At 32.4% G+C, this 43,418-nt stretch carries 46 protein-coding genes and 3 pseudogenes; 7 read left to right on the top strand and 42 right to left on the bottom strand.

Annotated elements, in window-relative coordinates:
* Positions 1–139: 139 nt before the first annotated feature.
* The 5 genes and pseudogenes from ACTTKP_RS03960 to ACTTKP_RS03940 form a co-directional block, all read right to left on the bottom strand.
* Complete coding sequence (locus ACTTKP_RS03960) at positions 140–619, bottom strand: hypothetical protein (RefSeq protein ID WP_442552602.1); 480 nt, start codon at positions 617–619, stop codon at positions 140–142.
* A 145-nt stretch (positions 620–764) separates the two neighbouring features.
* Positions 765–1,058, bottom strand: a complete 294-nt coding sequence (locus ACTTKP_RS03955; protein WP_442552601.1) for a hypothetical protein — start codon at positions 1,056–1,058, stop codon at positions 765–767.
* Positions 1,059–1,142: 84 nt separating this feature from the next.
* A pseudogene (locus tag ACTTKP_RS03950) lies at positions 1,143–1,421 on the bottom strand (replication initiator protein A); the annotation flags it as partial.
* A 58-nt stretch (positions 1,422–1,479) separates the two neighbouring features.
* Complete coding sequence (locus ACTTKP_RS03945; RefSeq protein WP_442552600.1) at positions 1,480–1,719, bottom strand: hypothetical protein; 240 nt, start codon at positions 1,717–1,719, stop codon at positions 1,480–1,482.
* A 22-nt stretch (positions 1,720–1,741) separates the two neighbouring features.
* Positions 1,742–2,203, bottom strand: coding sequence for a ParB/RepB/Spo0J family partition protein (locus tag ACTTKP_RS03940; RefSeq protein WP_442552599.1), 462 nt, complete (start codon positions 2,201–2,203; stop codon positions 1,742–1,744).
* A gap of 546 nt (positions 2,204–2,749) precedes the next feature.
* Between ACTTKP_RS03940 and ACTTKP_RS03935 the strand changes: the two genes are divergently transcribed.
* Together ACTTKP_RS03935 and ACTTKP_RS03930 are read left to right on the top strand one after the other, a co-directional pair.
* Positions 2,750–3,406, top strand: coding sequence for a hypothetical protein (locus ACTTKP_RS03935; protein ID WP_442552598.1), 657 nt, complete (start codon positions 2,750–2,752; stop codon positions 3,404–3,406).
* Positions 3,403–4,395, top strand: coding sequence for a nucleotidyl transferase AbiEii/AbiGii toxin family protein (locus tag ACTTKP_RS03930; RefSeq protein ID WP_442552597.1), 993 nt, complete (start codon positions 3,403–3,405; stop codon positions 4,393–4,395). Before ACTTKP_RS03935 ends, ACTTKP_RS03930 begins: the two co-directional genes overlap by 4 nt.
* Before the next feature lie 107 nt (positions 4,396–4,502).
* On the opposite strand, the gene ACTTKP_RS03925 is transcribed toward ACTTKP_RS03930, so the two are convergent.
* The 24 genes and pseudogenes from ACTTKP_RS03925 to ACTTKP_RS03810 all read right to left on the bottom strand — a co-directional run bounded on the left by ACTTKP_RS03925 (position 4,503) and on the right by ACTTKP_RS03810 (position 24,461).
* Positions 4,503–5,003, bottom strand: coding sequence for a hypothetical protein (locus ACTTKP_RS03925; protein ID WP_442552596.1), 501 nt, complete (start codon positions 5,001–5,003; stop codon positions 4,503–4,505).
* A 51-nt stretch (positions 5,004–5,054) separates the two neighbouring features.
* Positions 5,055–5,555, bottom strand: a complete 501-nt coding sequence (locus ACTTKP_RS03920) for a VanZ family protein (RefSeq protein ID WP_442552595.1) — start codon at positions 5,553–5,555, stop codon at positions 5,055–5,057.
* Between the two features lie 10 nt (positions 5,556–5,565).
* Positions 5,566–6,597, bottom strand: coding sequence for a DUF4179 domain-containing protein (locus tag ACTTKP_RS03915; RefSeq protein WP_442552594.1), 1,032 nt, complete (start codon positions 6,595–6,597; stop codon positions 5,566–5,568).
* Positions 6,590–7,159 (bottom strand): RNA polymerase sigma factor, encoded by a 570-nt coding sequence (locus tag ACTTKP_RS03910; protein WP_442552593.1) that lies wholly within the window; start codon positions 7,157–7,159, stop codon positions 6,590–6,592. The genes ACTTKP_RS03915 and ACTTKP_RS03910 overlap by 8 nt, the downstream gene beginning before the upstream one ends.
* A 183-nt stretch (positions 7,160–7,342) precedes the next feature.
* Positions 7,343–8,737: a site-specific integrase gene (locus ACTTKP_RS03905; RefSeq protein WP_442552592.1), complete on the bottom strand. Its 1,395-nt coding sequence runs from the start codon at positions 8,735–8,737 to the stop codon at positions 7,343–7,345.
* Between the two features lies 1 nt (position 8,738).
* Positions 8,739–9,641 (bottom strand): helix-turn-helix domain-containing protein, encoded by a 903-nt coding sequence (locus ACTTKP_RS03900; RefSeq protein ID WP_442552591.1) that lies wholly within the window; start codon positions 9,639–9,641, stop codon positions 8,739–8,741.
* A 62-nt stretch (positions 9,642–9,703) separates the two neighbouring features.
* Complete coding sequence (locus tag ACTTKP_RS03895; protein WP_442552590.1) at positions 9,704–9,901, bottom strand: helix-turn-helix domain-containing protein; 198 nt, start codon at positions 9,899–9,901, stop codon at positions 9,704–9,706.
* On the bottom strand, positions 9,901–10,467 hold the full coding sequence (locus ACTTKP_RS03890; protein ID WP_442552589.1) for a hypothetical protein: 567 nt from the start codon (positions 10,465–10,467) through the stop codon (positions 9,901–9,903). Before ACTTKP_RS03890 ends, ACTTKP_RS03895 begins: the two co-directional genes overlap by 1 nt.
* A gap of 135 nt (positions 10,468–10,602) precedes the next feature.
* Positions 10,603–10,920 carry a helix-turn-helix domain-containing protein gene (locus tag ACTTKP_RS03885; protein WP_442552588.1) on the bottom strand — a complete coding sequence of 106 codons (318 nt, stop codon included), beginning with the start codon at positions 10,918–10,920 and terminating at the stop codon, positions 10,603–10,605.
* A 457-nt stretch (positions 10,921–11,377) separates the two neighbouring features.
* The gene (locus tag ACTTKP_RS03880; RefSeq protein ID WP_442552587.1) at positions 11,378–13,123 is read right to left on the bottom strand and encodes an ABC transporter ATP-binding protein; all 1,746 of its coding nucleotides are present in this window, start codon (positions 13,121–13,123) and stop codon (positions 11,378–11,380) included.
* A complete protein-coding gene (locus ACTTKP_RS03875) occupies positions 13,124–15,499 on the bottom strand; it encodes an FtsX-like permease family protein (protein ID WP_442552586.1) in 2,376 nt (791 codons plus the stop codon).
* Complete coding sequence (locus tag ACTTKP_RS03870; RefSeq protein ID WP_442552585.1) at positions 15,489–16,154, bottom strand: ABC transporter ATP-binding protein; 666 nt, start codon at positions 16,152–16,154, stop codon at positions 15,489–15,491. Before ACTTKP_RS03870 ends, ACTTKP_RS03875 begins: the two co-directional genes overlap by 11 nt.
* Before the next feature lie 25 nt (positions 16,155–16,179).
* Positions 16,180–16,557, bottom strand: a complete 378-nt coding sequence (locus tag ACTTKP_RS03865; RefSeq protein WP_442552584.1) for a hypothetical protein — start codon at positions 16,555–16,557, stop codon at positions 16,180–16,182.
* A gap of 87 nt (positions 16,558–16,644) precedes the next feature.
* Positions 16,645–16,785: a hypothetical protein gene (locus tag ACTTKP_RS03860; protein ID WP_442552583.1), complete on the bottom strand. Its 141-nt coding sequence runs from the start codon at positions 16,783–16,785 to the stop codon at positions 16,645–16,647.
* A 115-nt stretch (positions 16,786–16,900) separates the two neighbouring features.
* On the bottom strand, positions 16,901–17,326 hold the full coding sequence (locus ACTTKP_RS03855; protein ID WP_442552582.1) for an ATP-binding protein: 426 nt from the start codon (positions 17,324–17,326) through the stop codon (positions 16,901–16,903).
* Between the two features lie 845 nt (positions 17,327–18,171).
* Positions 18,172–19,161: an amidase domain-containing protein gene (locus ACTTKP_RS03850; RefSeq protein ID WP_442552581.1), complete on the bottom strand. Its 990-nt coding sequence runs from the start codon at positions 19,159–19,161 to the stop codon at positions 18,172–18,174.
* Positions 19,162–19,298: 137 nt separating this feature from the next.
* Positions 19,299–19,442: a cyclic lactone autoinducer peptide gene (locus ACTTKP_RS03845; protein WP_442552580.1), complete on the bottom strand. Its 144-nt coding sequence runs from the start codon at positions 19,440–19,442 to the stop codon at positions 19,299–19,301.
* Entirely contained in the window at positions 19,429–20,022 is a 594-nt protein-coding gene (locus tag ACTTKP_RS03840) for an accessory gene regulator B family protein (RefSeq protein ID WP_442552579.1), read from the bottom strand. The genes ACTTKP_RS03845 and ACTTKP_RS03840 overlap by 14 nt, the downstream gene beginning before the upstream one ends.
* Before the next feature lie 115 nt (positions 20,023–20,137).
* Entirely contained in the window at positions 20,138–21,451 is a 1,314-nt protein-coding gene (locus ACTTKP_RS03835; RefSeq protein ID WP_442552578.1) for a sensor histidine kinase, read from the bottom strand.
* The gene (locus tag ACTTKP_RS03830; RefSeq protein ID WP_442552577.1) at positions 21,452–22,177 is read right to left on the bottom strand and encodes a LytR/AlgR family response regulator transcription factor; all 726 of its coding nucleotides are present in this window, start codon (positions 22,175–22,177) and stop codon (positions 21,452–21,454) included.
* A 168-nt stretch (positions 22,178–22,345) separates the two neighbouring features.
* Positions 22,346–22,951 (bottom strand): hypothetical protein, encoded by a 606-nt coding sequence (locus tag ACTTKP_RS03825; protein WP_442552576.1) that lies wholly within the window; start codon positions 22,949–22,951, stop codon positions 22,346–22,348.
* Positions 22,938–23,411: a hypothetical protein gene (locus tag ACTTKP_RS03820; RefSeq protein WP_442552575.1), complete on the bottom strand. Its 474-nt coding sequence runs from the start codon at positions 23,409–23,411 to the stop codon at positions 22,938–22,940. The genes ACTTKP_RS03825 and ACTTKP_RS03820 overlap by 14 nt, the downstream gene beginning before the upstream one ends.
* Positions 23,412–23,578: 167 nt before the next feature.
* A pseudogene (locus tag ACTTKP_RS03815) lies at positions 23,579–23,821 on the bottom strand (hypothetical protein); the annotation flags it as partial.
* Positions 23,822–24,188: 367 nt separating this feature from the next.
* A complete protein-coding gene (locus ACTTKP_RS03810) occupies positions 24,189–24,461 on the bottom strand; it encodes a hypothetical protein (RefSeq protein ID WP_442552574.1) in 273 nt (90 codons plus the stop codon).
* A gap of 195 nt (positions 24,462–24,656) precedes the next feature.
* Here ACTTKP_RS03810 and ACTTKP_RS03805 point away from each other — a divergent pair, with 195 nt between their 5' ends.
* Both ACTTKP_RS03805 and ACTTKP_RS03800 read left to right on the top strand, forming a co-directional pair.
* Entirely contained in the window at positions 24,657–24,803 is a 147-nt protein-coding gene (locus ACTTKP_RS03805) for a S24 family peptidase (protein ID WP_442552603.1), read from the top strand.
* 40 nt (positions 24,804–24,843) lie between these two features.
* The gene (locus ACTTKP_RS03800) at positions 24,844–25,050 is read left to right on the top strand and encodes a helix-turn-helix transcriptional regulator (protein ID WP_442552573.1); all 207 of its coding nucleotides are present in this window, start codon (positions 24,844–24,846) and stop codon (positions 25,048–25,050) included.
* 28 nt (positions 25,051–25,078) lie between these two features.
* On the opposite strand, the gene ACTTKP_RS03795 is transcribed toward ACTTKP_RS03800, so the two are convergent.
* Positions 25,079–26,647 carry an ATP-binding cassette domain-containing protein gene (locus tag ACTTKP_RS03795; RefSeq protein WP_442552572.1) on the bottom strand — a complete coding sequence of 523 codons (1,569 nt, stop codon included), beginning with the start codon at positions 26,645–26,647 and terminating at the stop codon, positions 25,079–25,081.
* Positions 26,648–27,031: 384 nt separating this feature from the next.
* Here ACTTKP_RS03795 and ACTTKP_RS03790 point away from each other — a divergent pair, with 384 nt between their 5' ends.
* A complete protein-coding gene (locus tag ACTTKP_RS03790; RefSeq protein ID WP_442552571.1) occupies positions 27,032–27,898 on the top strand; it encodes a Mu transposase domain-containing protein in 867 nt (288 codons plus the stop codon).
* A complete protein-coding gene (locus ACTTKP_RS03785) occupies positions 27,891–28,667 on the top strand; it encodes an ATP-binding protein (protein WP_442552570.1) in 777 nt (258 codons plus the stop codon). Before ACTTKP_RS03790 ends, ACTTKP_RS03785 begins: the two co-directional genes overlap by 8 nt.
* 106 nt (positions 28,668–28,773) lie before the next feature.
* Here the strand turns inward: ACTTKP_RS03785 and ACTTKP_RS03780 are convergent, their stop codons facing one another.
* Genes ACTTKP_RS03780 through ACTTKP_RS03750 form a run of 7 tightly spaced genes read right to left on the bottom strand, consistent with a single transcriptional unit; the run spans position 28,774 to position 36,514 of the window.
* Positions 28,774–31,176: an AMP-binding protein gene (locus ACTTKP_RS03780; protein WP_442552569.1), complete on the bottom strand. Its 2,403-nt coding sequence runs from the start codon at positions 31,174–31,176 to the stop codon at positions 28,774–28,776.
* An 18-nt stretch (positions 31,177–31,194) separates the two neighbouring features.
* Positions 31,195–32,055 carry a radical SAM protein gene (locus ACTTKP_RS03775; RefSeq protein ID WP_442552568.1) on the bottom strand — a complete coding sequence of 287 codons (861 nt, stop codon included), beginning with the start codon at positions 32,053–32,055 and terminating at the stop codon, positions 31,195–31,197.
* Positions 32,039–32,758: a hypothetical protein gene (locus ACTTKP_RS03770; RefSeq protein ID WP_442552567.1), complete on the bottom strand. Its 720-nt coding sequence runs from the start codon at positions 32,756–32,758 to the stop codon at positions 32,039–32,041. Before ACTTKP_RS03770 ends, ACTTKP_RS03775 begins: the two co-directional genes overlap by 17 nt.
* 11 nt (positions 32,759–32,769) lie before the next feature.
* A complete protein-coding gene (locus ACTTKP_RS03765; RefSeq protein ID WP_442552566.1) occupies positions 32,770–33,639 on the bottom strand; it encodes a hypothetical protein in 870 nt (289 codons plus the stop codon).
* On the bottom strand, positions 33,626–34,846 hold the full coding sequence (locus tag ACTTKP_RS03760) for an MFS transporter (protein WP_442552565.1): 1,221 nt from the start codon (positions 34,844–34,846) through the stop codon (positions 33,626–33,628). Before ACTTKP_RS03760 ends, ACTTKP_RS03765 begins: the two co-directional genes overlap by 14 nt.
* The gene (locus ACTTKP_RS03755; protein WP_442552564.1) at positions 34,843–36,372 is read right to left on the bottom strand and encodes a hypothetical protein; all 1,530 of its coding nucleotides are present in this window, start codon (positions 36,370–36,372) and stop codon (positions 34,843–34,845) included. The genes ACTTKP_RS03760 and ACTTKP_RS03755 overlap by 4 nt, the downstream gene beginning before the upstream one ends.
* Complete coding sequence (locus ACTTKP_RS03750; RefSeq protein ID WP_442552563.1) at positions 36,356–36,514, bottom strand: hypothetical protein; 159 nt, start codon at positions 36,512–36,514, stop codon at positions 36,356–36,358. The genes ACTTKP_RS03755 and ACTTKP_RS03750 overlap by 17 nt, the downstream gene beginning before the upstream one ends.
* A 157-nt stretch (positions 36,515–36,671) precedes the next feature.
* On the opposite strand from ACTTKP_RS03750, the gene ACTTKP_RS03745 reads away from it, so the two are divergent.
* On the top strand, positions 36,672–38,102 hold the full coding sequence (locus ACTTKP_RS03745) for a transposase (RefSeq protein ID WP_442552562.1): 1,431 nt from the start codon (positions 36,672–36,674) through the stop codon (positions 38,100–38,102).
* A gap of 174 nt (positions 38,103–38,276) precedes the next feature.
* On the opposite strand, the gene ACTTKP_RS03740 is transcribed toward ACTTKP_RS03745, so the two are convergent.
* From ACTTKP_RS03740 to ACTTKP_RS03720, 5 genes and pseudogenes are all read right to left on the bottom strand, one after another.
* Positions 38,277–39,578 carry a radical SAM protein gene (locus ACTTKP_RS03740; protein ID WP_442552561.1) on the bottom strand — a complete coding sequence of 434 codons (1,302 nt, stop codon included), beginning with the start codon at positions 39,576–39,578 and terminating at the stop codon, positions 38,277–38,279.
* 490 nt (positions 39,579–40,068) lie between these two features.
* A complete protein-coding gene (locus ACTTKP_RS03735; protein WP_442552560.1) occupies positions 40,069–41,865 on the bottom strand; it encodes a helix-turn-helix domain-containing protein in 1,797 nt (598 codons plus the stop codon).
* Between the two features lie 278 nt (positions 41,866–42,143).
* Entirely contained in the window at positions 42,144–42,869 is a 726-nt protein-coding gene (locus ACTTKP_RS03730; protein WP_442552559.1) for a DNA-binding protein, read from the bottom strand.
* A 15-nt stretch (positions 42,870–42,884) separates the two neighbouring features.
* A complete protein-coding gene (locus ACTTKP_RS03725; RefSeq protein WP_442552558.1) occupies positions 42,885–43,019 on the bottom strand; it encodes a hypothetical protein in 135 nt (44 codons plus the stop codon).
* Positions 43,020–43,156: 137 nt separating this feature from the next.
* Positions 43,157–43,418, bottom strand: a pseudogene (locus ACTTKP_RS03720) (relaxase/mobilization nuclease domain-containing protein); the annotation flags it as partial.

The raw sequence follows: 43,418 nt of genomic DNA, 5'->3' as shown, positions 1-43,418 counted from the left end.
ACCACCTGAAAATATCATATCATCAGTTTTCAAGTAAACTTGTACAGATTTATTTAGTTCAAATACTTTTCTATCAGCGATATCTGATTGTGTATTACGATTTTTTGCCATACTTTGCCAATGGGATATCTCTTTTAAATTATAATTTAAATTTACCATATTTCTTCTCTCTTCTCAATGTAATAATCCAGGCAGCCATTTGTGATATACAAGCCATTATAATATGAGCAAAAAACATACTGCTTGTTAAAAAACATTCATTCAGTACATATAAAACCAGCAGTCCAAACAACTCAATTAAAAGTAATATGCAACTACATTTAATCCAAAAATCATAGGACTTATTATATATATCTTCATTACTAAACGAAAGACTTGAATAATATCCTGTGATTTTCCAACCTCTTTGTTTCAATTGCGTTATTTCTTTATGTGAGGGTCTAAAAAAATATCTATTAATGTATATACCTAAAAATATTAATGAAACGCTTATAGCTATAAAAATTGAATTTTTATTATATTTAAGTGTTTCAAGTATATATTTATCAAATACTTTCAAACCCATAAACACTATGATTAAAAAAACAGCATCAGCAACTTTGTAATTGATTTTCTTCATAGTACTTTTATCCTCCCTATTTATTATAGATAACAGTTTAGTAATTTATGTCACCATTGGTGTCACAAATTCAAATTTGTATTTCATTATACCATGTTGAAACATAAGTTTAAAGTCTTATTCTCCGCCAAACAAATATGAATTATCATGCAAAAAGAATATCTGTAAACACCTCTCTGATTTTTGCAATAAACAAGATGACAACTCCCCAGGCATCAAGCATAAGGTAGCTAACAACAAGAATTGATATTGTAATGCCTAACTGCAGCCAATCCCGTGAAAAGAGGAACATAATTACTCCTACCATAGCAATAAAATTAACAAATGCGGCAGCAAGGCCGTATATTCTGGCAAATATACAAACAATATAGAATAAGATAGTGGTTGCAAGAATCATAGGAATTGCAATTATTTTCCCTAATAACTTTAATATAAACATAGTCTATATCCTCCCTTCTTTCTTCTCATTTCTAACTTTATACTCAATTAACTCAAGAACATATGGCGGCATTGACCTTCTCCCTAATTCCCATTCCTTTGCAATGGCCTTTTTGTTGCTGCAACCAAGAGCCTCCATAATATCATCTAAAGAATAGTATATATAAGCCCGTCCCTCTTCATCTAACCACTGGTTTTTCATAGATAAAGACATTCTGTCTAACATTAACCCATACAGAACCTTTGCTTCAATTGATAATCCCTTAAAATATTCATCTGTAAACAACAACTTTGGTATCTTATAAAATGAAAATTGCTCCGCTTCTTTTCCGTAAAAGTAGGAGAGTTTTATCCTTTCTTCCATACTTGTCCTTTCTGTTTCAGAAGTGCCATTTTTACACTTCTGAAACACCAAATTATATTTATTGTATCTGCCTCTGCTCGTTACTCCATCGTTCCAAAAGCTTAATAATCACATCTTTCCTTTCCTTTGCAGAGAAGTTTGGTGGAAAATATCTGTCCAGTTTCTTTTCTGAGAAAGATACTTTTGCTCCTGTATTCTTCTTAGGCAGGGCATCATTCAAAATAGAAATAACTTTGAACTGGTTAGCGTTTGATAGGGCATGAGAGTTCTTCAAAGCTTCTACCTGTATGGGTTTCAAAAATCCGTTATCTCTGTAATACTCATATACCCATTGCTGTAAGCATTTCTTTCTGTTCATCTCTATTTAGAAATGAAAGCTGGACTGCAGGCGTGAACCCCATGCTTCCATCATCTACTTTTTCAAGTATTTCCGGTATAAGGTCTGTTATCTTGATGTATCTCTGAACCTGCTTTGAGCTGTCGCCACATTCTTCTCCGATTATTTCAAGACTCTTCTTACCCTTATTGTGGTCCACCTGTCCACATTTCCTTCTGCCTGCCTTCCTTTTAATGGCATCATATTTCATCTTGTAGGCAAAAGCTTTTTCACTTGGACTAAGCATTTCTCTCTGTAAATTTGAATCGACCATTGACACAACGGCATCATCATCTTTAAGTACACGTATTATTACCGGCACTTTATGATAGCCAATCCTCTCAGCAGCAAATTTTCGCCTGTGGCCGGATATGATTTCATAAGTGCCATCCTTCTTTTCTGCCATAGGAGGCTTCCTTTCCCTGAACGCGAAAAAGCCCGTCCAGAATAGATTGTTTTTCTCTAATCTGAACAGACTCTTCCGACAGGCCATTTCTCAGGCAAGAATATAGTATTTGTTTCATTTTGTCTTATTTTTACAACCCAAATCTCATCCTACTTTATGCTTAATCCCTGTGGGTGACAGTTTGAAAAATTTTGGCTGATGACAAGTCATTATTTTCGCTGACAAAATCATTCTGGTATTCTGCTTTTCGCTGACAAACCTGTCATCGAAAATGCTGTTTTTGCATGAAAAAAGCGGTAATGATAACACTATTTTCTTATTAGATTAAATACATTATATCGTGTATGAGGTCGGATGTCTATGGGGTTTTGACCATTATTTAAATATTTTAAATAGCATTATCTTATTCTGATAAGTGACATCATAAGTGACATTTCGTGTCACTTATGAAATTCATTGTTGAAATATCTTGTCATTGTGATATAATATTTACATATTATATTGCTATATCTCGCATTAAACATATCAAAATGGGGTGGATAATTTATGACTTATACAGACTATATTCGTGAGCTTTTATTGCAAAAGCCGATTGGAATGCCAATATATACAAAGATAATTGCTGCTTCATTAGCAGAAAAATTTAATTTGAAAGATAAAGATGCTGTAGCAGCAACTGCTGTGGCAATGAAACGCATTATGGATTCTAAAGTGATTCCTGAGCTCAGATTCTACCAGAAAGGAATTTATTTCAGAACAGTTACCACTCCGTTTGGAGAAAGAGGAATCAACAAAGAGAGTCTGATAGCTGATAAGTATTTGTTGCCGGACAAAGGATATGAGACCGGATTTGCCCTTCTTCATGACATAGGACTTGCAACACAAATGCCAAAAGAGCGTGTTATTGCCACTAATATGGCAAAAAATTGTACTCGCATGGATAAGAAATTGGGCATAACAATCCGTCCTCCAAAAGCAGAGATTACTGCTGAGAATAAATCATATTTACAGACACTTGATGCACTTGAACTCTTAGAGAAAGCTCCCATTGATGCAGAACATCCGTATTCAGTCATTGCCAGCCATATACACAAACTTAAGCTGCAATATGAAAAGCTTCTGTTCTTAGCAGACCGTTATTATAATAAAAATACAGTAATTCAGCTTGCACATACAGCAGGAGAAGGAGACTATGCACTATGAAACTCCATCTTGATCAAGAAGCCTTTCGTGTGCTTATTGATACTATTCATACACAAACCGGATATCGAGGTGATGTCCTTGAAAAAGATTATTATGTGTCATTAATACTCAAAGAACTTGCAGGAAAGCAAAGTAATGGGCTTCCTGCATATTTCAAAGGTGGAACAGCTCTATATAAAGCATTAAAGACTACAAACCGTTTCTCTGAAGATATAGACCTGTCAGTTGATACAAGGAACTGCAGCCGGACACAGAATGACAGGAGATTAGAGCAGGCGACAAAAAAATATACTTCACTTCTTCGAGATTCATCGCTGGGAAAAACAAACCGCTCAGAAGTTGTTGCTGTGTATTCATATGAGCCTTTGACTGCTTTTGATGTAAATGATGCGTTGCAAAGATTTGGAAGGGTAAAAGTTGAAGCAACCTCATTTACCATCAGTGAGCCTGTTGAGTGCCTTGAAATCGCTGCTATGCTATATGAGCTTGCCTCTAATGAACAGAAGCAGATACTTGAATCAGAATATGATGTTGAACCATTTTCCATTATGACCATTTCTATGGAGAGGGTATTTATAGATAAACTTTTTGCAGCAGAAGCTTATGTTCGTAAGTCTTCTGAACCACACAGGGCATTTGAGGCCGCAAAACATATTTATGACCTTGCTGTTATTTATAAGCACAAAACTGTTTCAAAACTGCTTTCAGATACCGGACTGATGAAGAAATTACTGGATATTCGTATTGCTGAGGAACTCAATCGCCTTGACGGAATCCCTAATGTACTGCCTTCAGATTTTATTTTCTTTACAAATTCAATGAATAACAAGGATGTCCGCAAGGCTTATGAAATTATGCAGAACCAATACGTTCTTCGTGACTGTGACAGAATTGATTATAATAAAGCAATGGACGCCCTTACAGAAATCCACAAAAATCTTCTAAATAATACTTCATGGGCAAAATATCAATTTTATAAAACCCAGTAATTTTACATCTTGATATAATCATATAATAAATATATACCCAGTAGAGTGCCTTATTAAAGCCTACTATACTGGGTATATTATTTTATCTACCATAAGTTTATTATATTTTATTGAATATGATTAATATGACCTGTTCCTGTTATTGTTGCATTACTAAATAACGGTTTCGAAAAATATAAATAATAAGATGAATTGGTATCTAAACCTGTAAATTCATAATATTGCGATGTTCCATCTGCCGTATATGTCACCGATCCCAACGAACTATCTGAACCATCTTTATATAAGTTAATATAATATTTCTTGTCAGATGTAGAACTTGTTGCTTTCATATATACTTTAATAGATGATGCTTTTGGCTTAAAATATTGTGAATACATCGCCCAAGAGTATGAAAAAGTAAAGTAACCATTACTATCCATCCTCTTTTTCAAATTTACAAAATTGAAATAGTCGGATGAATTATCAGTATTCTCAGGTAATTCGTATTCACACTCTGTTGCAGTAGCATATTGTACTCGGTCATCAGCAGCGAAAACTGTTATGCTTGATCCAAGCATTAAAATAGTTGCCATTACAAAACACAGTAAACTTCTTAATTTTTTCATACGCATTCTCCTTTTCATTTATAAATTTTCTTATGGTAGATTTTTTATGGCTTATACAAATATCATCAACACAAAAACAATAACTAATATTTCAACACCACCTCCCAAAAAATTAATAATTGTCATTCTATACTTTGCAGTAACCTTTCCTAAAGCACCAAATAGAATCATCCCACACAATCCACCCAGTGTATTCGTAATAAGGTCTGTGATATCACTTGCACCTATGGAATAAACATACTGGATTATTTCAAACAGCAAACTTAATCCTATGATTCCTAATATACCTAGAAAAATGTTCCTTTTATATAACATAGCTGCCAAATAAAAACCTGCCGGGATAAAAACTATAATATTAAAAATAATTTCTCGCAAATGAACCGGGCTTCCTTTATCGTAATAAAAAGGAATAAAATTTATACCTCTCAAATGCGGAATCATATCGACAGTAACGGCAAGTTTAAATAATATAAGCCAACATAGCAATATCAAATATACTACAAAAATAACATGACTTATTTTTTTCTCTTTATCATTTCTATATACATCCATTTACAATCCTCTATTTATCTATCGTAATATCAGCTGAAACTATGGCATGTTCCTTTGATATTTTTTGTGTCCCACAGGCTAAACCGTCCTCACCTAAAGTAGGACCGTTTACAACATATATATGCAGGTCATTATTTACACGGACTCTTGGAATCTGGGTGATACCGGAAGTACGACCATATTCCCCCTGACTGGATATGTCTTCATCAGCATATCCATCTGTATAAGCCTGGACTTCATAACTTGTTGTGTCACCATAAATATCAGGATAAGAAGTGTATATTGTTACATAGATTGGAGTTACAACAACCTTATCAATGGTATGGCCGTTTGCCTCTTTATTAATTTCATAAGTTACCACATCTCCAGAATTTACATTTATTGACGGTGCAAAATGCCAATCCCCTTTTACATACTCTTTATCAGCCTTTCCGGTAATTAAGCTTACAGAATTTATTTTCATATCAAGCATGAATTTATCCGGAAAAGTATCTCCTGTTAATGAAAAAGATTTTACACCTACAAAAGTAAAAGCATCTGTAAACTTACCTTCTAAACCAGTTAAGCCAAAATCATTCAGAGACTTTAGCCCCTCAGTACTTTCAATATACATTGTTCCATTATAATTTAGCTGGCCTTTTATATATTCATCTGTTGTCCATGTATCAAAAGCAGTTTCACTTTCCACAATAAAACTAACATACAGGTTCACGCCATCGCAGTATGCTTCCGACATTGTAATAGTTAGACCATTATCGGTAACTTTATCTCCTATTTTAAAAGCATAGTTTGAATATGCTCCGCCTGTATGAAGCCTGTCTTGGATAAAAGCAAACGCATTTCCAACAAACGGAAGACTCCTTGCGAAGACAGGCATAAACGCATTAAGTGCGAATCCTGTAAGAGCCATTACCGCAAGAATAGCCGCCGCTACTTTGCTAAAATATTTAACCATCTTGTTTCTTTCACGATAGGACAACGCTTCCAATAAATATTCATCACTAATATTTCCCACAGCATTGAGAAATTTATGATCATTCACGATAAAACTTCCTTTCTACCAACCAGTTTCTTAACTGCTTTCTGATTCTGCAGAGTATGGTTTCTATCTGGCTTTTTGACATTCCACACTTCTTCATAATTTCTTTTACGCTCATAAGCTGCCAGTACCTTAAAACAAAAATTATTCTCTTTTTCTTATCAAGCCTGTTAAGAAACTCATCTATGCATTGTGACAAATCAGATTCTTTTTCATCCCTTAGATGAAGTTCTAAATCAGAAACTTCATTTAATACATCCTCATAATATATTGTTTTAGCAAAGTCCTTTTTCTCTGCATGGTAATAATCAAGTTTTTTCATGGCAAGGTTTCTTGTTATCTTAAGACAAAATGCTTTAAAGTTTTTAGGCTTTGCGGGCGGTATTGACTTCCATAATCCTAAGTAGGTGTCATTCTCACATTCTTCTGCATCATAATTATTCTTAAGCAGGTCATGTGCAACAGAATAAATCAGCCTCCCATACATACTTTTTGTTTCAGAAATTGCAATTTCAGATCTGGATTGATATAGTGCAATCAGCTTACTATCTGGTCTATTTTCCATACACTAATCACTCCTTCATATACTAAGTACGATTTTAACATCTAAAGCTTGCATATCAAAGAAATCTTTTTAAACATTTTTATTTGGTATTGATAAAGAGCGTTCAGAATGTTTCAAATCCAAACGCTCTAATATTATTTTTTATAAGCAGGCCATACATTTTTTCATATTCAAAAATTGATTTTATCTTTTCATAGTCTTAGCAAGGCTTGTAAGCAATGCTGCCATCTCAGGGTTGCCCAGCACCTTCAGCAGAAGTTCGGCATCCACTCCTTCAGGTACTGCAATCGTATTAGCTTTTCCTTCAGCCTCTTTCATCTGTGGGTTTAGCTCTTCCCTGTTATAAAAGGCATTTTCCATCATTTCAGCGTTCTTTCTTCTGTCTTCATCTATGATGTGCCCATAGACCTCTGTTACCATATCAGCCTGTGCGTGTCCTGAGTCTCCCTGGACTGATTTTATGTCACCGCCACTAAGTTTCAGTTTATATGTAACACTGGTATGGCGTAAGCTGTGGAAGACAACATCAGGAAGCCCAAGCTCATCTATTATATCCTGCATTTTTGTCCTGAGGTAGCTGTCGCCAATTGGAAGCCCGAATGTAGTTGCCATTACAAGTTTGTAGTCCTGATATTCACTTCCCAGGGCATCCTTAATCTCATCCTGTTCTGCTTTCAGTTCGGCAAGATAGCCGGCTACAGTCCTTGGTATAAATACTTTGCGTGCACTGCTTTCTGTCTTTGGTGTCTTTAGTACCCTTACAGTCTTATTGTTCTTCTTTGTTGAAGGAAATGTCAGGATAATTTCCTTAGAGTTTAATGCCTCAACTGCATCCCTTGACACTCTTTCAACCTGTTTGCTTATTATAACATAAGCCCTGTTGTCTGCTATAGCTTCTTCTGAAATATCCATCTCATCCCAGGTAAGCCCTAACAGTTCCCCTATGCGGAGAGTAGCAGTGAAAGCAAGATGAAATGCTATCTTAAGTATTTTGTTGTCACAGGCATCAAGTGCCTTCATCAGCATATCTGCTGTCCAGATTTCACGCTCTTTTCTTTTAGCTTTTGGTACAGTTGCAAGGGCTGCCGGATTTTTCTCCATCAGCTCCCATTTTACTGCCTGCCTGAATGCGCTCCTTAAAATCTTGTGTATCTCATTTACCGTGGCTTCTGTAACTGTCCCTGAACCGTCAATGTTCCTGGTACTCTTTACGGCTGACATGTCTAAAAGGCTCTTGTAATATTTCTCCATAAAATGGGTATTAATGCCTGCCAGCTTTGTTCTTCCTATTGTAGGTATGATGTAATTATTTATTAGTGACAGGTTGCCTGCATAAGTAGAAACTCCCCACTTATCATGCCCATAGATTCTTACATACTCTTCAATAAGTTCCTCAAGTGTAGTACACTTTGGGGCTTCAAACCTGCCTACTGCCATCTTATACTCAATTTCTTTCTTGCGTCTTTCGGCATCTTTTGGGGTTACAAATGTTTCTGAGGTCTGGCGTTCCTTTCCTTTATCATACTTAATTCTGTATATTACAGAAAATTTCTTACCACGCTTTCTTATAAATGCCATGTCATATCCTCGCTTTCCGGCTTTCATTTAACCAAGCCAAAAAATCTGTCCGTTTAATCCTGAGCACTTTTCCTGCACCTATGCATGGAAATACTGCAGCCTGTATCCATTTTGTAGTTGTGGATGCTGTAACTCCTGCAAGCTCAGCCGCTTCATTCCTTGAAATATATTCTTTGGTTTCTGCAATCAAATCATCTGATAAAATATTTTCATCATTGCCATCTACCCTGTATTCATTCTGGGCATTAAGAAATAACCTGAAACTCTTTCTTGATATCCACCTCTTATTGTCAAATACCCTTACTTCAAACACTGCCTTATATTTAATTGTTCTTATCAGTTTAAGCATTGTTTCTTCCTGAATGTTTAACAGTCTTGCTGTTTCTTCAAATCTGATATAGTCTTTTTCCATGTCGCTGATGGTAGGAATCCTGTCTGATTTTTTGTAAACAGTCTGTCCGGAAAGCCACTTGTCAAATTCTTCTTTTGGAATACGCTTTACAAAGTCAACCTTTATTGTCTTTCTTTCTTCTTTTTTCCATATTTCATACAGACAGGCACTATTTATACCCAAAAGGTTTGCAGCATCTTGAAAGGAATATGAGCCTTTAATCAATTCTCTGCCAGGTTCTTCTCCATTTACCTTTTTATGCTTCACCTGATTTGCATACCATTTTTCAAAGCTTTCAATGTCAACACGCATCATACCCCCTATGATTTCTGTCTTGAAAAATTCCCTGTGTACCAGCCAATAGCCCTCGGTCTTTTTTAGTCCTAACAGTTTCCTCATTTCAGGAACGGACATGGTTTTCTGCAAGGCAGGTTCTTTGCTTAAACGGTGATTCTTTATTTCTGTCTTTAATTCTGCTTTTATTTCTGTCCTTGTTTCATTATATTCCTTCATCCTGTTTTCCTCCTTCTCCCACAATATAACATGCCCATCCCAAAAAGCTTTAGAAGGTAAATTTAATTTGATTTCATATTCTGGTCGAGCCATTCATCAAAACTTTTCTTTGAAATGCGGTACTTTGTGCCAATCTGAATCCATCGGAATTCATTTCTTTTAAGCAGCTCATATACGGTAGGCCTGCTTATTCCAAGTATCTCCTGTAACTCCTTAACTGTATAGCAGCGTTTCCTGCTAACGGACATAATCTCTTCCATTAAAAAATATCCCCTTTCCTAGATTTCATAAAACCTGCAACCAGCTTTTTCAGGCTGTGTTTTATTTTTACAATTTTCTGCTGGACTGTCTCATAGCAGACTCCTTTTTCCTCTGCAAGCACAACTAATGTAGCTTTTTTGCTTATATACCTTACGAACATATCACGGTCTTCTCCCAGGCTCTGCAACTGGCTGTTAAAAAGTGTATAGTCTTTCCGCATAGCCCTTAAAGTTTCGGCTGCCTTTATATAAATTTCCGGTCTTTCCACCCCATACAGTATATTGTTCGAAAATTCGCATTTAACCAGAGCCTCTGTTGTAATCACATTATCTGTTGCCTCCCTTTCGGTAGGATTGGCTTTCATTCCTCCGGTCTGCACCCTTACTCCTAATTCACCCTTTCCCCTATGCCTGTTGCTTTCCTTCTCAGATTCAATCATATATTTCAGCCCTTCTGTATATCCGTCTATGATTCCTAAAAATTTCGGATAATTTTTTATAATGATTTCCACCCTTTTTTCAGCAGAAGAGCTCCTGTAAGCCTGAATCAGGTCTGTTTCTTTCATCAGCTATTAATCCTCCTTATTGCCATCACATTTTTTACTCTTATTTACAGTAATTATTGTAAGTTAACATTAAGGAAAAATCGTTCCCCAATTACCGAACAAAGTTCGGTGGGAGCGTACTTTTAAAATAGGGCTTTATTCCATTTCAGCCAGTATCATTACCTGTTTTATTGCTGCCTTTCTTAACTCCCTGCTTTTTATCTGCTTTAATGCCATAGCCATCTGCATTACCTCGTCATCAATATATTCGTCCGATTCACAGAGAAAGTGGGAGAGTGATACACCCAGTATTTTTGCTATTTCCCTCAGAACGCTTATTTTTATATCAATCTTATCATTCTCATATTCTGAGACTGTTGATTTCTTTGAAAGCAGTTTGTCTGCCATTTCTTCCTGTGTCATTCCTCTTTTAAGCCTGTATTCCTTAATCTTCTTTCCTAATGTTTTTTCCATCTTTCTCTCCATTTCCGAAGCAAAACGGAAATAAACACAAAAAAGAAGCCGGCAAAACGGTTGCCAATAAAACCGGTGGTTTAATGCCACCTGGCGTTATTTCCGTTTTGCCGGCTCCTGATAAATTTATAATAAATCTAGTGTGTTACAAACATAGCAGCTTATTACCTCACAAATTACTATCTTTTTTTAATTCATATATTACTTTTCCTCTTCCCACTTATTTTTAATTTGAACCATATCATTTATTTGATATTAAAATATATAAATCAAATCTTCTTATTTTTACATAGTCTATGTATGTTCTTCGAGTAGTCTAGAATCTTAGCAATTATGTCTTATCAATAAATTGATTTTAGCTTTCATACTGTTTCTCTATTTTCTTTTGTACATTTTTTCTTAAATTTTTCTTATGTATTGGATGAGCAAATTAGAAAAATTTCATTAAACTAAAATGTCAACCATCTTGTTCATTAGACCTCAATAAACTAAATAATTCCTTGTAATATTCAGATTTTTTCAACAATTCTATATGATTACCACTATGTAAAATTCTCCCATCCTTTAGCACAAAGATATTATCACTATATGTTAAAGGATAAGTTCTATGCGTAATAAAAAATACTATATTATTAACTGCTAATTCTCTAATTTTTTCAACAATATTTTTTTCGGCAACACCATCCAAATCAGATGTAATTTCATCAAAAATATATACAGATCCCTTTCTAAGCAATGCCCTTGCAAAATTCATCTTTTGTTTCTGTCCACTTGATAATTGCATGCCACCTGCTCCTAAGATAGTATCAATTTTTTTATCAAATAAGTCAAAATCACTCTTTAGCCCAGAGCATTCACAAGCCTGCTCAATATCCTTATCCGTTGCATTTTCATTAGCAAGCTTAAGATTATTCTTTATTGTATCATCTATAATAAAGATTTCTTTTGATGTATATATGATTTCCTTCCTAATGTACTCAATAGGCAATAAATTAATATCCAAGCCATTAATAAAAAACATGCCACTATCTACATGATATAGTCCAAACAATATTTTTAGTAATGTACTTTTTCCACATCCATTTTCGCCCACAATAGAATATAATCCGAATTTTGAAATATTAAATGAAATATCTTTAAGAATATAATCAGAATTATTATATGAAAAGCTCATATGGTCAGCCTTTATTTTATGTATAAAATTATTTGTCTCTCTTATACTTATATCATTATTTATCTTTTCTGTACTTTCATTCATCATCTGCCCTATTCGTTCAAGACTAATCCCCACATTAATCGTATTGATATTTAACTCCATAATTTTTGATACAGCTTCATACAATCTGGAAACATATGCACTATATGATACCATGTTTCCAATTGTCATTTTATTATCAATAATTAATATTGAGAACAGATAAAATGTTAAGAAACTTATTATCATGCTAATTAAGCTCCTTAATATAGTCATACAATTAACAGTTTTTCTATTGGCTTTCTCAATATCATAACCATCTGCCAAAACCTTTTTATAGTTTAGCGTTGTTTTTTCTTCCATATTAAAAATCTTTATATGAACAAAATTATCCAAATGTAAGAATAAAAATGACATCAAGTCATCACTATATTTTCGTCTTTTTCCCTCATTTTCCTCAATATGACCTTTAAATAATATATTTAATATAAAAACTAGAGGTATATTCATCAGAGAAACTACAGTATTTTGCAGTGAAATTGTTATAATAAAAATCAAAGGAACAATAATATTGATAATTATTGTTAATACATTAGTAATAACATTTAAATAAAATGATACTATCAAATCAGAGTCATTCTGCATTCTATTTAGTAATTCACTTGTATTATACTTATCCCTTGAACTAGTTTCCAATCTCAAATATTGGTTAAATAAAACTTTTTTCATATCTGAACTTATATTATATGATAATACCATCGACAAATTCCCTCTCATTATTTCCAAAATTGAGGTTATAAAAGCCAAAATAACATAAGCCATTATAAATAATATTATTTTATGAAAATCTTTTCTATTTAAGTTGTCTATTAAAGTACCAAATAAAAATGGATTAACACTTGAAAATACAACATTTATCATAACTAGTGTTATAAGTAATAACACTAAGTAAATATATTTTCTAAAGTATTGATCAAAAATCTTTTTATAAAATTTATTTGCTTTCACTTAGTCTCCTGTTCTTAGCAGTTCTATCATCTCATTCTTTTTCATACTTATAAAAGAAAAAATTGTTATTCCAGTCACTAGCACAATAATACTTCCCAATATGGCTATAAAAACATAAAAAGGCGGAAGATAAACTACCTGTTTAAACATAATAAAACTTAGTCCATTTAAAAGAATAGTCTGGAAAATCATAGTATTTAGCGTTGCTGCTAAAGTTATAATTATATTTTCAAATATAACTAATTTTTCTATGTCTCTTCTCCTTGCTCCAATCACCCTGTACAGCATAAACTCTCTTTTCCTTGAGGCAAACAGTACAAAACTCATTATCCCAATTATGCATATTAAAGTTATAAACATTAATATGCAGGTAATATATATGAATACAATATACTGATAAAACCCTTCCTTATACATCTTAATGTACGAATCCACGCTCACGACTTCTGCTCCTATTTCCGCTACCAGATGTTCTATATTCTCTTTATCTGTCTTATCCGCATTTATAAGAATATTTTTCTGGAAGCTATTATCGATATTCTCCTTAACATCATCATAATTGAGTGCAACAGTATAGGCAGCCGGAGTATTAGGCATATCATCTACATTTCCGGCTAAGCTGAGTTCTCTGTCAAAAAAATTATATTTACCATTCTGGCTTAGCCCTGTAATATAACAAAAATATCTGTTTGCATAAAATGTTCCTTTAGGTGGCACCTTATTTCTGCTAAGCTCCTCATTATTCTTAAAAACTGCTATACTATAAAATTCCCCTTCATCTCCTTCAAGCTGAAAGGATTTATTAAATGTTATAAAGTATTTAATATTTTTTTTAGAAACTGCTTTTTCAAACTTATTAGAATTTACATCTGTTTCAGTAATACACAAATTAAATCCCTGTGTGCTTGTCCATAAATTTTCATAATAATTTTCTACACCAAGCAATACATTATAAAGCACTATTACTAACATACTTACAGCAACTATTGTAGTCCCTAAGATTGCATTATGTTTTTTTCTCTTTTTAATAAGCAATAAAGCTAGCTTAACTGAGCTCTTCTTCTTAATAGAAAGCATAGAAACTAGGCTAAATCCAAGCCTGAATATCAGGTTGAATATAACAATTATTAAGAGACTTATAAATATTAGCGGATTTATTTCTCCAAAAATAAACAAACTTATGACAATGTATGATATGACACTGAGTATCTGCCATTTATTAATAATTTTTTTTACTACTAAAGTTTTTCTGCCCCTTAGTTCATCAGCTATTTTTAACTCATATATTCGTTCATACATCCCTAAATGAAATAAAAAAACTATTGAAACTGATAATAAAAAAATTTTAAAAAATATGATTATGCCAACATTTAATAGTGTCAAAGCAGATATTTTGACTGCCAAAAAAGTGTTACAATAATATCTGAATAATAATGCTCCTATTACAGTTGCAAGAGCAGACGAAATAAGAGTAATAAATATTGCATCAAAGACAGCAAACAGTCTTAGTGCACTTTTATTCACTCCATATATTCTTGCTATAATAAGTTTTGACTTAACAGAACTTTCTTTTAAATAAAGTATTGCCATTATACCTAACACTACTATTATTACATTTATATTTATAAAAATTCTAAGTATATTTTCTCCTGATTTTAATGTAGTCTTAAAATTGTCAAGTACTGCTTCTTTGGTAGACATTTGTATGATATAATTTTTTTTACCTGCTTCATTAAAAATAGTTTTTACATCATTATATACAGATTTTTCATCAACTTTCCCTTTAATGCTTATTCCCAAATTACATTTGGAAACAATTTCAGCATCATTAAAAAACTTTTTTAATTCATTAATATTTTCACTACCTACGGTTACATATCCGGCTAAAACCATATCCTCGAAATTAGAATCACAGGGTTCAATTTTTTTAACAATAAGCGATTTATTTAAAACATCCAAATATATCCTGTCACCCTTCTTTGCCTTAAACTTATTGGCCGCCTGTATACTTAACGTACAGGTTCCTTCTGATTCTTTCTCTGATATTCTAAGGATAATCTGCTTTTCTTCTTTGCCTATATTATTTTTGATTGGCATAAACCTCTCTGTAGAAACTTTTACCTTTTTGCTTAGTTCTCTTATATAAGCATTAAGCTTAGGATTTGTTATAGTTCTCCCATAAGTATCCAATACACTTATGGTGAGATCATTACTTCCTGAGCCAGCTTTATATAATTCTTCTGATAGTGATGTAATAAATAAAAGAAGTGCCAAAGTACTAAAAGCAAATGACAGAAGAAATATTATCATAATATTTTTGTTATTTTTCCTGCCAAACAATTTATAGTATAAGGAATAACATTTACTAAGCTTCATATAATTCTCCGTCAAGCATTTTTATCTGTCTGTCTGAAACCTCTGCTACATGGTAATCATGAGTAGATATTATAATGCTTATGCTAAATTTATCAACCAGTTCCCTAAATAAGTGTAAAATATTATTACTGTTAGAGCTGTCAAGGGCACCCGTCGGTTCATCTGCGATGAGTATTTTAGGAGTATTTATCAAAGCCCTAGCTATTGCAGTCCTTTGTTTTTCTCCTCCTGAAAGCTGATAAGGATATAGTTTCTCTTTTCCTTTCAGTCCCAATAATTCTACAAGTTCTGCTATTTTGCTATCAAAATCCTCTTTTTTTTCACTAAATATACTTGGAAGCTCTATATTTTCTATAAGAGACAATTCTTCCACAAGACAGTTATTCTGAAAGATTATCCCTATATTTTCATTTCTGAATTTATCAAGTGCTTCATTCTTTAGAACATACAAATCTGTATCTCCTATAAGCACCTTCCCAATATCAGGCTTATCTATCCCACCTATTATTCCAAGCAGGGTACTCTTTCCACAACCACTCGGTCCCATAACAGACAGTATCTCGCCGGTATTTATTTCTAAATTGATATTCTTTAATATCTCTATTGAAAGTTTTCCATTTTTAATACTTTTTGAAATATTTTTTACCTTAACCATCTCGTTTACCTTTTCTAAAATCAAGTTATATATTTTTTCTTGAATGTCTTTTAATAATTATTGTAGCAGCCATGCTTATTATACTACAATAAAATACAGGCAATGAATACAGCAAAAAGTACGTCCAAAGATCTGCTTTTCTATCTACAGATATCATTGCATTTACTACTGAAATAAGAATAGCTGCCATTAAAAATAATATTCTTGCTTTAAGTCTTTCATTTTTACACATTTCTCTTATACTTTTTATCACAACAAATATTGCTGACAATACTGCTACCTGAATAAGCATTGATAAATCTATCAGTAAAAACACAGCTTCAAAAGGAGAATATCCTAGCTGAAAATTTTTAATAAAAATCCCAGCTAAATATACTAAAATAATTGATATTTCTATTACCATCTTGATACCTCTCTAAGTTCTAAACTTTATATCAGCTCTACATTCTCAAAATCGACTAAATTTCCATACAACAAAGTACTCAAAACTCTAGCATATTATGCTACCAATTGTAATAAATTTTTCTACAAAACAAATAAAAGTATAAATATATCTTTCTGCCATTTCTTTACCTATTACTTTATTTTCTATCATTTGTGCTATCAAGTCAGTTGCTAATTTTTCAACCATAACTGCCCCTCCTATTAAACTCAGTATAGCAACCTTTATTAGAAAAACAATACATTTTGCAGAAATCGCCCATTTTTTGCAGAAATCGGCAAAAAAAGTGACTTGCATTTGCAAATCACTTTTTGAAGTTTGGCAACATTATCGAAAAATAGAATTCTTCTTTATCATTTTGTATGGTGTATGAACCTTGATATTTTTCTATGACATCAATAATATTCTTTATTCCAATTCCATGTTCATCAATCTCGTATAATTTTGATGTCTGTATTTCTCCATCCTTAATTCCCAGTTTGCCATTATAAGTATTTTTTACAGATATAATAATATTGTCTCCTTCTTGAACAAACTTCAATTTTATTATTTTTTTACCAGAATATTTTTCACACGCCTCTATTGCATTGCTTAAAAGATTAGACAATATAACAACAATGTCTTCATCGGATATATTTATTTTTGACAGATCATTAAGCTGAAAAATAAATATGATACCTTTTTCTAATGTATCCTTATATTTACTGTTTAAAATAGCATCTACAATCACATTATTTGTCTTGATATAATCAAGCTCTGTGCTTAAATGTCCGCTTATATTTTTTATGTAATTCTTAAGTTCCTCATAATTCTCGGTATTTATCAGAGATTCGATGCACAAAATCCGGTTTTTATATTCATGTGTTATTTTACGCTGCTTAACAAAATTTTCAGAAAGCTGGATCTTCAAGGTAAGTGCAACACTTTATAAAAATAGTAAATGTAACAGAGGTACCTGTCAGAGTAAGTGCAACACCATGTTGCATTTAAGTTGAAAAACTTATTATACATTATCTGTATAAATGGCTTCTGCAAGCTGTTCCTGTGATATCTTTGCCTTTTTTCTCATTTCTCTTATTCTTATTCAAATTGTATCTTTTGTTTTTGTATCTTTTGCTTTTGCCTTTTTTATATTTCTCTCCATTTCCGAAGTAAAAACAGGAATAAGCACAAAAAAAGAACCCGACAAAGCGGATTCCAAATACTAATAACTGTGTACCATTTGGTGTCATTTCCCTTTTGTCGGCTCCTTATAGTTCTATGTTGAATATGAAGTAAAATAACATCCCAAATATATATGCACTTGTCAACTTGTCATCTAGTACTTTTCTATACTTGAAACGATATTTTGCCTAATTAAATTTGTATATCCATAGAACAAATTTCTCATTATTTATGTTTATCTATTCTTTTAAATCTACAATTTTTACTTTATTGACAATAAATCTATCAATTTTTTTTATTTTGGCTTATATAATATTCAGGGTAAGCTAACTATCATTGTCAACTTACCCTTTCATAAGATATCAAAACTTGCTTCATATCTAACTTGTATCAAATGCTAAAGCAGTATGCTTATTTCATATTATAGATAATGATATTATTACTTTTAATTGCTGATTTTAGAGAACCGCTCTTTGTTGAATTTGCATGTGCCGCATATACTAAATCTTTATTATTAGTATCGTAATCGACAATTATAACAGTATGGTATCCTCTTCCGTTAGATGTTAAAAAAGTTGCTGCATCACCTTTATATCCATAAGCATACATTCCATCATATGAAGTAAATTTCTTATACTTACTGGCATTCGACTGCCAAAAATGCCTAAATGCATCAGCTCCTCTCCAAGTAGATGAAACTTTATTAGTATCAGTTGTATTTCCAGAAGAGAACCAGTATGCAAAATTGGTTGCTTCTCCTTTAACCATTGACTTTCCACCTGCATGCAGACATTGGGAAACAAAATTAGCACAATCTCCACCTAAATTTCCCCAATCAGGATAATTGGAATTATAGTTTTTGTAATATTTTTTAGCATATTTAACAGCATCATCTCTTGAATAATCTCTGGTTGAGAATACTTCATTATTAAGTAATTTAAAAGTATCTTTCTCTTCAACTTTTTCATCAGGTAAGTTTTTATCCATCAGTACTGTTTTATATGCTTCTATATAAGAATCAACATAATCCATTTTTATATCTTCATTCTTATATTGTTTTAGCATATCATGGTTTTTGATTAGCCAATTCAAGTTAGACTCCCAACTCTCCTGGATTGCATGTTCATCAGAATCAAACCTATTTATTAAGTCTACAATATACTTTTCTTCATTTTGTACTCTTTCATATGCTTCATCTATCTCATTGTCGCTATCTTGCATAACTTCAAGTTTAGCATCTTCTTCCATAGGCAAACTTTTAAGCATATCCTGATATTCATCAGAATTTATATACTTTTTTAGTTGATAACTATAGTTATTTTCTGCACAATAAGTAGATGAAGTACTACCTATTAACATCATAAAAGAAAAACAAAATATAAAAAATAAACCTCTCTTCATATAAATTTACCTCCATTAAATTGGATTTTTTAATATGTTTTATGTTCTTCTACATATAAGATAGCTGAACTAAGAACCTTTAAGTATCTCCATTCTTATACCTCTGTGGATTTATACTTTTCATTGTCTACCTCCAATCATTTTTTCTTTTGATTTATAGGACGCTTAGGCTGATGAAATATGCCTAAGCATGGAGGTGGAAATTTACCTGCACTTTGTGTAGCTTCATTCCTCATTAACCGTTCTACGACCTTAAGCACTTTTTTGTTAACATTTTTCATTTTCTGTTACCTCCTGTTTAAAAATTTTTGATATATATAACAAAACTGCACATAATATAACAGCTATCGCCATATAACTAATGTAAATCATACTAGCTCCTAAGAAAACACAACCAAGTATTATACTAACTTCCAGCAAAACTGTTATTCTTGCAAGTTTTTTTGATTCCATGAATTCTGCAGCATTCATCTGCATATTAGGATGGTTAACAGTACCAATTATTACAATATATATTGTAGCAATAACTACTAATCCAAACAGCCATTGTGGATATTTTGCTAAGCTTTCCGCAGTAAGCATCACTGCTAAGTATATGGCTACCGTTGCAAAATAGCACTTATAAAATTTGTCTAAGTGATATCCGCCTGTCCTCTTTCTTAATTCAAAAAAAAATATAAGAAAAAAGATGGTTGGAGGTAGATTACGAGTTATTAGGCTGATTAGTATTATGCTGCCGATTGTAATAAATTTTTCTACAAAGCAGATAAAAGTATAAATATATCTATCTGCCATTTCTTTAACTATTATTTTATTTTCTATCATTTGTGCTATCAAGTCAGTTGCTAATTTTTCAACCATAACTGCCCCTCCTATTAAACTCAGTATAGCAACCTTTATTAGAAAAACAATACATTTTGCAGAAATCGCCCATTTTTTGCAGAAATCGGCAAAAAAAGTGACTTGCATTTGCAAATCACTTTTTGAAGTTTGGCAACATTATCGAAAAATAGAATTCTTCTTTATCATTTTGTATGGTGTATGAACCTTGATATTTTTCTATGACATCAATAATATTCTTTATTCCAATTCCATGTTCATCATTATCATATATTTTTGAAGTTTGTATCTCTCCATCCCTAATCTCCAGCTTACCATTATAAGTGTTTTTAACAGATATAATGATATTGCCTCCCTCTTCTATAAACTTCAATTTAATAACTTTTTTGCCTGGATATTTTTCACATGCCTCTATTGCATTACTTAAAAGATTAGATAATATAACAACAATGTCTTCATCACTAAGATTTATCTCTGATAGGTCATTAAGCTGAAAGATAAATATGATTCCTTTTTCTAATGTTTCTCTATATTTACTGTTTAATATGGCATCTACTATCACATTATTTGTCTTAATATAATCTAGCTCTGTACTTAAATGTCCGCTTATATTTTTTATGTAGTTCTTAAGTTCCTCATAATTCTCGGTATTTATTAGGGATTCAATGCACAAAATCTGGTTTTTATATTCATGTGTTATTTTACGCTGCTTAACAAAATTTTCAGAAACAGAGCGATACATATCTGTCTGATTCTTAGCCCTCATCCGAAAAAGTTCACTTTCTCTTACTCTTATTTCACGCTTTAATATATCATTAATCAAATAAAACACAAACAGATTCATTCCGGCTAAACACAGGGATATGGCTAAAAGCACATTGTTCTGCCTCTGATTTTCAATACTTCCTGATGTAATAATCAGTGCAATAATGGTAAATATTGTAAATATCGGGAAAAACATAAACCGAAGTAAGTCTGTATTGCTTAGAACATCCGATGTTTTATCTCCTATTTTCTTTCTGATTAATATGACTATTAAAAATAATATTATTTTTGATATGACCGTTATCATGCTTGCACCGATTAAATGATACTTATTTATATCTGCAATGCTTTTAAAAAAAGATACATTTACCCAAAGAGTCAGGTAATCTGCTGAAAGCAGTAATCCTTGAAATAATAAAGATAAAACTATAGACTTCCAAAATTGAATTTTAATATACGCAGTCATAAACATTGCAAACATAACAATAACCAATATCTGTTTAAAAATAAATCTGTTATGAAATACTAATACCGCTAAATAGCAGCATATAATTAAACTAAAAATAACTGCATTGTTTTTCAAGCTGTTTTCACTTCTTTTTTCTCCGAAACTTTCAAAAAACATTTTACAGCATATGATTTCCAATACCGTAAGCATAATACCCTGTATATAATCCAATATCATCTACAGTTCTCCTTTATACAAAACAATTCTTTCTCTGACAAACTTATATCGAGATTTTGAAATTTTTAACCTGGTTCCATTATTTAGTATGGCTTCATGCCGAAATATACTTGCTATGTGTTTTATATTAACTAAAAAACTTTGGTGTATACGCAGGAAATCTTTACCTTCCAACTCTTCCTCAATTTCATCCAGTTTCCCATATAGCGAATATCTGTTTATATTATCATCCATAATATAAAATTCAAGTTTATGCAGTCTGCTTTCAATATACAGCAGCCTTTCCAGAAAAACATTCTTTATCCCTTCGTTAAATTTAAACTCTTTCTGTTCTATATAATAGTTCATTCTTTTGCTTATCGCATCCATACACTCAAATATTAATTCCGGGAAAGTTTCATTATTCTTCAAAATATACCTTATGGCATTTACGCTATAGCCCTGTACTGCATAATTAATAAATGCTGTTACAAAAACTATAAAAACATCATTGCTAACTTTTCTTATTTCTTTTGCTGTTTCCATTCCGTCCATTTCATCCATGCTTATATCAAGAAAAACAATGTCATATTTTGCCATATTTATTTCCAAACTTATGAATTCCCTCCCTGATGCGAATTCATCAATTTCGCATGGGTAGCCATTCTCATCCATGTATTTCATTATAATTTTATAAATATTTTTTCTGAAAATCTCTTCATCATCACATATAGCAATTCTAAACATTTTCTATGCCTCCTCCAAAAGATAGTAAACTTATAACTCTCCCCTAATTACTGATTTCACCATTTAAATTATCGCATGACCTATCTAATATATTATAAAATAAATTAGTATCATTTACTCTTAAATCTTTGAAATAGTCCGGCATATAAAAAATACGCCTAACATAGTCTATTTTTCTCCTAAACATAGTCGTAAATTCTTTAAATAAATACTGCTGTTTTCTGCTTTCAAAGAGCAGATAAATGATAACACTGCCAAACTAAAAGTAATAAGCATGATAATATAATCATAATAGAAAACTATATAAACTACCCCCGATATAGTTATAATACTTGTAATAAGTTCTCCCAACACATTTATGGTTGATGTGAAGGAATTCTCACTGTTTTCTAAAATATAATAATATTTATCATAAAATTCTTTGTTGTTCACATATTCATAATTATATTGTATATACCCACTAAAAATATATTTCTGTGTTTCATTTTTTATCTTGTTCAAAATTTGAGGAATAATTATATTACTTAATGCATTATTAAACAACATTGTTATAATACCTATTCCAAAAATTAATATTAAATAAAAATAAAATAATCGATAATCTTTGACTTGCATGGAATCTATTATAGCTTTAATGATAACTATATTAAATAGATTGTACGCCGAATTGAATATCGCAGAAAATATAGTTAAAAACACATAAAGCGGACTAATCTTAAAAACATATTTGAATGCAAAATACAAATCACTAATAAAGTGCTTACTTTTTCCCATATTTCTTCTCTCTTCTCAATGTAATAATCCATGCAGCAACTTGCGATATACAAGCCATTATAATATGAGCAAAAAACATACTACTTGTTAAATAGCATTCATTCAGCACATATAACACCAGCAGTCCAAACAACTCAATTAAAAGTAATATGCAACTATATTTAATCCACAAATCATAGGAATTATTATATATATCTTCATTACTGAGCGAAAGACTTGAATAATATCCTGTAATTTTCCACCCTCTTCGTTTCAATTGTGTTATTTCTTTATGTGAGGGTCTAAAAAAATACCTATTAATGTATATGCCTAAAAATATTAATGTAACGCTTATAGCTATAAAAATTGAATTTTTATTATATTTAAGTGTTTCAAGTATATATTTATCAAATACTTTCAAACCCATAAACACTATGATTAAAAAAACAGCATCAGCAACTTTGTAATTGATTTTCTTCATAGTACTTTTGCCCCCTATTTTCTATAATGAACCTAATTTGATCATCATAAAGCCATTTAGCCTTATTGCAACCACGTCCATTAATATCTCCGTTTTGCTGATAACCTAAATTGGCACAACCAAATCCACATAACACCTAGTCAGTTTATTAGTCTCAAGATATTCAATTAGTTCAATAACTCTATCATAATTATTTTGTTACAATACTCCCTAACGGTATCAAAAAAAGATTTGTACTTTGACAAAGTTAAAAGAGGTTCTCCTCCGAACATCACAAACGATAGAGCATTTAAATTCTTGTTAGAATCAAATGTATTTTTTATATACTCAAATACCTTTTCTAAAATACCTTCATTCATAACATTATCTTCTCTATCATGACTTTGAAAACAATATGTACATCTCAAATTGCAATTATTAGAAAGAAACTTTTACCTACCATTGTCAAAAAGCTTGCAACAATGATTGCTCTGTTTTCTTATTAGATTAAATACATTATAGCGTTAATTAGGTCGGATTTCCATGGTGGATGACTATAAAATATTTTTTTATATTGTGCCTTATCTATTGCCATTTTATAAATTGAAGGCTAATTTCTTCCCTAATATTTTCTTCACTAATTGTGTGCTCCAACAGTACGCAGCATATTTATGGTTTCACTTATACATTTTATCTGTTTAGCATTTTTCTGTTTTTTAGGAGCTATTCCATTTTGTCCATATAATCGTGTGACTAAACTTGAATCAATAATCACATTATATAAATCAAATATTGCCTTTATATATTTTGCATTAAATTACATGTTCCCCCTATTCTTTCTCCAATATTATTAGCAAAAACTCTTACTCCTCTTTTTTTCCCCATATCCATGGGAATTCCAGATACTTCTAAATATCCCAAGGTCTGATTATCTGAATTATAAAGTCTACCTGAATACTTTTCAGATATTCCTGGTTCTTTACAAACTATATATGGAACTCTCATTCTTGCTTGAGATGCAAAAGAAGCTGTACCCTTTTTATCCATACTCGCAATAGTCTTATATGCCATTAAGTAATCATCAACCGTTTGAATTATTGATAATATCGGAACCAATCCTGATAACCCTTTCCGCAACCTAAACAAAGAAGGAATAGATAAGGTAATAGAATATACCCGCCTGCTTGAAAAAAGCGGTGATTACAAAATGACAGAGAGCTTATATGGATTGAACAGACTGAACAGCTTAAAGATGGTGAAACAGGCATCTTTTATCTTGATGGAAATACTTATGTGAAGAAATTTCAGAATAACAAGAAAGGAGCTTATCTTGTTTCACTTAATAAGGCATATGAACCTATGCCTATTACTGAAAGCAGCTCCTTTAAGATTTTGGGGCGTGTTTTATCATAATAAAGATTTAAGAAGATTTTGGCGAGGGGCGGTTGCTATTATGAATACAGATACAATAATCTGCAGATTAAAAGAAAAACGGACAAGCCTCGGCTTCACCCAGCGGCAGGTCGCTGAAGGAGCCGATATAAATGTCCGTACTCTGATAAATATTGAAAAAGGCAGGGCTATTCCCAATCTGCTGTATGCTATGAAGCTTGCTAAGTTTCTGGAGATGGGAGTGGAAGAGGTGTTTGAATACAGATGAATCTTCATATAGAAAATTCTATACAATATTATCCTAATTCAAGTATAGTATCAAATCTTGCCCTTACTTCATCCGGGATGTGATGTGCTACTTCTACAACTGTCTTATTAAGACTCATAATGGTTTCATGTATTTTATCAGCTGTATTCTTATCAAGGGCTGAAGTTCCCTCATCTACAAGAAGCACAGAGCAGTTATAGAGCAGGGCTCTTGCTATTTCTATTCTCTGTTTCTGACCTCCTGAAATATTGCCGCCCTCATCTTCAATTGCATAGTCAAGACCATTTTCACGGGTAAATTCTGCAAGCCCTGCCTGTTCTATAGCTTTATTTATTTCTGCCTCAGTAAAATCTTTTCCAAGAGTAATATTATATCTTAGAGTTTCATTAAATACCGCAGGATTTTGTGATATAAAGCCAAGTCTTCTGTACTTTAACTCTTTGTCATTTAACAGCACCTTTCCTGAGTCAGGTTTAAGTTCTCCGCTTATAAGCTTAAGTATGGTACTCTTGCCGCTTCCGCTCTCACCCTGTATAAGAATTTTACTGCCGTTTTCCGCCTTAAAAGAAAATTTCTTAAGTATCTCTTTGTCCTCATTATAAGCGAAATCCACCTCTTTAAATTCAATTTTCTTTACATCCTCAGCTTCATTTTCATTTACTTCATCAACATCACTAAACTTCATTATATTTTCTCTGATTGGCTCAGTTGATTTAAGCACAGCCATAAGACCTGCTATCTGTCCCAAAGAGCCCACTATCCAGCCGCTTGAATACTGAACCGCAATAAAGGCTGGTATAGTAATATAGCCTTTAATTCCCATATATATACCTATTGCAATAGGAATAATATTCACCACAATATACACAATGTTCATATAAAGGCCGGTAAATTCCATCTCATTGTTTCTATCTGCAAAGTCCTTCTCACTCTTTGATATTGAGGCAAAAAGTTTTTTAACAGTGTCTGCAATTCTGTTATAATTAATTATAGTTCCACTGTTTTTGATCACATCTTTTATAAGCACCGTAGTTTTGCTTATACTCTCAGTATACTGGTTTGTCATCTCCGCAGTCTTTCTTCCCAATATGCTGCCAAGCCACATTGGAAGCAGACCTATTACAAGGTAAATAAGTGCAAATATCCAGTTGCTGCTAAAGGTAAGTATGATGGTAAATACTACCACGGCAGAACTTTTTGTTATTTTTATTATATTGTCAAAATAGTTTGCCATAACAAGCTTTAAGTCATTGTCTATAAATGAAATAGCCGTACCGGAGTCAATTCCTTCTGCAATTGCGTTTTTAACACAGGCCATTTTAATATCAGTTATTACCTGTGCCTTATAATTATTTGTAGCCTTAATCGCCTGCTTGCCTATCCATAAAAGAATTGCATATGATGCCACATAGATACCGACAAACGGAAGCAGCCACTCTAACCTCTGTTCCTGTATAAGCCAGAAGAACAGAGCGTAGGTTCCTGTGTTAAATGGGGTTTCAAGCCCTGAAAGAATTGTCAGAATGATAGCTTTCCACCATTTTGAGCCTTTCTTGTACATTTTTAAGCTTAAATTATTACTTGCTTCATTTTTCATTGGCTATATCCTCACTTATTTTATAATATATTCAGTATATAGTATTGGATAAACAGCTTATATACTAAATTGATATAAGTATTCTATCAGATAGTTACATTAAACGACATACCAAAAACTGATTTTGCTAAATTATTTTTCTCTGTGTTGAAGCTGGTTCCGATTCTTTACCGGTAAGAATTCCATAAAATGGTATATACTCTTCATAAATATCATTTTGTTTCATTAATGAGCGGCAAAAAGCATGGATTACCGCACATATCCACATGTATGAATTTTTTCGGTGGTGTAGCAAAAATCTTAGTTCCTGATAACTGTACAACCGCTGTTAATCACTAGCAAAGTGACTGGTATACTCCGGCACTGAATACAACCTATCATGAAATGACAGAGCACCATAGAACTGCCATTATACCGGCCAGGGTACGCAACCCAAAAGACAAACCAAACGCTGAAGGTTCCGTCGGAAATATATCCACCTGGATAACCGCCGCCCTTCGAAACGAGCAGTTCTTCTCTCTTGCAGAATTGAATGTTGCAATCCGCAAGAAGCTGGAAGCTTTCAATGCCAACCTCTTTCAAAAGAATGAAGGTAGCAGATGTGGTTTGTTTCTTGGGGAAGAACTGTCACTTTTGACACCATTGCCTACTACCCGCTTCGAACTGTGTGGCTGGAAGGTCGCCACGGTTCAGTTTAATTATCACATCGCAGTAGACAAGATGTACTACTCTGTGCCTTATCAGTATATCAGAAATAAGGCGGATGTGCGAATAACAGATACAACAGTTGAAATCTTTATCAAACACAATCGGATTGCTTCCCACAGACGCCTTTACGGACGTCCGGGACAATACTCAACAGTAATGGAACACATGCCGGAAGACCATCAGAAATATCTGGAATGGAACGGCGACCGTTTCTGGAAGTGGGCAACCACGATTGGAACTAACACAAATATCGTTGTAAACAACATACTTACCTCCGGCAGGGTGGAACAGCAATCATACCGAAGCTGTATGGGATTGTTAAAGTTAGCCGAGAAATACTCTCCGGTGAAACTGGAAAAGGCTTGTACGAAAGCATTAAGCTATTCTGGCTCACCCAGCTATAAAAGTATCAAAAATCTACTGGCAACAATGAAGGACGAACCTGTTTCAGAAGTATTGCCTAAGAAGAAAGACACCTATGGAATCACCCGTGGCTCCAGATACTATCAGAACAAATCCCAAGGAGGTAATTACAATGATTAATCAAAGTACAATAGATAAATTAATTGAAATGCGTCTCACTGCAATGTCTGATGCTTTCCATATCCAGATGAATGATAAATCCATGCAGGGCATTCCGTTTGAAGACCGTTTTGGCATGCTGGTAGATGTTGAATATACCAGTCGAAAGAACAATCGTTTAAAACGTCTTATTCGTAATGCCGAACTCGAGCAGACCGATGCGTGCATTGCTGGAATTGATTATACTTCCGGAAGACGACTGAATAAAGACTTAATCAATCGCCTGGCTACTTGTGAATACATCACAGAATACCGGAACATCTTTATCACCGGTGCCACCGGCAGTGATAAAACCTACATGGCATGTGCCTTTGGTATGGAAGCTTGTAAACAGTACTTTACCGTCAGATATGTCCGTCTTCCGGATTTATTACTAGAACTGGAAGCTGCCAGCAACGATGGGAACTTTATCAAAATACTATCCAAATATACGAAACCGCTTTTACTGATTATAGATGAGTGGTTATTGCTGAAACTAAGCGAATCAGAATCGAAGAATCTTTTTGAACTGATTCACAAGCGGCGTAAAAAGTCATCTACCATCTTCTGCTCTCAGTTCAGAGAGGAAGGCTGGTACGAACGCCTTGGAGGAGATGATAATCCTCTGGCAGATGCAATCATGGATCGAATTGTCTATGACGCATATAAAATCAATATCGAAAGCATCTACCCGTCTAAAGACCTTTCTATGAGAGAGATTTACGGAATCGATAGAAACCAATCAAAGTAACATTTAAATTCAATGGCTCTGTCAGTCCGGAATGGTGACTCTCGCCACACCGGACTGGCGGCTCCGCCGCACAAGAATATTCAATCTACTCAAAATGGCACAAGTTCTATATAAATTTACCTTTTTTAGACAGTGTTTTTCTATGTATAACACCATTATCCGACGATAAAAGATAAACCTTTGAACTTTCATCTACAGGAATTAGTTCATAATCGCTATTGTTTCGAATACATATACTAGCCCCATCTTCGAAAGCCAAGACATTTACATAATTTTTCTGCTTCATTTCTTTAAAAAGCTCAACAGTACGGTGCGGCTCCGATGAAAAATGCATAGATAAAGAAAAATTTATAAGACCTAATCCTTTCTCAAAACCAAATCTCTGTTTGGCTGAGATATTATGTTCAAATGCATCTGCAAAAAATTCTTTACATAATATCCCTGCTCCAGAGCAAGTACCAATAATTGTTTTACTTTCTGATATTTTTTCAACAGTATGCTCTTGAACCAATAAATGATTTAATGAATTAATAAGTTTAAAGTAGTCACCTCCACCAAAATATAGAATATCAGCTGTTTCTATTTTATCCGCCATTTTCTTTGAATCATTAATGTCTGATTCGGATACAAGATCGAAGATACAATTATTTTGTTCGAAAATTTTACGAAGTATTTCACCATATTCCTGTGGCGTTGAACTATGAAGCGTATATGCTAAAACATGGTTTTTTTCCTTAGAAACAATAGTACCTAAAATTTTTGAAAGTGATTCAGATTCGAATCGAATACCGTCGATACCGTTATCTCCTCCACCAAGCAAAATCCATGAATTATCCATAATAATATTCTTCGTTTTTTCATTTGACTTAGTCATACAGAAATTGTAAATATCTGAAAATATTTCAAAGTAATTGTCTGTTGAAAAAAAATCAATTAGCATCATATCACTAAGCACAGCTAGCAACTCAATATACTCTATTGATGAAAGGTAATCGTTAATTCTTTTATCTTTCATAAGATTATACTCCTTACCTAGATACACTTCAATTAACTCACGACAATTTTTTGCCCTGAATTCCATCTTATAGTGTTGCAACAAATTATTAGTTTCTATTTTGCCATTGTCTGTTCGAGGGAGACCACTACACCTATAAAATATTGAAGGCATCTCATATTGAGATAAACCATTGGTAAGTTCTTTTTTTATAAAATCTACATCTTCAATTTGTGAAACATAAAAACATATAAACAATCGGTTCTCATAATCAAATACACATGCTGCATCATCTATAAACTCACAATTTCTAATATAGTTGCTTACTGTCTCTGTGTTCACTCTAAATCCATTAATCTTTAAGACATTATCAATTCTACCATCAATAATGATTCCACCATTATTGGTATAATGTGCAATATCATGTGTATAGAAAATGTCATTGAATTGATTCTTTGGGGACTGCAGATATCTCCCAAGGCATATTCCGCTTATAACCAATGTTCCTTCTTCTCCACATTCAATTTCTTGACCATTGCTATTCTTAATATTTATAGAAACATTGTCAATAGGATACACTGCTATAGCTTCTTCATAATCTTTTTGGAAATCTACAATTCCAACGCAACAACCTATTGTTGCTTCTGTAGGTCCATAATGGTTAAAAAAAGTACAGCCATCAAGAGATTCATTAAGACTTTTGCAGGCAAAAAAATCAAATGGCTCTCCACCACTAAAAATATATTGTAAAGTTTTCAACTCTTTGACTTTCGGTGATTTTGATAGCATTCTTAATATACTAGGTGTTGTCTTCATAACCGTTATAGCATTGTTAGAGATATAGTCGGCCAAATCATTAACTATCCGTGAATCCTTTGGGAATAGACATATACTACCTCCCGCTAGTAGGATAGGAAATATAGCAGTATATGCTAAATCAAATGCTATTGATGTAGTAACCAGTGATATATCTTTATCTGATAAATGTACTAATGAACATATGTATTGACAGTAATTCAGCAAGCTATCATTTCTAATAACACACCCCTTAATGTTGCCCTCTGTCCCAGATGTATAAACAATGTATACTTCATCACTATATTTCTTCTGTTGAACAGCAAAACTATCTTCAAAATAAGGATCAAAATTTGATAAATCATTATCTAATACTATCTTTTCCCTAAATAATTGGCTAAATTTATATTCTTCTTGATCCGAAAAATTTATAATACTAGCATTTGTTTCACCTGCAATTAATCTAATCTTATCATACGATAAACCTTGATACAACGGACAAAAGGTTTTTCCTGACTTCATTGATGCTAGCATAAGGGCTAAAGTTTGAACATCATTATTTGCAACAAAAGTTACTCTTTTAACACCTGTTAGTTTATCCAACTGTGATGAATAATAAGACACATAACACTTGAGCTCTGATGCTGACATTTTTCTGAACCCATCATACACAAAACCATGAATAGTTAAATTATCCAAAATACAATCAATCACTCTCATTAAAAACACTCCCATATCTTAAAAAAAACTTCCTAAACAACTATACGAAAAGCAATCAACTTCATATATTTTCTTCATCTTTTGCATTGCATTTAATATGATGCTACTATTTTTTAAATTTCCAAACTGCAGCTTTGTATTATGAAAGCATGAGCTAACAATGCCATTCGAACGTATTAGTACTGTATTTCTACAACCAAAACACTTGGATGGCTTGAAGTTCTTCTTTGAAAACAATATTTTAAACAATTTATATTTCAGTATGTTCTGTTCTCTTTCCCCCCATGGAGAAAGATTTTCAAGCATCTCAGATATTTCTCTATCACTTAAACATTCCAAGGATAAGTCGTTTGCTTTATCAATATCAATAAGTTCAAAATCCAAGCTAAGTGAATTTGCTTTACAAAATGAAATCAACTTTGGTATCTCTTTTGTATTCATACTCGAAATTACACATACAATTCCAATAGTAAGTGAAGTTGAATTTCTCAACTTTAATATGTTACTAATAATTATATCTTTATTGCCACGGACAATATCGTGATAGTTTGAAACAACACTATCCAAGCTTACTTGAACTTCAACTCCATATTTCGATAAAAAGCTTATAATCTTCTCATTATTTAAAAGAAGACCATTTGTTAAAAGGAGAATATGATTTGTGTACTTTTGTGCGATTTGTATTGCTTTATCTAAATCACTGTATAGCAATGACTCTCCACCAGTAAAAGTAACATAATCTATTTTACTTTGAGCAGAAACCTCCTCACATACTCTCTCTATATCCTCCAAAGAAATGTATTCTAGACTATTCTTTTCTGCAAAACAGTATTTACATCTCATATTACATTTTTGAGTTAATTCAAATATAATTCTCATATATACCTGCCTTAATTTGTTCATAGTTTCCAATGTTGTTAATATCACTACTAAGTCTTTCAACATTTATACCTATCTCACAACAAATCTGTAAAAAAACTGTTATACTAACATTCTTAACAATAGCTAACTTCTCAAGCATCATTTTAAGGTGAAAATCATCCACATTCATAAAATAAATATGAAATAACAAAACACCTCTTGATTCTATTGTAGCAACGATTTGTAATTCGTACGATTCATCATTAATGGCAATGATAGGAACATCATTCGAAATATTATCCTTATATCGTTCTAAAATAAAACAAATATACCTATTAGCTAAGTTCTTATTTTTATGCATTATATAACGTAACTGTAAATACTCTGTAAAACTTTCAAGCATCCATAACCGCCCATCACCAACAAACTTCACATCATTCCCAATTAGTTGATGAAAAATCTCATGTGGAAAATACAAGTACATTGCAACATCTTTGATATCAATTAAAGAAGATCGAAAATAAATTTTTTCTTTCATGCTTATACTCATCGCTGGTATATCATCATAAAGATATATATCCACTGTTAAACTCAATCCTGTAATATATTTATAATATTTTAGGATTGATTCAAGATAAAATACTGTATTCTTTTTGTTATGGATAAAAACATCATTCACTACTGTAAGTTGATTATTAGATATATGATAACAAAGTAACAAAACATACTCCTCTATTCAAATTTAATAAGAAGTTTATCACTACTATACAGTGAAAAAGAACTATAAGTTACATCAAAATGATATCCTTCATCAATCATTCCTCCAAAGGTGCAATTGTTACCAAAACCAAAATGACAAGTTCCATAGGATTTCTCTGCAATTTCTAGACTTACGCATCGTGGTACAAATTCATTCAACCCAAGTCCAAATTCACAAATCACTAGTCCTACATTATCATCATAATTGTCATCTCTTAATAGCACATTATTAACAACCATATATTTATTAATACCAATATAAATTTCACCATTTGCACTATAATTTCTAATAGCAAAAAAAACTTCACCTCCAGGAATTTGAAAAACTCCCTGTTTATTGTCGTTAAGCACATCCGTCCAGATTGAAGATTCACGAAAAAAATGAAGTTTGCTTCCTCTATGATCTATAAATGTAAAACATGTATTATCAGCTAATATATCCAAGTATCGGTTTGCTTTTGCTAATAATAATGTTTTATCAATAGCAGAAGATTTCATGTATATTTCTTGTAACTTCGTATAGATAGGTTTTGATATTAAGCGCTTGTCCGGTACCGATACCATTAATACAAGTCCATTGATTCGTTCAATACTGCTAAGCTTTCGATATATTTCTTCTGAATCTTCATAAAAAAGAGGAAAAATAATAACTATTATATTAAATTCACCCATCTTTCCATTACCATATATTAATATATTATTTTCTGCATATGGGATAAATTGGGAATTTATCTCACAAAATTTCACTTTACCATCTAAAGGAAACGAAAGTCTACTACTAATCGACAGAGCTTCTCTTTCATATTCGTGACTATATAAAACAATTGATTCATTCTTCAACACAACTTGTCTCCTTTTGGTCACCAAACTTTCTTATAAACCTAATCATTAAAACCACAGAAAGAAACTCTATTATAGCAGCCAACCCCCAAACAATTTCATATCCTAATTTACCTATTATTTCCCCAAGGCAAAATGTCAGCAAGACAAAAAGAAGCGACTTAACCGACGATATTCCCGAATAAAATGAAGCACGATTATTGCTCGATATGTAATCATTTTTCCATAAACCTGTAGATGCAGATGATACTGAAAAGAAAAACTCGAAGAGGATATAACCGACCAAAACTAACCAAATATTATCAGCTAAACATTCTATAATAAAAGTAATAATTATACCAATCTTGCCTATAACAGATAATGTAAATCCATTCATGTATTTTAAGAAAAAAGAAGTCAAAAAACTACCAACTGCCATCGTTAATGTAAAACATACAAACAAAATACTGATCATCTTTTCCGTCATATGAAACCGATTCAGCAAAAAAAGTTGCCATACGAAAATAAAAAGTGAAAAAGCAGTATAATCGAATATTTCGAAAGCTATCATTCCTCTCATACGCCTATCTGTAAGGAACTCTTTTGAAAATTTTGTAAATACTTCAAAAAACTTTCTATTTTCAATATTTCCACGATTATCCTCAAAAAAGATAAGAAAGGTTATGCCTGCGATTATTACAGCAATCCCTCCAATCAAAAGAGGCAATCTAACATCTAAAGCCATTAATGCAACAGCCGATAATGAGGAAAAAAGCGACATAACCTTAACAACTCCGCCAATGCGAGGAAGAATCTTATCTCTGTCTTTCAATCTATCCTCTTTAATTAACATATCATAAAACCAAGCTTGTGGGGAACCGGAAAACATAGCATTTGCAAAAGCTAAAAGAATAAAAACAAGAATTAGCATGATAAATGAAGTACTATAAGTCAGCAAAATTAAACCTATACCATAAAATATCAATGAAATAGATGCTGTCTTTTTTCGTCCTACAAAATCAGATATTACTCCTGAAGGAAAATCAAAAACAAGTAGAAAAATCTCATGAATCCCAACCAGTATAGATATCTTTCCAACTGAAAGATGCGAATTTAAAATAATCATGTATGATACTCCATAAAAATAATCCGCTACTTGAAATAATCCCATAACTACCGTATATAAAACAACTAATACAGCAAATTTCTCTATTTTAGTCTTTTCACTCATCTTGTTCTCCTATAATCTATTGCTTTGTTCAAATGATAAAATGAAGCTCCTGATAACATAACCTTATCCAATAGTTTTTCAAAACCTAGCTGATCATACATAATGCAAAATGCAGAAAATCCTACATAGTATGGCATTCTCTCCTCATCTTGCAGTATTGCAGTAAGAAATAATTTATTAACGACATCCTTTTGAATGCCAAAATTATTCATTAACCATGAAACTATTTCTTCCTTAGATTGTCTGCAATACCATAATCTAAAACTAATAATACCAACTAATACTTCGCTAATTAGCTTACGTGATACTTTATTTCGATATGATTCACTATCTATAATAAATAATGAATGATACTCACAAAGCAGAGCCCATCCTTCCCAAAATGAAGTTTCTTTAAAAAACCTATTCTCATTATCAGTATAAAATAATGACATAAAATAATGCCCAGGAATGATTTCATGAATAACTGTATTCATAAGTTGATCTTCATCATCAACTGAATTAGTATTAATATAAAATTGAAGTGTTTCTTCATAAGCGAAGCTAATTAATGCACGATAATCTTGTGTTTGAAATTTGTACTTCGTATTCGATACTACTATTTTCGAGATATCAATTTTTTTCCCGAATTTATCCAAGCAACCAAACATATCCACGATGGAGTTTATATAATCATTCAAATAATCATTGGTTATTTGAATTTGTGACGAAGTTCTACAGTCACATTCTAGAGATTTCTTCTCAATACTCAAATTGTTTAGTAAATTAACCAATTGCTTATTAATATCTTCTACAGAAAATAAACTATCGCAAGACCTTTCGACTCTATGTATAAATTCTTCTTTTCTCACATAAGGAAGAATTCTCTTTACTAATTTAAGTTTATCATCTAGCAAATCCTGAAACATCGCTTTTGCATTATAGTAGCTTTCATTAACCAAATCACTTGCGATATTTTCAATCTTTTGGCATGTATCTATGAATCGTTTTCTTGTTGACATAATTTCAATTCTAGATAACAGTTGATTATCTAAGTTCTCATATGCTTGAGAAACTATTTTCACAAGAAACACCAATCGCTTTTGAAACAGTTGTTTATTCATATCAATATTTTGAGTTGTTGATAAAGATTCCAAAAGTGTTAAAAATGTTCTGCCATAATAAAAATATGTTTGAGACTTATATGTTTCTGTCACAAGTTCATATATTCTATCATTGATTATCTTAATAGCAAGATAATTTACATCTATATCCTTTTTCAAACTCTTTTTATATCCATAAAGAGCTATTAAAAACTCATTAATACTCTTACAAGAATAATCTCCTAATGAGTAAATCGTTTTACCATATTCTCCAGCAAGCCCTGGGTAAAACTGAAAAATACACAAAAGTATTTCATCTATTTCAGCATTATTCATTTTAATACCTAACCATTCACATAAAACGGGAGGCAAGTAAATACATACCTGCCTCGTTTTTACATTACCTTGAAAACTTTTACTATTGGCCTTAATTTTTTTCTTCAACTACTTCTTCTAAAGCAGCAAGAAGCTCTTCTTCAAATTCTTCGTATTCTGTTTTATCATATAGCGCTACACTGCTACTTCTTGATCTCATGCATACATCACCATAAGAAATGTTTGTAAAATCTAAAGTTTTTTCTTTCATTTTTTCTCCTTTCTTCTTATTCATCATAGGCAATTGTTAAATTGCCAAACCCATTGATTTTAATGGATTTTATTACTGTTTCTATATAAATTTTCTCTCCACTTGTGATAAAATGTAATCACCACAAAAACAAATTAAACAAGTGAGGAGAAAATTTATGTCTAATAAGTTTCACCAGATTTCTTTTAAGGAAATCTTTTCTGATTGTCAGGATATGTTTATAGATTATGTGCCTTCCTTCTTTGATCTCCTTGAGGAACACCTTGACATAAGTTCTTTCATACCTGACTCCTTTTTTAGTGCCTTTTACCGTTCTCTCGGACGTAAGCGAGTTTACCCTCTTACCGGCTTCCTCTCAGCTCTTATCCTGCAGAAGATTTTTTCAATACCTACAGATTCAATGCTTATCATTTTCTTAAAGCTCTGTAAGGAACTCCGAGACTTCTGCGGATTTACCAAAGTTCCCGATGCTCCGTTACTTACCCGCTTCAAACAGGACTTCCTTCCGTTTATTGAAGACATGTTTAACAAACTTTTGGACTTTACCGAACCAATCTGTAAGGCTGTAGATTCTTCCCTATCCGACATACTTGCCTTTTATACATCATGGATTGAACTCTACGTTGCCGAGAACAATTCTAAAGCCTTAAACACTCTCATACGTAAGCTCAAAGCCTATTATAAAGACAAACCTGAGGTTGACCCTTACAAAATGGCTTACGGATTAATGCCTTCAAGGGCAGCCTCCTCTCCTGATGCTAAACAGCAATACATTAACGGGCATTTCTGCTATGCGGATAAATTTACCATCCTTACTAACGGACTCGGCATAATAAGACATATAGCTTTCCTCGATGACAGCTTCAGGTATAAACATCCCGAAATACCTGACGAAAAGAAATCCGATTCGCCTGATGAGGATAAATCTATAGGCGACTCCACTTCACTAAAACCTATACTTTCTGATTTCTTTGCACTGCATCCACACTTTAAGCCGGATACCTTCCTTGGTGATTCTGCTTTTGATACCATTGATACTTACGGATTCCTTAAAGATGAGTTTCATTTCTCAAAGGTTCTTATCCCTTATAATCCTCGAAATGAAAGCAACCTTGACAAAGTAGGCTATAATTCTTACGGCTATCCTACCTGTCCAAAAGATTCTTCCTTAGATATGAAGTATCTCGGACTGTGTCACGAAAAAGGACGGGCTGACCGTTACAAATGGGGATGTCCTAAAATGCATATGTCCAAAGGACAATGGATATGTGACTGCAAAAGTCCATGCAGCAATGCAAAAAAAGGCAGAACCACATATACCTATGAAAACTTAGACTTCCGTATGTTTCCGGGTATACAGAAAGATTCCGATGAATGGGATTCCCTCTATAAAGTCAGGACAACCATTGAGCGTACAATCAACCATTTCAAAATCAATATGTGTATTGCCGGACGCAGAACACGTAATCACGTTACTGCAAAGGCTGATGTATTTCTCGCGGGAATCGCAAGCCAGCTTACCGCAATTGTTGCACACAGTATGAAGTGTCCAAAATATATCAGAAGCTTAAAGCCTTTAATTGCCTAAAAAAGTATTAAATTGTCATACTACTTTGTCTGGCTTATTTAAGTACGCCTAAAATGTTACAATCTATGTCAATTCAGATATTTATCTGAATAATGACCTTAATTTTATTCTCGTCTCTGCATTTTCTGTCACAGGTAAACGAAGAAAACATTTAACAATTACCTATCTTATTCATCATGTAGTCAGCACCCACTGAAACATACTTAACATAAACTTACATTTTTCAGGGTTGTATCCCCCTTTACATATATGTTGTTCTATTTCACAAGATCCACCACATACATTAATAAGTGGACAGTGATTGCATTTAGATAAAACACTCGGATGAAACGCCCATTTCTTTTCAAGAATATTATTGAGTGCATCATCAAAATGAGTATACCTTTCATTTGATTTTTTTACAACACAATTGGATATAGTGCCATCACTACCTATATAAACACCATAAATATTTATGTTGTCTTCTCTAGAAAAATTCATACAGGAATAACGTTGTAACTCATGGTGTTGCAACAAGTACAACATATTATTTGCCGGATTATTAAATGAAATTCCCTTTTCCTTACAATAGAGAATGCTTTTTTGAATCTCTCTCGCTAAAACAGCTCCATCGGTTTCCCAGCCTTTATCACAAGGTTGTGGTGTATTTACAGATACTTCAGTAACACATAGATGTTCAACAAGGTACTGAATTGACTGCGACAAAATTTCAACATTATCACCATTCGGAGTAAGCAAAACTGATAAATATCCATTTACTTTACGAAGTTTTTCGAAATACCGAGTGGCTACCATAAAGGTTCCCTGCCCATTTGCGAATACTCTATTAATATCATTAATTTCAAGTCTGCCATCAAGACTTATTGTGATTTTAATTTCACTCTCATTGAAGAAAGCTATCTTGTCATCATCAATCAATGTGCCGTTTGTTACTATTTCCTGATATGCTGATACTATTTTCCCTTCATTAACTGCATTCTTAAGTATACCATTTCCTAATTCAATTAAATCCATCCTAAGCAATGGCTCACCACCAAAATACTGAACAGATACACTATTCCCTTCATTGTGGGAAACGAAATCATTCATAATATTCAGAAAACGTAACCTATTCATTGTTTCTTTTTGTTCTCCAAACTCATGGTTTACAAAACAATACTTGCAAGCCATATTACATTTTTCGGTTAACGATATCCGTAAATAACTTATAAAACTCTTGTCTGCCTTAGATGCTGTTTCATACCTTTGTATTCGATTAGCAATCGGATTTTCATAAGTATTATCGTCTACCAAAAAGCCATTAGAAAGCAATTCATTGTCTATCTCACTTAGATGCCCTTCTGTTGACGCCCTATCTTTATTAATGGCATCGATATAATCTTTTCCAACTTCAAACATTGTTAATGTCTGAGAATTAAATATGTAGTACTTGTCATCAATTAATAACCAATATGCATTCTTAGATTTTTTTACCACTTTGATAGTCTTCTTTCTGCTTACTATGTATATAAGCCAAACTATAAAGCAAAACTATAAGAGTTTTATAAATAAAGCATTAATTTTCATAGACATCCACATCCTTTCTGTATTATGTTTGAACTTACACATTGTAAGATTAAAATGTATACAAACAACATACATCTCTTTTGCAGTATAGCACAACATTTTTAATCCAAACAGGGCATTGGTACACCTATTTTTTTTAAAAACAGGTGTACCAATGCCCTGTTGAATACTCCATCCTCATGCTACAATTATTTGCACTTACTATTAACCTATATAATAAAAGAAATGAGGTAACGATTATGAAAAAAATTAAACTATTTTTTGCTCTTTCCTTAGCATTATGCTGTGTCTGTTGCATTCAAAATTTTACTAAAACTAATTCGGACGACATATCCAGACCATCTGTCAAATTTACAATTTGTGAAGATAAAACTACTCTTCCGCCTGTAAGTGTTAATTCTTATAACCCTAAGAAGTACCAGGCTTCTTTAGGGTTAAATACTCTCTCATAATAAGCCTTTATCATTTTAGTATCGCTATATTTTTCATATAGTTCAGCGATATAAAAAAGGTGCCTGCAAAGTTCTTCTGCCTTTTTTATATCGCCATTTTCTTCCTCAATTGTAGAAAGATAGTCAATAATATTTAGCAGGAAACTTGCATCATTATTCTTAAAGCTCCTTTTCAAAAAATCCATTCCCAAAGAATAAGCTTTATCATATTCTTTGTTATTCTTATAGGCACATACTAAACTCACTAAAGGAACTGCTAATCTTGCATAACAATCAAGACATTTCCTATTTTTTTCACTTTCTAAAATTTTTTCTATGATTATAATCTTCTCTAATACCCGGTTCATAGTGTTTGCAATATAGGTAAGTATCTCAATCTCCTTTATCAAAAGGAAATCTTCTTCAGTAAATTGAGGGCTTGTGTAGTAAAATATCTTCCAAAGCTGTTCTATTTTTTCTTTTTCATCTATATCATCTTTAAGGATAAGCTCTATAAACTCAATCTCCTGCCTATTAGCCACATCATCTGTATCAAGTCTTTTTTTCAATTCATCAAACTTTATTTTTAAGCCTTTTACATCACAAATAGCAGACAACCTCCTGCATTCATTGGCAAGAAAAAGTGTATAGACATCATCTGAAACCACCTCTGTCCTAAAATACCTAAACTTTAACTCAAGCTTTTCAGCTATCCCCTTCAAAATACTTTTATGAGAAATTCCTTGTCCTTTCTCCATTCGCCTATAAGTTTTAACATCACATATATTTTCGCAGACTTCCTCCATTGTCATACCCAATCTCTTTCTTTTTTGTTTCAAAATGTCGCTAAGCACAAGATATTTTATATTTTTACTAAAAATCTCTATTCTAAAATCCAATTTTAAACCACATAATCCAAATACAGCTTCCAATGAGCTTTTCCAAAAAATATAGGTATTTTTTTTATGATATGCAGGTTCTTCCAGTATCAAAAGACGCAAAATTTCAGGTATTTCTCTTATTCTCATGTAGCCTACTGACATTTTTAAAATATTATTTAATAGTTCTAGTCTGCCTGATACTGTCAAAAATTCCTTATCGTGCCTTAGCACAATAAGAATAAGTTTTGGAACTATATTTGCTTTTATCAAGTCGTCAACTGGTAGTTTAAGTAAATATTGTGAGAATGCATAGATTTTCTTTGAAATATCTACTTTATCTTGTTTTTTATATTCATACAAAACATCAAAATAATTCGTTAGAATATGCCACTCAAACATTGATAAATAACAGTTTTCATTTATTATTTTATCAATGTCTTTAATCGTATATTGAATAGCTCTCACAATATGATGGTATGCCTTTTCTAAATTTTTTTCAAAAAACCTGTGATATATATAATCAATAAATTCTTTTTGTTGAGACTGAATTTTTGTATTAATAATATACAGGCTGCTAAATTTCTCTTTCTCTGCATTGAACTTTATTATATTTCTCTCTTCCGCATAATTAATACAGCTTTCATACCATAAAAGAAATGCATGATGCTCATCAGGTAATATAATTTCAAGTCTTTCACTTGATATGCCTAACCTTTCCAGCACTGTCAAAAATAAAAATAAATCAGGACTCAGTTCTCCACTTTCATATTTTTTCCCGGTTTCTTCAGAACATAAGCCATGATAAACCTGATAATACTTTAATCTAAAATATTCCCTAAATTCCTTAAGAATGTCCTTGAAATTATCAGTAAATTTTCCTCCCATACATTCCTCCTCTGGCTAATTATGCTTTTATCTGTAATATTGCTCTTTTTCAGTAACCCAAATTATAACCTTAGTTTTTAAAATCTACATATTTCAATTCTATTTAGAAGATTATAGCAGTAATAAACTGTTATTTCCACCTTAACTCTTTTCATTAAAGAATTTTAATTCATATACTTTGTTACTATTAACTATAATTTCCAATCTTGTAAAAACAGCATATAGCCTGTCACAACATTTCTAAATACAAAATAGTTTTAATTCTGATTTTTATAAAACTAATCAATAAGATATTTATCTTTCATTTCCTTTATTATTTCTTTCCTGGACTGTGGCATTCCATTATCTTTACCCTTATACTTCTTAATAGCATCTTTTACAGACTCTCTCTCTGTTTTTTCCCTTCCCATAATGCCATTGTTAAGCTTCTCTTTTTCTGATGTAGCAGTTATCTCCTTATTTTGTTCCTTAGCCTTTAAAAGCTTTGATGAAAGTATATTTACATTTCTATATTCCTTTCCATTACCATCAGCAGAAATTCTAACCTGACCGAAAAGTTTTACAAAATCCCCCTGCTTAAATGTTTTAGGTATATCGCACTTTTCTCCATAAGCAGAGCAGCTGTGATATACTTTATTCCCTAGGCTATCATTTGATACAACAGAGAAATTTACAACCTTGAATGTTTTCCCTTTTTTATTTTCTCTTTCAACCACATCAACCTTGCCTGCTATATTTCCGACTATGTCCACAAGTTCATCTTTTTCTTTCCTAGTATAAGGAATATCTTTTATCTGTCCCTGCTCTCTTAACTCTTCAATCATTACATCAAATTCCTCATTAAGCAGCTTAGCTGAATCATTTTCCATATAGGCATCATACAACTTGTCTAAGGCATCTTCATCATTGATGCCTTTTTCCATGCTTATTACGGCCTTAACAAAATCTTTGTGGTTATTGCTTACCATATCTTCAATTTTATCCCTAATTATTTCGTAATTCATATCCTATTTTTCCTTTCAAATTAAAGTTTCTGTTTTCCTTATTATCTTAACAAATCCAGCTCTTTCAAGTTCTGTATCTAAGTCTTGGTGCAAGTTCGCAAGCAGTGCCCTCGTACACACACGAGCGCATTTTTGCTTGTTGGGGAACATCCCCAATCCCCTTAAAATGACATCTAAGATGTCAAGCTACACCCTCACTTCGTGAGTGCTGAAAAATTTCTTACAGGCTGAAAATATAAAAGAAGAGGGCAGCCACCGGTTTCTATTCTGATGATTGCCCTGTCTGCTTATCTCTGTGTCTGCCTCTTTTTCTTTAGCTCTTCTTCATCCCTGAGATTCTTTTCATTTGCATAAAACATATCCACATTTTGTTTTGCTATCTGATAATCACGCATTTCTTTTTTCATTTTCTTGTATTCGCTATAGGCTTCTTTTTTCTCTAAAAGCAGCCTGTTAAATTCTTCATTAAGGTCTTTGACTTTTGGGATTTTGCCCTTAGGAAATTTTGAAAATGTTTCTTTGGCTGCCTTGTGGAGTGTAATCTCATCC

Origin of the sequence: Catonella sp., assembly GCF_052169795.1 — a bacterium.
GTDB lineage: Bacteria > Bacillota > Clostridia > Lachnospirales > Lachnospiraceae > Catonella.
Note: the sequence above shows the minus strand (reverse complement) of the source record. Positions and strands in the feature narration are given on the sequence as shown.

Excerpts from the sequence above, each read along its gene's own strand:
- ACTTKP_RS03820 (WP_442552575.1), bottom strand. The coding sequence starts at position 23,411 with ATGAAGAAAATCAATTACAAAGTTGCTGATGCTGTTTTTTTAATCATA.
- ACTTKP_RS03730 (WP_442552559.1), bottom strand. The coding sequence starts at position 42,869 with ATGAATTACGAAATAATTAGGGATAAAATTGAAGATATGGTAAGCAAT.
- ACTTKP_RS03830 (WP_442552577.1), bottom strand. The coding sequence starts at position 22,177 with ATGTTTAGAATTGCTATATGTGATGATGAAGAGATTTTCAGAAAAAAT.
- ACTTKP_RS03790 (WP_442552571.1), top strand. The coding sequence starts at position 27,032 with ATGACAGAGCACCATAGAACTGCCATTATACCGGCCAGGGTACGCAAC.
- ACTTKP_RS03930 (WP_442552597.1), top strand. The coding sequence starts at position 3,403 with ATGAAACTCCATCTTGATCAAGAAGCCTTTCGTGTGCTTATTGATACT.
- ACTTKP_RS03780 (WP_442552569.1), bottom strand. The coding sequence starts at position 31,176 with ATGAGAGTGATTGATTGTATTTTGGATAATTTAACTATTCATGGTTTT.
- ACTTKP_RS03895 (WP_442552590.1), bottom strand. The coding sequence starts at position 9,901 with ATGGAAGAGATTATGTCCGTTAGCAGGAAACGCTGCTATACAGTTAAG.
- ACTTKP_RS03960 (WP_442552602.1), bottom strand. The coding sequence starts at position 619 with ATGAAGAAAATCAATTACAAAGTTGCTGATGCTGTTTTTTTAATCATA.
- ACTTKP_RS03910 (WP_442552593.1), bottom strand. The coding sequence starts at position 7,159 with ATGGAAAATAGACCAGATAGTAAGCTGATTGCACTATATCAATCCAGA.
- ACTTKP_RS03865 (WP_442552584.1), bottom strand. The coding sequence starts at position 16,557 with ATGGTAATAGAAATATCAATTATTTTAGTATATTTAGCTGGGATTTTT.
- ACTTKP_RS03875 (WP_442552586.1), bottom strand. The coding sequence starts at position 15,499 with ATGAAGCTTAGTAAATGTTATTCCTTATACTATAAATTGTTTGGCAGG.
- ACTTKP_RS03750 (WP_442552563.1), bottom strand. The coding sequence starts at position 36,514 with ATGAAAGAAAAAACTTTAGATTTTACAAACATTTCTTATGGTGATGTA.
- ACTTKP_RS03905 (WP_442552592.1), bottom strand. The coding sequence starts at position 8,737 with ATGGCATTTATAAGAAAGCGTGGTAAGAAATTTTCTGTAATATACAGA.
- ACTTKP_RS03795 (WP_442552572.1), bottom strand. The coding sequence starts at position 26,647 with ATGAAAAATGAAGCAAGTAATAATTTAAGCTTAAAAATGTACAAGAAA.
- ACTTKP_RS03890 (WP_442552589.1), bottom strand. The coding sequence starts at position 10,467 with ATGAAAGAAACAGACCTGATTCAGGCTTACAGGAGCTCTTCTGCTGAA.
- ACTTKP_RS03840 (WP_442552579.1), bottom strand. The coding sequence starts at position 20,022 with ATGGTTGAAAAATTAGCAACTGACTTGATAGCACAAATGATAGAAAAT.
- ACTTKP_RS03735 (WP_442552560.1), bottom strand. The coding sequence starts at position 41,865 with ATGGGAGGAAAATTTACTGATAATTTCAAGGACATTCTTAAGGAATTT.
- ACTTKP_RS03725 (WP_442552558.1), bottom strand. The coding sequence starts at position 43,019 with ATGTTCCCCAACAAGCAAAAATGCGCTCGTGTGTGTACGAGGGCACTG.
- ACTTKP_RS03885 (WP_442552588.1), bottom strand. The coding sequence starts at position 10,920 with ATGGAAAAAACATTAGGAAAGAAGATTAAGGAATACAGGCTTAAAAGA.
- ACTTKP_RS03920 (WP_442552595.1), bottom strand. The coding sequence starts at position 5,555 with ATGGATGTATATAGAAATGATAAAGAGAAAAAAATAAGTCATGTTATT.
- ACTTKP_RS03810 (WP_442552574.1), bottom strand. The coding sequence starts at position 24,461 with ATGGCATATAAGACTATTGCGAGTATGGATAAAAAGGGTACAGCTTCT.
- ACTTKP_RS03785 (WP_442552570.1), top strand. The coding sequence starts at position 27,891 with ATGATTAATCAAAGTACAATAGATAAATTAATTGAAATGCGTCTCACT.
- ACTTKP_RS03900 (WP_442552591.1), bottom strand. The coding sequence starts at position 9,641 with ATGAAGGAATATAATGAAACAAGGACAGAAATAAAAGCAGAATTAAAG.
- ACTTKP_RS03955 (WP_442552601.1), bottom strand. The coding sequence starts at position 1,058 with ATGTTTATATTAAAGTTATTAGGGAAAATAATTGCAATTCCTATGATT.
- ACTTKP_RS03800 (WP_442552573.1), top strand. The coding sequence starts at position 24,844 with ATGAATACAGATACAATAATCTGCAGATTAAAAGAAAAACGGACAAGC.
- ACTTKP_RS03760 (WP_442552565.1), bottom strand. The coding sequence starts at position 34,846 with ATGAGTGAAAAGACTAAAATAGAGAAATTTGCTGTATTAGTTGTTTTA.
- ACTTKP_RS03935 (WP_442552598.1), top strand. The coding sequence starts at position 2,750 with ATGACTTATACAGACTATATTCGTGAGCTTTTATTGCAAAAGCCGATT.
- ACTTKP_RS03825 (WP_442552576.1), bottom strand. The coding sequence starts at position 22,951 with ATGGGAAAAAGTAAGCACTTTATTAGTGATTTGTATTTTGCATTCAAA.
- ACTTKP_RS03925 (WP_442552596.1), bottom strand. The coding sequence starts at position 5,003 with ATGAAAAAATTAAGAAGTTTACTGTGTTTTGTAATGGCAACTATTTTA.
- ACTTKP_RS03860 (WP_442552583.1), bottom strand. The coding sequence starts at position 16,785 with ATGGTTGAAAAATTAGCAACTGACTTGATAGCACAAATGATAGAAAAT.
- ACTTKP_RS03845 (WP_442552580.1), bottom strand. The coding sequence starts at position 19,442 with ATGAAAAATGTTAACAAAAAAGTGCTTAAGGTCGTAGAACGGTTAATG.
- ACTTKP_RS03870 (WP_442552585.1), bottom strand. The coding sequence starts at position 16,154 with ATGGTTAAGGTAAAAAATATTTCAAAAAGTATTAAAAATGGAAAACTT.
- ACTTKP_RS03850 (WP_442552581.1), bottom strand. The coding sequence starts at position 19,161 with ATGAAGAGAGGTTTATTTTTTATATTTTGTTTTTCTTTTATGATGTTA.
- ACTTKP_RS03775 (WP_442552568.1), bottom strand. The coding sequence starts at position 32,055 with ATGAGAATTATATTTGAATTAACTCAAAAATGTAATATGAGATGTAAA.
- ACTTKP_RS03745 (WP_442552562.1), top strand. The coding sequence starts at position 36,672 with ATGTCTAATAAGTTTCACCAGATTTCTTTTAAGGAAATCTTTTCTGAT.
- ACTTKP_RS03835 (WP_442552578.1), bottom strand. The coding sequence starts at position 21,451 with ATGATATTGGATTATATACAGGGTATTATGCTTACGGTATTGGAAATC.
- ACTTKP_RS03940 (WP_442552599.1), bottom strand. The coding sequence starts at position 2,203 with ATGGCAGAAAAGAAGGATGGCACTTATGAAATCATATCCGGCCACAGG.